The organism is Streptomyces sp. 4F14, from assembly GCF_048159485.1.
Lineage (GTDB): Bacteria > Actinomycetota > Actinomycetes > Streptomycetales > Streptomycetaceae > Streptomyces.
The window spans coordinates 173,014-230,684 of record NZ_JBLRVY010000012.1 but is presented as its reverse complement, the minus strand read 5'-3'; the positions used below and the strand labels follow the sequence as shown (position 1 = coordinate 230,684).

Here is a 57,671-nt window from a genome sequence, read left to right as displayed (position 1 = left end):
CCGAGGGACGGATGATCGCCGTCTCGATGAGCCCCGAGCGGGCCGCCGAGCTCGCCGCACGGCACGACGGGGTCGGCGTGGCCGTCGACGCGCCCGGACACGTGATCGTCTCCGGGCGGGTCGCGGCGGCCGAGGCGTTCACCGCCGACCTGGAGCGCCAGGGCATCGAGTTCACCGTCCTGCGCGCCCCCCTCGCCTCGCACTCCGCCGTCATGGCGGACGCGGCGGACGCCATGCGCGCGGTCCTCGCCGGCGTCACCACCCACCCCCTGCGCGTCCCGGTCGTCTCCAACGTCACCGGCGACCGGCTGACCGACGAACAGGCCGCCGACCCCGGCTACTGGGCGGCCCACCTGTGCACGACCGTCCAGCTCACCCGGGGCATCGGCACCCTGCTCGACGGCCCGTCGGCCCTGGCCCTGGAACTCGGACCCGGCACCACCATGAGCCGCTTCCTGCGCGCGCACCCCGCCTGGGAGGGCGACCGCACGGCCGTCCCCACCCTCGGACGCGTCGCCGCCCAGGAGGAGGCCAGCCTCCTGGGCGCCGTCGGACGCCTCTGGGAACGCGGACTCGAACCGGCATGGACCGACCTGTTCACCGGCACACCCCGGCGTACGGCGCTCCCGCCCGTCCCGCTCGACTCCCGGGACCTGCCCGCGTCCGGCCGCCGCAGGACGGTCACGCCCCCGCCCCGGCAGGACGGGCCGGCGCTGCTGGGCCGGCCGCGCTGGACGCAGACCCAGGGACGGGCGGCGCAGCGGTACGACGTGCTGCTGCTGGTGGGGGAGACGGACGAGCCCGGACCGGTCGTCGAGAGCCTGCGCGCGCCGGACGCCGACCGGCGGCGCACGGATTGGGGCGACGCCGAGACGGCCCTGTCCGCTCTGCCGACGGGGGGCGCGGTCGTGGCCGTCCTGCCGGCACAGGAGGAACCCGGCGTGCTGGAGGCGGTGACCCGGCTGGCGCGGGCCGCCGCGGAGCGTTCCGTGCCGCTGCTGGTCCTCGGGCGCGGTGTCGCCGAGGTGCTGGACGGGGAGCGGGTGCGCTCCGACGCAGGGGCGCTCACCGCGTGGGCCGGGACCGGGCGCGTGGTCCTGCTCGACCTGGGACCCGCCGACGGGCCGGCGCCGAGCGGCGCTCCGGAGGTGCGGGGCGAGCGCGGGCTGTACGCCTGGCGCGGGGGGCGCTGGTGGCACTCCGAGGCACCCTCGTTGACGCCGTCGCCGGTGCCCGCGGGCGGCGCCGGGCGGCTGGCGATCGGCGTGGACGGGGTGCCCGGCGTGCGGGCACTCGTCCGTGACCTCGCGGCGAGCGGCACGGACATCGGCGCCTTCGCCGAGGCGCCCCGTCCCGACGACCGGCGTGAGCGCCTTCCCTCGGTCGCCGCCGGGCTCGCACCCGTACCGGCCTGGGCCGACACCGGCAGGCTGTCCGCCCACCCCGCGCTCGGCGCGTCCCTCGACCGGTTCTGCGCCGGCCTGATCGGACGGTTCCTGCTGTCGGCGGGCGGCGTCTCTCCCGGCGAGACGGTCGACGCCGACGAGCTGAGCCGACGCCTCGACCCGCAGGGCAGGCTGCCCCGGTACACGGACATGCTGCTCGGCGTCCTGAAGGACGAGGGCTGGCTCGAACCGGGTCCGGCACCGCGCCTGGCCGACGACTTCGCGGACCGGGTGTCCCGGGCCCTCGCGGACGGCGGGACCCTGGCCGAACTCCCCGGCCTGCGCCGTCTCGTGGAGCACTGCGTGGCCGCGCTGCCGGACGTCTTCGCCGGCACCCGCACCCCGCTCTCCGTCCTCTACCCGGACGGCAGGCCCGACTTCCTGCGCGACCACATGGGCGACAACCGGATCGTCGTCGGCGACTCGGCGGCCTGCCTCGACTCGCTGGTCCAGGCGATCCGGGCGCTGCCCGTGGACGCGCGGCGCCCGCTCAGCATCCTCGAAGTGGGGGCAGGCGAGGCCGGGTTCGCGCGGCGCCTGCTGGACGGCTGGGACGCCCGCGACCACGTGTCGTACCACGTGACCGACGTGAGCCCGCTCCTCGTCCGCCGGGCCCGCGAACGCTACGCGGACGCCGCCGGGATGTCCTTCACCGTCTACGACGTCACCCGCGACCCGCTCGAACAGGGGCTGGCACCGGGGACGTACGACCTCGTCGTCGCCTACAACTCGCTGCACGTCGCGCCCGACGTCCGCGACGCCGTCCGGCAGCTGCGCCGGCTGCTGAGCGACGACGGGTCCCTGTGCCTCGTCGAGATCACCTCGCCCAGCCGCTGGGAGCACCTCGTCTGGGGGCTGGCACCGGGCTGGTGGGACTACCGGGACGACCTGCGCACCGACTCGGTCCACCTGGACCGCGAGAGCTGGCTCACGGCTCTGCGGGACGGGGGGTTCGACGAGGTGACCTGTCTGCCGGCCGACGGACCGGCCGACCACACGCTGCTGGTGGCCGGGGGAGCCGGGGGGCACGGGACGGACGCCCTCGCGGAGTTGGTGCGGCGGGCCGAGGGGGGCGACACGCTGATCCACGTGGTGGAGCCGTCGGCATCGGCATCGGCATCGGCGGAGGGGCTCGGCTCGGCGTTCACCGGGGATTCCCGGGCACTGCTGGTCAGCGTCGACCCGCCCGGCCCGGACACCGTCGAGGGCGTCCTCGCCGAGCAGCGGCGCCGTTCCTTCGACCCACCGCCGGACGGCTCGGCCGGCTGGCGGCACGTGGAGGTCCCGCGCCTCGACGCGGCGACGCTCGCCGCGCTGCCCGCCCTGGCCGCCGACGAGACGCTGCCGCCGGTGCTGCGGATGGTCCGGCCCGGAACCCGGCCCGTCGGACCGGCGGTACGGGAGGCCGCGGCCGAGGCCCCGGCGCCGGACCAGCGCCCTCCGGCCACCGAAGCCCGCTGGACCGATCCGGCGTCGGTGGCGCTGGACGAGGTGTGGCGGGACCTCCTCGGCACACCGGCGACCGGCGAGGGCGACGACTTCTTCGCGCTGGGCGGGGACTCGCTGATGGCCGTGCACTTCGTCAGCCGGGTGCGGGAACGCACCGGCGTGGCCCTGCCGTTGACCGCGTTCGCGGAGTCGGCGACGTTCGGGGAGCTGAGCGCGCTGCTGCGGGCGGGGACGGGGGCGAGGGCAGGGGGACCGGCGCCGTCCGTCCGGTCCCGGCCGCAGGCGCCGGCCGGGCGGGAGGAAGGGCGGACGCGGGAGCGGGAGCAGATACGGGACCGGGAGCCGGAGCGGAGGCCGGGGGAACCGATCCCCGACCTGATGCCCCTGCGCAGCACCGGCACCCGCCCCCCGCTCTTCCTGGCCGCACCCGCGGTCGGCAGCTCCCTCTGCTACCGCACCCTCGCCCAGCGGCTCGGCGACGACCAGCCCTGCTACGGCATCGAGTCCCCGCTGATGCGCGAGGACTTCACGGGCTCACGGATCGAGGACGTGGCCGCGCACCACGTGGACGTGATCCTGCGGGCCCGGCCCGAGGGGCCCTACCGGGTGGGCGGCTGGTCGGTGGGCGCGATGGTGGCCCACGAGGTGGCACGCCGGCTGATCGAGGCCGGCCACACGGTCGACCTCGTCCTGGGCATCGACGGCTATCCCGTCGACACCCACGGCCGCCCCCAATACACCGTCCCGGCCCTGCTCGCCCAGGGCCTGCGCTACCAGGCACAGGCCGCCCTGGGCCGCCGCCCGGACATCCAGCGCATGGGCGGCGACCAACGCCTCTACCGCCGCGCCTTCCAGCGCAACGTCCGCGCGATGCTCCGCCACGCACCCCGCCCGGTGCCCTGCGACGCCGTCGTCTTCAAGGCCGGCGCCGACCCGGCGGCGGCCGACCGTGTACGCGACCGCATCGGCTCCCTCTACGCCGGCACGCTCGACATCCACCCGTCCCCCGGCACCCACTTCACCATCCTGAACGACCCCCATGTGACCGAGGTCGCCGACCGGCTCACCACCCGGCTGACCTGAGGCCCGCGTCCGGCGGGCGGCGACCGCTCCCGCCTCCCGCCGGACGCCACCCCCTTGGCGTCGACCACACGCGCAACCACGCGACGTATGCCTAACGTGACCGATGGTGATCAATGTGTGACCCGGCCGATGGCGCTCACCGCGACCGGCCCCCGCTCCACAGATCGAGGTACGACATGCACACGTCCGATCCGAGCCGGCGTGCCCTCCTCGCCGGGACCGCCGCCGGGGTCGCGCTCATCGGTCTCCCGCCCCTGACCGGAGCGGCCCGGGCCGCCGGGTCCGCGCCCGCCACACAGCCGTACACCTGGCGGAACGCGGTCATCGGCGGCACCGGATTCGTGACGGGCGTGGTCTTCCATCCCGCCGTACGAGGACTCGCCTACGCCCGTACCGACATGGGCGGCGCCTACCGCTGGGACGACACCGAGGCCCGCTGGATCCCTCTGCTGGACTGGATCAGCCAGGACGACCAGAACCTCCTGGGCGTCGAGTCGCTGGCCATCGACCCCGCCGCGCCGGACCGCCTCTACCTGGCCGTCGGCACGTACTCCCAGCCCTGGGCGGGCAACGGCGCGATCCTGCGCTCCGAGGACCGCGGGGCGACCTGGACCCGCACCGACCTCGCCGTGAAACTCGGTTCCAACGAGGACGGCCGGGGCACGGGGGAGCGCCTCCTCGTGGACCCGCGCAACAGTGACACCCTGTGGCTGGGCACCCGGCACGACGGCCTCCTCACGTCGAAGGACCGGGGCGCGACCTGGTCCGCCGCGCCGGGGTTCCCGCCCACGCCGAGCGCCACCGGCCAGGGCGTCACCCTCCTCGCCGCCGCCGGCCGCGACCTGTACGCCGGCTGGGGCGACGGAGACGGCACCTCGACCGCGGTCACCCTGTACCGCACCAGCGACGGCACCACCTGGACGCCCGTCCCCGGCCAGCCGGCCGGACAGGCGGCCAAGATGCCGATGCGGGCCGCGTACGACAGCGGCGCCGGCGAGCTGTACGTGACGTACGCGAACGCCCCCGGCCCCAACGGCCAGTCCGACGGAAGCGTGCACAAACTGGCCGTCGGCACCGGCACCTGGACCGACGTCACCCCCGTGAAGCCCTCAAGCTCCGACACCTTCGCGTACGGTGGGGCCGCCGTCGACCCCCAGCGCGTCGGCACCGTCGTCGTCTCCACCAACAACCGCTGGTCGGCGGGCGAGACCCTGTTCCGCACCACCGACGGAGGCCGGACCTGGACCTCGCTCAAGGAAGAGGCGAGCTTCGACGTGTCGGAGACCCCCTTCCTCAAGTGGGGCAAGGACAAGCCGACGTTCGGCTGGTGGATCCAGATGGTCGCCATCGACCCGTACGACTCGCAGCACATCGTCTACGGCACCGGCGCCACCCTCTACGGGACCCGAGACCTGAAGAACTGGGCCCCGCAGATCCGCGGCCTGGAGGAGACGGCGGTCCTCTTCCTGGTCTCGCCCCCCACCGGCCAGGCGCACCTGCTCAGCGGTTCACGGGACATCGGGACCCTGTACCACGACCAGCTGACGGCGTCCCCGTCCGGCGGCCTCGCCACCAACCCGGTCTTCGTCACGGCGACCGGCCTCGCACAGGCCGCCGCCGAACCGTCGTACGTGGTGCGCACGGGCGTCGGCGACGACGGCAACGGCGCCCACTCGAACGACGGCGGACAGACCTGGACCCCCTTCGGCTCCCAGCCGGCCGCCGCCAAGGACGCGTCGGGGCCGATCGCCACCACCGCCGACGGCAGCGTGCTGCTGTGGTCCTTCGGCGCGAAGCAGGCGACGCAGCGCTCAACGGACAACGGTGCGACCTGGTCGGAGATCCCCACCTTCCCCAGCGGCGCCACTCCGGTGGCGGACCCGGAGAACGCGGCCGTCCTCTACGCCTTCGACACCGGCACGGGAACACTGTTCGCCAGCGACGACAAGGGCGCGACCTTCGCGGAACGAGCCACCGGCCTCCCCTCCGGCGAGGCCGGCTTCAAACTGACCGCGGCACCCGGCCGCACCGGCGACCTGTGGCTCAGCACCAAGGCGGGCGGGCTCCACCGCTCCACCGACGGCGGTAGATCCTTCACGAAGATCACGAGCTGCGAGGCGTCCTACACCCTCGGCTTCGGCGCGGCACCCGACGCGTCCGCCTACCCCTCGATCTACCACGTCGCCACGGTCGACGGCGTCACCGGCGTCTACCGCTCCGACGACACCGGCACAACCTGGCGCCGCATCAACGACGACCAGCACCAGTGGGGTTGGCTCGGCGAATCCATCACCGGCGACCCCCGCGTCCCGGGCGCGGTGTACCTGGCCACGAACGGCCGGGGCATCCAGTACGGGCAGCCGGCCTGACACCCGGCCCGTGAGTCACCCGAACACGCGGCGCTGGATCTCCCGCCGGTAGTCCTCCAGCGTGTTGTCGAGGTGCACGGCCGCCGCCCGGGCCGCCTCCTCGGGGCGGCCGTCGCGGATCGCGCGGTAGATCGCGGCGTGCTCCTCGACGGCCTCCGCCGCGTGTCCGCCCACTGTGCCGTGCAGGCCGATCGTGCTGGACTGGCGTTGCAGGCGGCGGGATTCGCGGACCGAGGCGACCAGGAACTGGTTGTGGGAGGCGAGGGCGACGGCGAGGTGGAAGTCGTCGTCGCCGCGGTCGAAGAGGGCGGCCTGACCGGTGAGGTGGCCCTGGCGGCAGGTGTCGACGGCGGTTTCGATCGCCCGTAGTTCGGCCGGTGTCGCGTGGGTCGCCGCGAGGCGGCTCGCGGCGGTCTCCTGGATGTGGCGGAACTCGAACAGCATGTAGACATGGTCGAGGTCGGTGGGGAGGAAGAAGCCGCCCCAGCGGGAGGAGCCCAGCATCCCGTCGTCGTCGGCGACGTAGAGGCCCCGGCCCTTGTGCGCCCGGACCCGCCCGATCGCCGAGAGGATCTTGACGGCCTCGCGGACCACGCTGCGACTGGCGTCCAGCCGCTCGGCCAACTCCTTCTCGGTGGGCATCCGGTCGCCGGGCCGCAGCCCCGACTCGGCGATGAGCTGGAGGATCCGCTCGGCGGTCACCTCGTATCCCGGCCGGTACGAGCCCACCGGCCCGGCGGCGCCGCTCGCTGTCGCTTCCACCATGGCGAAAAATGCTACAGCACCGGCCGAGATCGAAAGATGAGTCAGATACATCGATCTCTCCCCGCCTTTGACCATCCCCGGTCAACCCCTTCTGTAGTGGGGATTTGGCGCATCCCGCCGTATCGATGAGTCGCATACATGCCGATGCCACGGAGCCGATGCCGTGAGAAGACCGATCGCAAGCCGCCTGACGGCCGTGGCCGCCCTGACCGCGGCGACCCTCGCCGTCCCGGCGTTCACCGCCCCCGCCTCGGCGCACCCGGTGAACCCCGCCGACTTCCAGCAGGTCGAACCGGTCAGAGGCGTCGGCGAAGTGGGCGAACCCATGTCCCTGGCCGTGCTGCCGGACCGCTCGGTCCTGCACACCGCCCGGGGCGGCGTCCTGCGCCGCACCACCGCCGACGGGGTCACCGGCGTGATCGGCACCCTGCCGCCCGGCGAGTGGAACACCTTCGAGGCGCTGGTGACCGGCGAACGCGTCCAGGTGCTCCTGAACGGCGCCAAGGTCAACGACTTCACCGACACCGACCCGGCACGCTCCCTGACCTCCGGGCACATCGGCGTCCAGAACCACGGCGACGGCGACGACGTGTCCTTCCGTAACATCCGGATCCGGGAGCTGCCCTGACCCCTACCCAGTCGCGCGGTAGGTGTGCCCGGCCTGGCCCGTGAACTCGATCAGGTCCGCCTCGGGCCTCGCCGGCCGCACCTGCTCGCCGCTCGTCGTGTCGCGCACGTCGTGGGCGCCGGTGAACAGACGGCTGCGGACCCGGAGGGTGCCGGTGCGGTCGGGGGTGACGGACAGTTCGGCGGGACGGCCGCCCCGCCACACCGCGCCGACCGTGCAGCCGCCCCGGCCGCGCAGCCCCGTGACGCTCCCGGCCTGCCAGGCGGGCGGCAGCGCGGGCAGTACGTGCAGTTCGCCGTGGTGGCTCTGGAGCAGCATCTCCGCGATCCCCGAGGTCGCCCCGAAGTTCCCGTCGATCTGGAACGGCGGGTGCAGGTCGAACATGTTGGGCGCGAGCCGGTCCGTGGTCACGAGGTCCCGCAGGAGCTTGTGGGCCCGCGCGCCCTCCTCCATCCGCGCCCAGTAGTTGATCTTCCAGGCGAGCGACCAGCCGGTCCCCGCGTCGCCGCGCAGCTCCAGGGTCCGGCGGGCCGCCTCGAACAGCTGGGGCGTCCCGCGCTTGGTGATCTGGTCGCCGGGGTGCAGGCCGTACAGATGGGAGATGTGCCGGTGGTTGCGCTCGGTCTCCACCCAGTCGTGCAGCCACTCCTGGATGTTGCCGCGCGAGCCGACCTTCATCGGGGCCAGCCGCTGCCGGGCCGCGCGGACCTGGTCGCGGAACGCGGCGTCGGTCCCGAGGACCTCGCTCGCGGACGCGCACCCGTCGAACAGGGAGCGCAGGATCTGCGAGTCCATCGTCGGGCCCGCGCACACGCTGACGTCCGGATGATGGGTCAGCTCCGGCGAGTTCGACGGGTTGGTGACCAGGTGGCCCAGGGTGGGGTGGGGCACCAGCGTGTCGAGGAAGAACTGCGCCGCGCCCTTCAGCGCCGGGTAGTTGCGCCGCAGGAACTCGACGTCGCCGGTGAACCGGTAGTGGTCCCAGATCAGCGACGCCAGCCAGGCGCCGCCGGTCTGCCACATGCCCCACACCGCGCCGTCGACGACCGAAGTGCCCCGCCACGCGTCGGTGTTGTGGTGCGTGACCCAGCCCCGGGCGCCGTACTGCGCCTGCGCGGTACGGGCCCCGGTGGCCGTGAGGTCGCCGATCATCGCGAACACGGGCGCGAGGCACTCGGCGAGGTTGGTGGTGTCGGCGGGCCAGTAGTTCATCGGCAGATTCGCGTTGATCGTGTACTTCGAGTCCCAGGACGGGGTCAGCTGGTCGTTCCAGATGCCCTGGAGGTTCGCCGGCTGCGTACCGGGCCGCGACGACGCGATCAGCAGGTACCGGCCGTACTGGAACAGCAGCGCCGAGAACTGCGGGTCGTCTACCGCGTTGTGCCGGGCGATGCGGACGTCCGTCGGCTGGTCGGCCGCCGCCGTCCGGCCGACGTCCAGCGCGACCCGGCCGAACAACGCCTGGTGGTCCGCCACATGGCGGGCGCGGAGGGTGTCGTACGGGACGCCCTGGGCGGCGTCGAGGTGGGTACGGGCGATGCGCTGGTGGTCGCCGTCCACGGTCCGGTAGTCGACGTAGCCGGTGCCGATCGACACCAGCACCGTCACGCTGTCCGCGCCGGTGACCCGCAGCGTGCCACCGGAACTCGTGACGGTACCGCCCTGCGCCGCCGCCCTGGCCAGCGCGCGGAACCTGACCGTGCCCGCGATGCCCCGCATGTCGCCGGAGACGCCGTCCAGCGCGACCGTCGTCCCGTCCGGGCTGGACACCGACGTGCGCTGCGGGCTGGTGAAGGTGGCCGAGAACGTGACCGCGCCGGGGGTCTGGGCGGTCAGCCGCAGGACGATCACCTGGTCCGGCGCGCTGGCGAACACCTCGCGCCGGTACCGCACGTTGTTCGCGGTGCAGGTGACGGCCGCCGTGGCGGTGGTGAGGTCGAGCAGGCGCTCGTACCCGGACACCGCGCCCCCGCCGGGGAAGGTCAGCCGCAGGTCGCCGACGGGCTGGTACGCCAACTGGGCCGCCGGGCTGCCCAGCATCGTCTGGTCGATCAGGTCCTGGGCCTGCTTCCACTGGTCGGCGAAGACCAGTTGCCGGATCCGGCCGAGGGCGGCGGCGCCGCGCGGGTTGTCGTAGGTGTGGGGGCCGCCGGCCCAGACCGTGTCCTCGTTGAGCTGGAGGCGTTCCGTGTCGGTGTTGCCGAACACCATCGCGCCGAGGCGGCCGTTGCCGACCGGCAGGGCGCGCAGCCACTGCGCGCCGGCCGGCTCGTCGTACCACAGGGCCAGGTCACCCGCCGCGCGCACTTCGCGCGGCGGGGCCGCGTCCGCGCGGGGGACCGCCGTCCATCCGGCCTGGCCCAGCACGGCACCGGCCGCGCCCAGCCGCATCGCCTGCCGTCGCGTCAGATCGGACATCGGGGTCCTCCCGCCTTCCTGTGGCCTACGGATCAGCGCTGCGCCGTGAAGAACCGCCACAACTCTGCCTTGACCCAGCTCCGGGCGCCGCTCTCGCAGCCGGCGCACCCGTCCACGGGGCCCTGCTGGTGGCCGCCGTCGAACGCGGCCCAGACGACCGGGCGGCCGCTCTGGCACCCGGAGTAGGCGGTGAGTGTGTGGGTCAGGCTGCCCCGGGCCGGCTCGGGCGGGTTCTGCGGTGCGCAGCCGTTGTTGCGGACGAACCTGTCCCGCAGCGCCCGGCCGTTCTGGATGCTGTCGGAGATGCCGTGGATCCCCAGGTACGCCACGGGCTGCGTGCCGCCGCCGCACCCGCTGATCGGCCCCGGGGCGGCGATGGCGGCGACCGCGCGGAACGCGGACGGGCGGGAGCAGGCGAGCGAGTAGCTCATCGCGCCGCCGTAGCTGAAGCCCACGGAGAACACCTGCGCGGTGTCGACGCACAGGCCCCGGCCGAGCGCCCTGAGCATGTCGTCGATGAAGGTCACGTCCTCCCCGTTGGTGTTCGCCCAGGCGTTGTCGAGGCCCTGGGGCGCGACGAAGATCGTGGAGTTGTTCGCCTGGGACAGCATGCCGTAGTAGGCCCAGGGGTAGCCGTCGCTCCCGCCGGAGGCGACGTCGTTCGCGGTGCCGCCCCACCAGTGGAAGCCGAACGCCAGCCGGTAGGGGCGGTTCCGGTCGTAGTTGTCCGGGACCTTGAGGGTGAAGCTGCGGTTCTTGCCGCTGCTCCGGATCGTGTGGGTGCCGCTGGCCAGTGTCGGGGCGGCACCGCATCCGGGGCTCGGCGCGAGAGCGCCGGCGGACGCCGGGGGCGGGGCGGCGCCGTACGCCGTGCCGCTCGCCACCACGGCCAGAAGGGTTGCGGCCACGACGGACCGTAAGAAGGATCTGTACCTCACCATCACGCACTCCACTGGTGTTGTGGGGGGTTCGCCATGCACAGGGGTTTCGCGTGAAGCTCGGATGAGTCCGACTCATCTCGATCGAGTGGATACTCAAACGACCCCCATGGAAGCGCTCCCACTCGGCACAGTCAAGGGATCGCGTCCCGATGAGTCGCATCCATCTTGTTGCATGTACATGATTCATGTGGTGCACTGAGGTCTGCCTAGGCAGGGGCGTTCGCCGGATCCATCCCACGACAAGGAGATCCCGTGTTCGCACCCTCGCTCCTCGCGGTGCTGGCCCTGTCGGCGACCGCGGTGCTGACCGCCCCGGCCCCCGCTGCCACGACCACCCTGTACGTCTCCCCGTCCGGCACGGGCACCGCCTGCTCGACCGCCCAGCCGTGCTCGCTGTCCACCGCGCAGACGTCGGTGCGCGCACGCAGTACGACGATGCAGGACGACATCGTCGTCGAACTCGCCGACGGGGTCTACCGGTTGACGGCACCGCTGCGGATGACCGCCGCCGACTCCGGCAACAACGGCCACCGTGTCGTGTGGCGGGCCGCCCCCTCCGCGCACCCCGCGCTCAGCGGCGCCCGCCCGGTCACCGGCTGGACGCTCGCCGACGCCGGGAAGAACATCTGGCGCGCGGACGTCGGGGCCGGCAGCGACACCCGCCAGCTGTACGTCGACGGCGCGATCGCCACCCGCGCACGGACCCAGGTCAACCGCTCCTCGTTCACCTTCACCAGCACGGGCATGACCTTCTCCGACCCCGCCCTCGGCTACCTCGACAACCTGCCGGGCCAGAACCGCATCGAGGTGGAGAGCGTCAACTCCTTCACCGACCGCTACTCACCCGTGCAGGGCATCCGCGGGAACACCATCACGATGCGTCAACCCGCCTGGAACAACAACACCTTCGGCTACGACACCCTCACCGCCCCGCACCGCGCCGGCCCCTTCTACCTGGCCAACGCGTACGCCTTCCTCGACTCCCCGGGCGAGTGGTACGTCGACCCCGGCACCGGCACGCTCTCCTACATCCCGCTCCCCGGACAGGACATGCGCACCGCCCGCGTGGAACTGCCCGGGCTCCAGTCGCTGGTGAACATCGGCGGCACCCTCGACGCGCCCGCGCACGACATCACCTTCAGCGGGATCACGTTCACCGGCACCAGCTGGCTCGGCCCCAGCGGCGACCAGGGATACGCCGACCAGCAGACCGGCGCCTACCTCGCGGGCGACTGGAACTGGCCCGCCGACCGGCTGACGTCCTGCCAGAACGGCTGCCGTCAGTTCGAGGCGGCCCGCCCGCACTGGAGGCAGATGCCCGCCGCCGTACAGGTCTCCGCCGCCCGCGGCATCACCTTCGGCGACAGCGCGTTCGTCAACCTGGGCCAGACCGCCATCGGCATCGGCAACGACGCGAACGCCCACACCAGCGGCGTCGGCCTCGGCGCGAGCGACATCACCGTCACCCGCTCCGAGATCGCCCGCAACTCCGCGGGCGGCATCGTCGTAGGCGGAGTCCGCGCCGACGCGCACCACCCCGGCGACCGGCGGATGACCAACCGGAACATCACCGTCAGCGACAACCGCATCCACGACCTCGGCCTGGAGTACCGGGGCGTCGTGTCGGTCCTGACCACCTACGTCACGACCACGGACGTCTCCCACAACGAGGTCTACAACATGCCGTACTCCGGCATGTCCATCGGCTACGGCTGGGGCAGCAACGACGCCGGCGGCAGCGACCACTACGCGGGCCGCGGCCTGTACGACCACCAGCCCCGGTACACGACCCCGACCACCGCGTCCGGCAACCGCCTCGTCGGCAACCACATCCACGACGTCATGCGGCAGATGAACGACGGCGGCTGCATCTACACCCTCGGCTGGAACCCGAACGCCGTGATCAGCGACAACCACTGCCAGCGCACCAACGGCTACTTCGGCCTCTACTTCGACGAGGGCTCCCGCTACTACACCGCCACCCGCAACGTCCTGTCCGCCACCGGGACCTGGGCCACCGCCAACTACTGGGGCGGCGAGAACATGGGCGCCTGGACGGTCACCGACAACTGGTCGACCAACGGCAGCACCAACATCACGAATGGTGACCGGGGCAACGTCGTCCGCGGCAACGTCACGGTCACGGGCGGCAACTGGCCCGCCGGCGCCCAGACCGTCATCGCGAACGCCGGTCCGCGCAAGGGGAGTTCGCGATGAGGCGGCGTACCCGATGGGCGGCCCTCCTGCTGGCCGCCGCCGCGCTGGCCGGCTGCGGGAGCGCCTCGGGGCCCGCCTCGCCGTCCGGCGGCGGCACGAAGAAGCTGGTGGTCTGGGACTGGAAGTCGGGGGACGACGCCACGGCCGCCTACCTCGACCGGGCGAAGGCCGGCTTCGCGAAGCGACACCCCGGCGTCACCGTCGAGTTCGTGGCCCAGCCGTTCGACCAGTACTACACCCTCCTCGGCACGGCCATCCAGGCGGGCCGGGGACCGGACGTCATGCTCTTCAACGGCGGCGGCCGGATCCGCGACCGCACCGACGCGCTCGTCCCCCTGGACCCCTACGTCGCCGGGGACCGGGACCGCCTGACGGGCTGGGACGCGTTCCGCGAGGGCGGCAGGACCTACGCCGCACCGGTCACCCTCCAGGGCCACCCGATCTACTACGACAAGAAGCTGTACGAACAAGCGGGCCTCGACCCCGACAGGCCGCCCGCGACCTGGAGCGCGTTCCTCGACGCCTGCGCGACCCTCAGGAAGAAGACCGGTACCGCCTGCGTCGCGCTCGGCAACAAGGAAGGCGCCGGCATCCAGTTCTTCCTGTCCGGACTCGGCTCCGGCGCCCTCACCGACCGGGAGTACGACGACTGGATCGCCGGGAGACGCGACTGGACGTCCCCGCACGTGAAACGGATCTTCGAGCTGTGGAAGGAGACCGACGCCGCCGGCCTCGACAACAAGGGCGCCAACTCGACCGCCCTGTTCAACGACGCCTTCGCCCTCTTCTCCTCCGGCAAGGCCGCCCACGTCATCGGGCTGATGTCGGACGTCGGGCACTGGAAGGACTTCGCCGAGTTCCTCGCCCCCGACGACATCGGCGTCATGCGGGCCCCGGTCATCACCGCCGGGGCGACACCGAGCCTCCCCTACGACGGCGGCATCGGCTACGCGGTCGCCAAGTGGACCCCCGATCCCGTGCTCGCCGCCGACCTGGTCCGCTCGCTCACCTCACGGGACGCGCTGGCGGCCTTCCACGCCGACGCGGGCGCCATCGTCTCCGACACCTCCATCGACGTACCGAAGGACGGCCCGGCCGTCTCCGCGATCCTCTCCGAGATCGAGAGCGGCGAACCCGCCCTGCACGTGGCGCTCTCCTCCCGGACCCTCGATCTGATGGGGCGGCTGTCCCAGCAGCTGCTGAGCGGGTCGGTCACCGTCGACGAGGCGCTGAGGCAGCTCGCCGTCTCGGACCGGGAGGGCTGAGCGGGTGCCGTTCGACAGCACGCCGGCGGCGCGAAGGGGCGCGTCCCGCCGTCCGAGCGCGGACCGCCTCGCCCCGTACGTCCTCGTCGCCCCGGCCGTGCTGGTCGTCGTCGCCCTGCGGCTCTACCCGCTCGTCCTCGGCGTCAACTTCTCCTTCACCGGGGACGGCGAACTCGACGGAACCTCCGTCGGACCGGACAACTACACCGCCCTCTTCGACGACCCCCTCTTCCGCCGCGCCCTGCGCAACACGGGCCTGCTGGTGCTGCTGCTCCCGGTGGCGGTCGCCGTCCCCGGGCTCCTCGCGACCTTCATCCACCTGCGCGTCCCGGGGCACCGGCTCTACCGGGGCGTCTACTTCTTCCCCGCCGTGCTGTCGCCGGTGATCGTCGGCGCGGTCTTCAACCTCCTGCTGGCCTTCGACGGCCCCGTCAACAGGCTGCTCGGCACCCTCGGGCTCGGCCCGGTCGACTGGCTCGGCGATCCGGACATCGCGATCTACACGGTCGTCGGCGTCCATGTCTGGGCGACCTTCGGGATGGCGCTGGTGGTGTTCCTCGCCGGGTTCGCCACCCTCGACTCCTCGCTGCTCGACGCCGCGCGGATCGACGGCGCCTCGCTGCCCCGGATCATCTGGCACGTCATCGTCCCCGGCCTGTCCCGGACCATCCAGTTCGTCTTCGTGACCACGATGATCGGAATGCTCACGTCGATGTTCGGACTGCTCTACGTGATGACCGGCGGCGGCCCCGGGGGCTCCACCTACCTGCCGGAGTACTACATCTGGATCCAGCAGGGCCAGATGAACCGCCCCGCGCTCGCCTCGGCCGCCTCCACCGTCCTCTTCCTCGTCATGGTGGTCGTGGGCCTGCTCCAGATCGGCGTGCTCCGCCGGTCCGGCGGGGCCGAGTGATGCCCGCTCCGAGGGCGGGCAGATGGCTGGTCGCGGGCGCGATGGCGGCGCTCGCGCTGGCCACCGTCTATCCGCTGGTGTTCACCACGAACGTGGCGCTGAAGACCCGCCACGCGTACGTCCTCGATCGCTTCGCCCTCACCGGCTCCCCGCGGCCCGACAACCTCGCCACCGCGTGGGACAGCGCGGGAATGGCCCGCTACTTCGTCACCTCGCTCACCGTCGTGACGTGCGCGGTCGCCCTGCTCCTGCTGATCGGGTCGGCGGCCGGGTTCGCCCTGGGCAGGCTGAGCTTCCGGGGGTCGCGGGTGCTGTTCCTCGGCTGCCTCGCGGCCCTGTTCGTGCCGTTCCAGGTCATCATGGTGCCGCTCGCCCGGACCATGGCCGACCTGCGGCTCGTCGACACCCACGCCGGGCTGGTCCTCGCCTACGTCGCGCAGTTCCTTCCTTTCACCGTCTTCCTGATGGCGAGCTACTACGCGCACGTCCCGGCCGAGATCGTCGACGCGGCCCGGGTCGACGGCAACACCCTCTTCGGCGTCCACCGGCGGATCATGCTGCCGCTCGGCGCCCCCGCCCTGGTCTCCGCGGGCGTCCTGAACGCGCTGTTCTGCTGGAACGACGTCCTCATCGCCCTGCTGATCATGCCGTCGGCCGAGCACCGCACCCTGATGGTCGGCGTCACCTCGCTGCGCGGCCAGTACGCGGACGACATCCCCACGTTCGCCGCCGGCGTCCTGATCGCCGCCGTACCGATGCTGCTGCTCTACCTCCTGTTCCAGCGTCACATCGCCGAAGGCGTCACCGCCGGTTCCACGAAGGGCTGACATGCGGATCACCGGATACCGAACCCTCAGCACGGTCCAGGAGTGGGGGCGCCCGGTCGGCGACGCCAACGGCGTCTTCGCCGACGGGACCGTCCCCGTGCCGATGATCCTGGTGACCACCGACGCGGGGCTCACGGGCGTCGGCCTCGGCCCCGGCACCGACGCCGAGACGGTCTTCGCCGCCCTCGACGGCGAGGACCCGCGCGCCGTCACCGCCCTCTACGACCGCATGCTGCGCCAGACCTTCAAGGCCGGTCACACGGGCGCGGTGTTCGGCACCATCGGCGCGTTCGACACGGCGCTGTGGGACATCAAGGCCCAGGCCGCCGGGGAACCCCTCTGGCGGCTGCTGGGCGGCCGCGACCGGCGGGTGCCCGCGTACGCCTCCGGCCTGGACATCGGCCTCACCGACACCGAACTCGTCGCCGTGTACGAGGAGTACGCCGCGCACGGCCTGCGCGCGGCCAAGCTCAAGGGCGGGCTGGACCTCGAACGCGACCGGCGGCGGCTGACGCTGGTCCGCGACGTCCTGACCGACGCCGCCCGGGGGACGCCGCCCGCGCTGATGCTCGACGCGAACGAGTCCTGGTCCCGCAAACAGGCCGTGCGCCACGTGTGCGCGCTGGAACGCACCCTCGACCTCACCTGGGTCGAGGAGCCGGTCCGGCGCTGGGACGCCGAAGGGCTGGCCGCCGTCGGCCGGGGGATCCGCGCCTCGGTGGCCGGCGGCGAGAACCTCTCCGGTCTCGAACAGTTCCGCCCGCTGCTCGCCGCGGGCGCGCTCGACGTCGTCCAGACGAGCGCGGTGTGGGGCATCACCCACTTCCTGCGGGTCGCCGTCCTCGCCCACGCCCACGATCTGCCGGTCAGCTGTATCGGCTCCACCCCGGTCGGCCTCCTGCACGCCGCGACCACCACCCCGAACCACCTCGCCGCCGAACTCCAGCACCTCCGGCCACCCCTCGGCCTCCACCTCGACCTGCGCATCGAGAACGGCGCGTTCATCCTCGGCGACACACCCGGCCTCGGCATCCGGCTCGACGAGAAGACGATCCGTACGCCCGCTTCCCTCGCCGTCGGCGGCGGCACGAACGTACGCCCGGAATCGGCCGGCCTCCGCCTGCTCCCGGCAGCCGTCACTGAATGACACGACGGGCCCGGCAGTGGTCGTCCGCTCGGAGCGACCACTGCCGGGCCCGTTCACCACGGCAGGCCCGTCCCCACGGTCCGGCGTGGTGTCCGGGGCGGCAGCCGTCCGCTCAGGCGGCCGTCCCGGGGCTTGCGTGTCCTGGGGAGTCAGACACGGGTCAGTTCTTGTCGCGGGTCGGCGTGCTCGGCCAGTGCCGCGCCTTCCACGTCCACGTCGGGCAGTGACCTGTCGAGCCACTTCGGCAGCCACCAGGCACGGTCGCCCAGCAGGGCGAGCACCGCGGGGACGATGGTCATGCGGACGACGAAGGCGTCGACGAAGACCGCGAAGGCGAGACCGAAGCCGATCATCTTGACCATGGCCTCGTTGGAGCCGATGAAGCCCGCGAAGACGCTGATCATGATGACGGCGGCGGCGGTGACGACGCGGGCACCGTGCCGGAAACCGGTGACGACGGCCTCGCGTGGGCTCTCGCCGTGGACGTGTGCCTCGCGCATGCGGGTGACGAGGAAGACCTCGTAGTCCATGGCGAGGCCGAAGACGACGCCCACCATGAAGATCGGCATCATGCTCATGATCGGGCTGGTCTGCTCGACGCCGATCAGGTCGGCCGCCCAGCCCCACTGGAAGACCGCGACGACGGCGCCGAGAGAGGCCAGTACCGACAGCAGGAAGCCGAGGGCGGCCTTGAGGGGGACCAGGACGGAGCGGAAGACCAGGATCAGCAGCAGGAAGGCGAGGCCCACGACGAGGGCGAGGTAGGGGGCGAGTGCGCCGGTGAGTTTCTCCGACACGTCGACCTTCATCGCGGTGAAGCCGGTGACCATGACGTTGTCGCCGGTGCGGTCGCGGATGGAGGACAGGAGATCCTCGGTCCTGGTGCTGTCGGGCGAGGTCTTCGGGATGACGGTGAGGATGGCGGTCCTGCCCGCCTTGTCGAAGGTGGCGGGGGTGACGGCCGCGACGTCCTTGAGGCCGCCGATGGTCCGGCTCACCTCACCGGCCTCGGTCCTGACGTCCCCGCCGTCGGCCGTGGCGTCGACGGTGACCAGCAGGGGACCGTTGACGCCGGGGCCGAAGCTCTCGGCGAGCATGTCGTACGCCTTGCGCTGCGTGGTGCTGGTGGGCTGGTCGCCGTCGCCGGGCAGGCCCATCTTCAGGCTCGCGGCCGGGATCGCGACCACCGCGAGGGCGACCACGGCGCTCACCAGGACGGCGACCGGCCGGCGCAGGACGAAGCGTGCCCAGCGGGTGCCCATGTTCGGCTTGCCGTCGTCCTGGTGCCGCACGTTCTCGCGTGCCTTGCGGCCGTGGACGCGCTTGCCGGCGAAGCCGAGCAGGGCCGGGACGAGGGTGAGGGCGACGATCACGGCTATGGCGACGGTGCCGGCGGCGGCGAGACCCATCTTGGTGAGGCTCGGGATGTTGACGACCGCCAGCCCCGCCAGCGCGATGACGACGGTCAGACCAGCGAAGACCACCGCGGAGCCGGCCGTGCCGACCGCGTGTCCCGCCGCCTCCTCCCGCTCACGCCCTTCGGCGAGCTCGGCACGGTAACGGGAGACGACGAACAGCGCGTAGTCGATGCCGACCGCGATCCCGATCATCGAGGCGAGCGTCGGAGTGGTGCTGGAGAGGTCGAGGACCTCGGTGAGCGACATGATCGAGGCGACGCCGACACCGACGCCGACGACGGCGGTCAGCAGCGGCAGCCCGGCGGCCACCAGCGAGCCGAAGGTGATGACCAGGACCAGTGCGGCGAGGGCGATGCCGATGATCTCGGCGGACCCGGTCTCCGGCAGTTCGGCCATGGCGGTGCCGCCCGCCTCGGCGGTGAGTCCGGCGTGCCTGCCGTCGTCCAGGACCTCGTGGAGGGTGTCCTTGGAGGCGTCGGACATCTGGTTGAACTGCACGTCGTAGCCGACGGTGATGTAGGCCGTCGTCCCGTCGCGGCTGACGGCGCCCGCCTTGAACGGGTCGACGACCCCGGCGACCTGCTTGTTGCCGTCGCCGAGTTCGGCCACGGCCGCCTCGACGGCGGCCTTGTTGCGGGTGGCGGTGATCTTCTCGCCGGTGGGGGCGCGGAAGACGACGTTCGCCTGGGCGCCGTCGGCGTTGAGGCCGGGGAAGCGCTCGTGCAGCAGGTCGAACGCCTTCTGCGCTTCGGTGCCGGGGATGGAGACGTCGTTGCTTCCGGTGGTGTTCGCGGAGGCCGCGCCGATGCCGACGGCGGCCAGCAGGGCCACCCAGAGGAGGGCGACGAGCCTGCGGCGACGGAAGGACAGTCGGCCGAGTCTGTAGAGGAATGTGGCCACGAGAGGCTGCTCCGGATCAGGTCGTTGACTTGCGGGAGGGCATGGGGAACCAGCCCGACGACGAGAGCGGCGCACGTCAGGAAGGCGGAAAGGGACGGGTTTTCAGAGGCCGAGGGCGGGGACGACCACGGCGTCGATGTAGTGGCGCAGGAACGCGGAATCGGCGGACTTGCCGCTGAGCAGTGGCCGGGCGGCGAGGGCGCCGATCAGCATGTGCGCGACGTAGCCCCTGGCGGGCAGGTCGGCGGCGATCTCGCCCCGCTCGACCGCGCGGGCGAGCAGGGCGTTGAAGCCGGACAGTTCGGGGTCGATGAGCATGTCCCGCAGCGCCTGGAGGAGTTCGGGGTGCTCGTGGACGGCGTGGAAGAGAGCCCGCATCAACGCGGTGTCCCTCTCCACCTGCCGGTCGTCGATCTGGGCCACCAGCGCTTCGAGGTCACCGCGCAGCGAGCCGGTGTCGACGCCGGCCACGGTGGCGGGTTTCCCGTGGTGCAGCGCCTGGGCGAGCAGTTGGGGCTTGCCCGTCCACTGGCGGTAGAGGGTGGCCTTGCTGCACCGGCAGCGGGCGGCGATGGCGTCCATGGTCAGTGACTCGTAGCCCACCTCCTGCAACAGGTCGAGGGCGGCGGCGTACAACTCCGCCTCCCGCTCCGGTGAGATGCGGCTGCGGCGGATGCGGGGGGCGTCACCGTGTGGCGCGGCCACTGATGCCATGGCCCGGCTCCTGTCCGAACGGAACTGTTTCGTACGCATGGAGACTATCCCGGGCGTCGGTAAATACGAAACCGTTTCGGTAGTGAAATAGGCCACCGTCGGGACCCCTGCGAAACTGGAGGGGCAGCCGAGTCGAAAAGGGGCAGAGATGGCCAGTACGTCACCGGTGACGGCGAAGCCGGGACGTCCGCGGGATCCCGGCGCCGACGAGCGCATCCTGCGGGCCGTCGTGGACGAGCTGGCCGAGACCGGGATCGCCGGCTTCCGGATCAACTCGGTCGCCGCGCGCGCCAAGGTGGCCAAGCGGACCCTCTACTCCCGCTGGCCCGAGCGCGACGACCTGATCCTCGCCGGCCTGTCCACTCTCTCCGGGCAACTGCACCCGCCGCGCACGGGCAGCCTCGACGAGGACATGCGACTGCTCTACGACGCCATCGCGGAGACCCTCGACAGCCCGCGCTGGCTGATCGCGGCCCGCTGCACCTTCGAGCTCCCCGACCACCCCGAGCTGTACGCGCCGTTCCAGCGCGACTGCGTCGACCAGCCGCTGGCCGTCATCGAGGACGCCCTCTTCGACGCGCAGAAACGCGGCGAACTGCGCCCCGGCGTCGACCGGTCCGTGGCCGCCGAGACCTTCGCGGCGTCGATCGCCAACTTCAGCACGCACATCGCCCGCGCGCGGGGCGTCAGCGCACCGGGAGTGCGGGACCGGTTCCTCGACCAGTTCCTGCACGGACTGGGGTCCGGGGCCGGCTGAAGAGCTGACGGAATCCCCCGTGGCCCGGGCCACGGGGAGATCCGCGACACCGCCGACGTCACGGTCGTCAGCGCCGGCCACAAGAGGTCGACCGCCGCGTCCTGCCCGGCCGCCGGGCGGCGTTCGACACCGAACCGGCCCAACTGCTCGGCTCCGGCATCGAGTTGGAGCGGCATGAACGGGAGGGCCTCACCACCGCGTTCGACGGTGCCAGGACCGGAGCGCTCCTCCACCACGATCCGCGGGCCGCTCCCCGCCGACCTGTACTTCGCGGCCCTCTTCCACGGCGTCGACGCATTCCTGCGCACGGCCTGACCCGCCGGGAACCTCCTATCCTGGGACCGCGAGCGGGACAGGACGGCTCCCCGCAAGGGTGACCAGTGGTGACGGTGAGAGAACAGATCGCGGACGTCGGCTTCGTACGGCCGGTCGGTATCCCGGCCGGCGTCGAGGTGATGTCGCTGGCGGAGCTGCGGGAGCGGGCCGCCGTACGGATGGGCAGGGCGGGGCTGGGGCCGCCGCAGCGGCCGGCGTTCCACCACCTGATCACCCTGTCCGGCGGCGCGCTGTGGCACACGGTGGACTTCACCGGGTACGCGCTCAAGCCGGGGTCCTGGCTGTGGGTGCGGCCCGGACAGGTGCAGCAGTGGGGCGACCTGGACGGCGCCGAGGGCACGCTCGTCCTGTTCGAGCGCGACTTCGTCGACCCGGGGACCGCGGCGGCGGCACGGGTCGACGATCCGTACGCGCCCGTGCTCCACGTCCCCGACCCCGAGGGCGGACAGGCGTTGGACCTGGCCGTACGGCACTTGACGCACGAGTTCCGGTCGACGCGCGGCATCGCGCTGGAGGCCCACGTGGCGGTACTGCGGCACCTCCTGGCGGTCCTCGTCCTGCGCCTGGCCCAGCCCGCCGCACCCGTCGGCAGCCCGGCTCCGGAGCCGGGGGAGACCTTCGTCCACTTCCGTGACGCCGTCGAACGCGACTTCACGCGCACACGCCGCCTGGACGACTACGCCCACGCCCTCGGCTACCCGCCCCGCACCCTCTCCCGGGCCACGCTGGCCGGGGCGGGCGTCAACGCGAAGGAGTTCATCGACCGCCGGGTGTTCCTGGAGGCCAAACGCCTCCTCGCGCACGGCGACCAGTCGGCGTCCAGGATCGCGGCCCAGCTCGGCTTCACCAGCGCCACCAACTTCAGCAAGTACTTTCAGCAGCGCACCGGCCAGGCACCGATCGCCTTCCGCGAGACCGTACGCGGCCGAACCGGGTGACCAGCGCCGGGAGAGCCGCCCCCGCGAGCGGCGCCAGCAGGTAGATCCACAACTGGGACCAGTAGGCGGATCCGTCGGCCCACAGGGCGGGGCCGAACTGGCGCGCGGGGTTCGCGGACCCATCGGTGAGCGTGCCGAGGCCCACGATGACCAGGGCGGTCGCGAACGGGAGCAGGTGCGCCCACGCCGGACGGGACATCAGCAGCAGGGCGACGGCGAGGATCGCGGCGGTGGCACCGGCCTCGGCGCCGAACACCGCGCCGGCCGGCCAGCCGGGCGCGGCCCGGACCGCGCCGTAGTCCATCCGGCCTCCGACGACCGGCCCCCACACCAGGCGGGCCAGCCCCGTACCGGCCACGGACCCCGCGAGCTGGGCGGCGACGTACGGCAGGACACGGCGGCCCGGGAACGCCCCCGCCACCCACAGGGCGAGCGTGACCGCCGGATTGAGGTGACCGCCGGACCGGCGGCCCCACGCGGAGGACAGGGCCAGGGCCAGCGCCGCGCAGACGATCACGGCCACGACCGCGAGCCGCGGGCGCGGTCCCGGCAGGGCGCCGCCGAGCGGCGAGGCCATCACCCAGCGGACGGCGCCGACCAGGACGAACAGGACAGCGGCGGTGAGCGCGAACTCCACGCGGGCCGCGGATCCCCCGGCGGTTCCGGTGGTCCCGGTGGCCCGCCGGGCGGCCTTGCGGGCGCAGGTGAGCATCGGGGTCAGCCCCAGGTCAGCTCGCCGGTGGCGACCTTGGTGCCCAGGTCCAGGGCCACGAGCAGGCCCAGGTCGGGGTGGCGCTCCAGGAGCGCGGCCTTGAGGGACTCGGAGTCGCCGTGGACGGCCAAGGCTTTCTCGAACTCGGCGAGGTAGGCGCGGGTGCCGGCGATCACCGAGGCGTCGGTGGGGGAGTCGGCGGTGCGGTGGCCCGCCACCACGAAGCGCGGTTCGAGCTGTTCCAGCTGGGCGAGGGTCTCGTCCCAGGCGGCGCGTTCGCGCGGGGTGGGGGTGTCGGCCGTCCACACGTGCAGCCCCGCGAAGAGCAGGACACCGCCGACGACCGCCCGGTCCTCGGGCTGCCAGAGGTACTGGGTGCGCCAGAGAAGGTCCGGGTGGCCGCCGCGGAGTTCGAAGTCGTGGCCCTCCAGGGTGACGCGGTCGCCGTCCAGGACCTCGGGGACGATCACCTCGGCGGGCAGGTTCCTGCCCAGGTGCGCCCAGGTCTTGAGCTTCTTCTCCCAACTGGCCCTGATCCGCTCGACCGTGGTGGCGGTGGCGACGATCCGGACGTCGGGGAACGCCGCGCGGATCACCTCCAGGCCGAAGTAGTAGTCGGGGTCGGAGGTGGTGACCACGACGGTGGTCAGCTCCCTGCCGCTGTCGAGGATGTCCGCGAGGACCCGGTGCTGCTCGGCCAGGGTGAACTGGCCGTCGACCAGGAGGGCTTCGCGCTCGCCGGTGACCAGGACGGACGACTTGTGCAGGCCGGTGCCGCCGGCGGTGTGGACGGTGTAGGTCAGGGTGCTCGACATGGTGGTGCCGCCTTTCGGATCTCAGAGCGAGGGGGAGAGGTGCTGGTCCAGGGCCCGGGTGAGCGCCTCGGCCGAGGCGACCGGGCCGCCGAGGCGGTCGGTGCCGTGGTCGGTGTGCAGCAGGAGCGTGGGGTAGCCGTCGACGCCCAGGCGGCGTACCGCGCGGAAGTCGGCCGCCGCCTCGGCGCGGGTGGCGGGGGAGGCGTACGCGGTGGCCACCGCGTCGGCGTCCAGGCCCAGTTCTCCGGCGAGGTCCCGGTAGAGGGCCGGGTCGGAGAGGCTGCGGCCGTCCAGGTACCAGGCACGCTGCATCGCGGCCGCGGCGTCCAGGGCGTTCGCGCCGGGCTGGCCGCGCAGTGCGACCAGCCCCGTGGCGGCGTCGGCGGAGTCCATCACGGCCGTGCCGTCCTTGAGCGCGGCGCGGTAACCGGCGCCGAACGTGACGCCGGTCAGCTCGGCGATGCGGTCGTTGGCGCCCGGGATGTGCGGGTACGCCGACACCGGCAGCGCACGCGAGCCGGTGAACAGGCCGCCGGACAGGACCCGCAGCTCGATGCGGTCGGCGTTGGCGGCGGCGAACTCGTGCAGGGCCGGGCCGAAGCCGTAGCACCAGCCGCAGTAGGCGTCGAAGGCGTAGGTCAGGTGAACGCGTTCCACGGATTCCGTCCTTTCCGGATTCCGTCACCCGGCTCTCGGTCTCGTCCGGGTCGACACGCTCAAAGCTATGGTCGGAACGGGTCCCTTCCTGGGTGCCGGTACGACAGGGCATGGTCAAAAACCGACACCGTGCCACGCCCTGTCGGCGGTGGCGGTCAGAGGCCGATGTCGGTCAGCCACTGCTTCGTGGTGCGCGGGGTGATGCCGAGGAGTTTCTGAGCGGAGTTCTCGGGGGTGATCGAACGGTGCGGGAGGGCGCTCATGGCCTTGTAGAGGTTGGTGACGTCGGCCGCGGGGCCGTCGCCGATGACAGGCGCCACGGAGGCACCCATCTCTTCCGGGCTGATCGGCTTGAAGGCCACGGTCTTGCCGAAGTGGGCGCCGAACGCCTCGGCGAGGTCCGGCCCGGTGACGGCGGGGTACTGGCCGACGGAGACGGTGCCGGTGAGGTCCGGGTGGTCGAGCAGGGCGACGGCGGCGTCGGCGATGTCCAGGTGCGACGCCCAGGAGACGGGGAAGTCGGCCCGGATCGGATAGGGCAGCACGCCCTGCTCGCGGACCGTGTCGATGACGTACGGCATGAGCAGGTTCTCCAGGAACAGGGTGGGCGTGATCACCGCGTGGGCGACGCCGCTGTCGGCCAGACCGCCGGCCAGCGTCGCGACGGCGTCGGTGCTGCCGGGGATCAGCGGGGCGCCGCTGGTGGAGAACACCACGCGGGCCGGACGGGCCGCGCGGACGGCGGCGACGATGGTGCGGGCGTAGGTCTGGCGGTTCTCCTCGGAGGCCATCGGCAGATGGACGAAGACGCCTTCGGCCTCCCGGTAGACGGCCGTCAGGGCGTCGAGGGAGGAAGCGTCGACCGCCACGGTGCGCGCACCGTCGACGACGGTGTCCGCATTGCGGGTGAGGGCGATGACGGACTTGCCCGCGGCGACGAGGGCTGCGGCGACGGGGGAGCCTTGGGCGCCGGTGGCGCCGTGAATCACGTAGGTCATGGAGCTATTAGTGCATGAGGAGCACCGGTTACATCAACTGCACTAATAGCGTACGGTGAAGAATGTGACCGATCCCCGTCTGCCCGAATGCGGTGTCGCCCGGTTCCTCGTCCTCCTCGACGGACCCTGGGCCACCCTGATCGTGCGCGAGCTGCTGCACGGCCCCCATCGCTTCACGAAGCTCCGCGAGGCCCTGCCCGGCATCAGCCCGCACACCCTGACCAGCCGGCTGCGCCAGTTCGAGCGGCACGGCATCGTCACCCGGACCGCGTACGCGGAGATCCCCCCGCGGGTGGAGTACCGGCTCACGCCCCTCGGCGAGGGGCTGCGCGATGTCCTGGACGAGATGGGCACCTGGGCGCTGCGGGTCCCGGACCGCGAGGCCGATACCCCTTGAGCCCACGGGTCATTCCTGTGCCCCGTACCGGATGACGACGGTCTCGAACAGGGACAGCTCCGGGAGCGTGAAGGAGACGGCCCCGTCGGTGAGGGTGAGAGGTACCTCGGTGTCGGCGCGCAGGGCGTGCGCGTGCAGGGGTGTGCGGTCGGTGGCCAGGCTGACCGTGATGTCGCGGACCGGGACGGGGGCGTGGAACGCGGTCCCCAGCTGGCCGGTGAGGTTGACGAAGCTGACGAGGAGTTCCCCGGCGCCGGGGTTGTCCCGCGCGGTGACCTCGACGACCGGGGGCGCGTCGGTGGTGAGCCGGGGTTCGAGGCCGAGGAGGTCGCGCAGGGCGGCCAGGACCAGGCGGGCGTGGCCGTCGTTCGCGTACCGCTCGTAGTGGGTGCCGATGTCCCAGGGGATCACCACGTCGCCGGAGGGCGTGCGGACCAGCCCGGGGGTGTCGGTGACCTCCGTGTAGTAGCACTTCTCCGGGGGGCCGAACATGTGCGGCGGGATGTACGCGAGGAAGGGCTCGCCCTCGCCCTCGTAGGGCTCGAACGTGCCGTAGAGGTACACGAGATCGAGGTCGTCCAGGCCGGACAGGGTCTTCCTGTCGTCGGGCCGGATCGCGAAGTACGCGCCCTCCACGCGGTCCCCGCCGCGGGTGCCGGTGGTGAGGAGCGGGCGGTCCGTGTCGACGGCGAGGTGGGGGCCGGGGACGACGACCGCGGCGTACCGGCTGAGGCGTTCCCGGTCCGCGGCGTCCTCGCGGATCACGTCGAACGGGATGTGGTGCTCGGCGAGCATCCGGTACAGGCCGAGGAACTCCGGGCCGGGCTCCCGGGGCACGGGGTGGATCAGGCAGACGTCCGCGAGGGACGTGGTGCCGGTGTAGTGGCGCTCGTGCGCGGCGTGGAACGCGTACAGGTCGCGGACCTGGCCGAAGCAGCGTCGGTCGTCCTGTCCGTCGAGGGTGCCCAGGACGTAGAAGTCGAGCCAGCCGCCGTGCACCGCGTCCTGGGCCAGGCGGAGCGCGGTGAGGTGCGGGGAGACGGCGGCGTTGCGCATCGGGTAGTCGACGAAGTGCACGGCGGCGTTGCTGACCGCCTTGCCGGGCCAGGTGTCGCTGACGAGCCGGACGTGGTGGCCGGCGGAGTAGGTGAAGTCCGGCCGCCCGTCCACCAGGTGCGTCCCGGACTCCAGGCGGTAGATGTCCGTTCCCGACGCGGTGTAGTTGCAGGTCGCGATGGACGGGCGGATCGCCTTCACGGTCGCGGCGCGGCGCTCGAACAGCTCGGCGATCGTACGGGCCTTGAACTCCTCGTAGGCGGGATACAGGGAGTCGTCCTCGGAGCGGGGCAGCGGGCCGTCGGTGAAACGCCGGGCGCAGTTCGGGCACTGGCAGATGCCGTGGTAGGTGCCGCTGTAGTCGCGGACCTGGTAGCCGTGCATGTTGATGAAGACCCCGTCGACGGGGTAGCGCGACGCGACCTCCGCCATGATCTCCAGTGAATGTTCCTGCTGGTACTGGCTGTTGAGGCAGACGTGGGTCTGCCCGTTGTAGGTGACCGGCGTGCCCGCGAGGCTGCGGTAGTGCCAGTCGGGACGGTCCGCCGCGATGGCCTCGTTCACCTTGCTGAAGTCGAACCGGGCGATGAGCCGGATACCGGCGGCGTGCGCGTGCTCCAGCACCTCGCCGAGGAAGTCGCCCCGCAGCAGGGGGTTGCGGTGCTGGAAGGGCAGGTCGGTGGGGTAGTTGGCGACGATGCCGCCCGCGTTGAACAGCACCACGTTCGCGGAGAACTCCCGCAGCGACTCCACGAACCGCTCCGGGTCGACGGTCACATCGGTCTCGCGCAGGTTGGTCTGCACGAGCCGCATCGGACGTTCCTGCCACCAGTGGGTCATGACCCTCATCCCAATCGGTCGATGCTGAACACGTGATGGGGTTCGAGCGCGTTGAGCAGCGGCTCACCCGCGCGGTAGCGGCGGACGTTCTCGACGATCACGTCGATCGAGCGCTGGGTCCGGTCGGGCTGCCGGGGCGTCATGTGCGGCGTGATGATCATGTTCGGCGCGTCCCAGACCGGCGCGTCCGGCGGCAGGGGCTCCGTCTCGAACACGTCGGAGGCCGCGCCCGCGATGACGCCGCCGCGCAGGGCCGCCACGAGCGCCGCCTCGTCGACGACCGCGCCGCGAGCGATGTTGACCAGGTGGGCGGTCGGCTTCATCAGCTTCAGCTCCCGTGCCCCGACCAGGTGGTACGTCTCGTCGCTGAGCTGCGTCGCGAGCACCACCACGTCGCTCTCCCGCAGCAGGGGGACGACCGTGTCGCCGCGCTCCGCGCAGTACAGCCGGTCCACGTACGCCGGGGCGGGTGTGTCCCGTCGGCGGTGGGCGAGGACCCGCATGCCGAACGCCCGGGCGAGCTTGGCGACTTCAGTGCCGGTGTGCCCGAGACCCACGATGCCCATCGTCCTGCCGGACAGGCCCAGCCGGGCGTCGTACCCCTCCAGCCCGCGCCAGGTGTGGCGGCGGTGCTGCTCGTGCAGGCCGTAGGAGTCGAAGGCGAGGGACAGGGCGAAGAAGAACACGTGCTGGGCGAGCGCCGCCGCCGAACGCCCGGCCGAGCCGGTGACGATCAGGCCCCGCTCGAAGACCTCCGGCAGCGCCGAACGCGTCAGCCCGGAGTGGTCGCAGTGCACCCAGCGCAGGCGGGGCGCGGCCGGGTAACGCCGGTCCAGGTCGCCCTTGATGACGGCGACGTCGACCTGCCGGAGTGCCTCGGTGACCGCCGCGTCGTCGTGCGCGTCGGCGGTGACGAACCGCGCCGGGGCGAACGCCGCGCGCAGCTGGTCGAGTTCGGTGTCGGTGTAGGGGACGGTCACCAGCACCCGCTGGATGTCCATGGTCCGGCCTCCTGTCGTACGGCTACTTGACCGGGTCCTGTACGGGGGCGCGGCCCGCGAGCTGCTCGACGAGCAGGAGGAGCGCGCTGTGGTCGAGGGCGCCCAGGCCCCGGGCGCTGGCCGCCGCCATCAGCTGGGCGACGACGCCGGTCGTGGGGACGGCGACCCCGGCCGCGCGGGCGACGGCCAGGGCGATGCCGAGGTCCTTGTGGTGCAGGTCGATGCGGAAGCCCGGTTCGAAGGCGCGGGCGAGCATGCCGGCGCCCTTGACGTTCATGACCTGGTTGCCGGCCAGGCCGCCGCGCAGGACGTCGAGCGCCGCGCCCGCCGGGACGGAGCTGGCCTCCAGCAGGACCAGCGCCTCGGAGACGAGGGCGATGACCCCGGCGACGATCATCTGGTTGGCCGCCTTGACGGTCTGCCCGGCGCCGTCGCCCCCGACGTGCACGACGGTCGCGCCGACCGCGTCGAACAGGGGCCGGGCCGCCGCGAAGTCGGTCTCCCGGCCCCCGACCATGATCGACAGCGTGCCGTCGACGGCGCCCTTCTCGCCTCCGCTGACCGGGGCGTCCAGCGGGTGGACGCCGAGGGTGCGCGCGGCCTCGGCGACGGTCCGTGAGGTCTCGGGCCGCACGGTGCTGGAGTCGATGAGCAGCAGTCCTTCACGGGCGTGGGCGAGGACGCCGTCCGGGCCCAGGACGACGTCCTCGACGTCGGGGGAGTCCGGCAGCACGGTGAACAGGGCGTCGGCCTGGGCGGTCACGTCCGCGACCGAGGTGCCCGCCCGTCCGCCGGCCGCGACCAGGCGCTCCACGGGTCCGGGGGAGCGGCTGTACCCGACCACGTCGAAACCGGCCTCGACAAGGTTCCTCGCCATGGGCGCCCCCATGACCCCCAGCCCGATGACACCGACCGTCTCCATCGCGGGTTCACGACCTCTCTGTCCGGGGTGGACCCTGGCCAACTGGTTCGACCACCAATCCAATTGAGGGTGACCGTAGGGATGCCGGATCGGGGTTGTCAATGGGGCGTCCGATGGGCGCCGATGGCGGAATCACGGGGTGGATCGCCTTGAATGTGCAGGTGAAGCGGGATTTTACGATCGCCGCTGTGCATTCTCTTGACGCGGAAATCAGCTTCTCATAGGCTCCGGCAGCGGCCCTGCGGTCGGACCAATTCCGTCCTGTTTCCGCTGTGCGTCATCCCTCCCGGACGAGGAGTGAACGAGATGCTCTCCACAAAGCGACGACCGGCCGTCGTCGGGATCGGCCTGCTGGTGTCGGCCCTGACGGCCTCGGCCTGCTCGGCCGGCCCGACCGCCGGGGGCGGCTCCGCCGGCCGGGCGGCGAACGCCCTCACCATCGCGATCCCCACCGACCCCACCTCCCTCGACCCCTGCGACAGCCAGGCAGCCGACGGTGTCGGCACCCTGCGCCGCAACGTCACCGAGTCCCTCACCGACGTCGACCCGGCCGGCGGTGGCGTCGTCCCCCTGCTCGCCCTCTCCTGGCGCCAGGACACCCCCACGACCTGGACGTTCAAGCTGCGCCCGAACGTCAGGTTCCAGGACGGCACCCCCTTCGACGCGGCAGCGGCGGCGTTCAACGTGAAGCGCACCATGCAACCCGACCTCGGCTGCCTCAACCTCGGGAACATCCCCGACCCCTTCACGGCCACCGCCGTCGACGCCACCACCCTCAAGGTGGTCACCAAAGGCGTCGACCCGATCCTCCCCCTGCGCATCGGCTGGATCGACATGGTGTCCACCAGGACACCGATGAACGCCAAGACCTCCCACCCCGTCGGCACCGGCCCCTACACCTTCGTCCGCCGCACCCCCGGCACCGACCTGGAGTTCAAGCGGTTCGACGGGTACTGGGGGACCAAACCGCAGGCGGCCACCGTGCGGTACGTCTTCCGGAGCGAGGCATCCGTCCGGGCCGCCACCGCCAAGGCCGGCGAGGCCGACATCGCGGTCCCCGTCGCCCTCCAGGACGCCGTCGAGGGCGACCGCACCCGCTCCTACACCCAGTCCCGCGTGTTCTTCCTGCGCCTGGACACCGACAAGGCCCCGCTGAACGACCTGCGCGTACGGCAGGCCATCGGCTACGCCATCGACAAGGACAAGATCGTCACCGCCCTCATGGGAAAGACGGGCAAACCGACGGGCCAGATGGTCACGTCCTCGGTCAACGGCTACATCCCCGACTACAAGGGGCCCGCCCACGATCCCGACAAGGCCGCCGACCTGATCCGCCAGGCCCGGGCCGCCGGAGTCGACACCGGCAAGCGCATCGAACTCATCAGCCGCACCACCCTGTTCCCCGGCTCGGGTGACGTCCTCCAGGCCGTCATCCAGAACCTCCAGGACGCCGGACTCGACATCAGACTCGTCGAACTCGACGACAACGCGTACAAGGACAAGATCCACGCGACCAACAGCAGCGGCCAGCCGGTGTCCATGACAGCCGTCTCGCACGACAACGCGTTCGCCGACGCGAGCTTCTCGTTCCCCAAATACCTCGCCAGCACCGGCACGGTCTCCACGATCCGCGACCCCCACCTGGACGCACTGCTGCGCGGGGCGGCCGTCGCGGCGGGCGGGAAACGCGCCGACCTCTACCAGGAGGCCGCCCGCTGGGCGTACGAGCGTGACGCGGCGATCGTCCCCGTCGCCGAACAGTTCAGCCTCCTCCTGCTGAACAAGGGCGTCGAGTACCAGCCGAACGGCCTCACCGGCATCGAACTCCAGGCCGCCCAGGTCGAACTCACCCGCTGAATACCCGACCCGGGTCACGCACGAGCCCGGAGAGAGGCGCCCCATGCTGACCTTCCTGTCGCGACGCCTGGTGTCCAGCGTCATCGCCCTGGCCGGCGTCGTCGTGGTGGTGTTCTTCCTGGGCCGGCTCACCGGCAGCCCGGCGCACCTGTACCTGCCGCAGGGCGCCGGCCAGGAGATGGTCGACGACTTCAACAGGACCCACGGCTTCGACGACCCGCTCTGGCAGCAGTTCGTCCGCTTCGTGGGCGACGTCGCCCACCTCGACTTCGGCCAGTCCATCTGGCAGCAGCGCCCGGCGCTCACCGCCGTCACCTCCGTGTTCCCCCAGACCCTGCTGCTCGCGGTCGTCGCCATGAGCCTGTCGATCGCGGTGGCCGGAGTCCTCGGCTGCCTCGCCGCCGCCCGGCGCTTCCGGTTCCTCGACAAACTCATCACCTTCGGCTCGCTGACCAGCGCCAGCGTCCCCGACTTCTGGTTCGCGCTGGTCGGCGTCCTCCTGCTCGCCGTCCACCTCGGCGCCGTCCCCACCTCGGGACAGTCCGACCTGTCCTCGTGGGTCCTGCCCGTCGCGACCCTCATGCTCGGCCCGGTCGGGGTCCTCACCCAGGTCGTGCGCGGCGCGATGATCGAGGCCCTCGGCTCCGGCTACGTCCAGAGCGCCCGCGCCCGTGGACTGGCTCACCGGCGCCTCGTCTACCGGCACGCCCTGCGCAACGCCGCCCTGCCGATCATCAGCGTCGCCGGCGACCGCGCGGCCGGCCTCGTCAACGGAGCCGTCATCGTCGGCACCGTCTTCGCCTGGCCCGGCATCGGCACCGTCATGGTCGACGCCGTCCTCAACCGGGACTTCGCCGTCATCCAGGCCGGCGTCTTCGTCATCGGCCTGGGGATCATCCTGCTCAACGTCCTGGTCGACCTCACCTACGCGGTGGCCGACCCCCGCGTCCGCGTCTCGTAGGAACAGGGGCTGATCGACATGGCTCACGACCTGGCCGCACCCGCCGCCGGGAGGTGGCACCGAGCCCGGCTGCTGCGGCGCTCCCCACTGGCCCTCACCGCAGCCGTCGTCCTCACCCTCATCGTCCTGGCGTCCCTCGTCGGACCGCTGTTCTTCGCCGAGGCCGCCCAGCGCCAGGACCTCTCCCACCGGCTCCAGCCCCCCTTCCACGGGGACGGCGGCCTCGCCCTCCTCCTCGGCGGGGACACCCTGGGCCGCCCGATGCTGCTCCAGATGATCGTCGCCACCCGCACCTCGCTGATCGTCGCCGCCCTGTCCGTGGGCCTGTCCGCCCTCGTCGGCTCGGCGATCGGGCTGGTCAGCGGCTACGCGGGCGGCTGGGTCGACGCGGCGCTCATGCGGCTGAGCGACATCATCCACACCCTGCCCTCACTGCTGCTCGCCCTGGTGATCCTGTACGTGCTGTCGCCGAGCATCACCAACCTGATCGTCGTCCTGGCGCTCACCCGGCTGCCCATCTACCTGCGGGTCGCCCGGGCCCAGGCGCTGGAGATCCGCGAACGGGTCTTCGTCGAGGCGTCCAGAGCACTCGGCGCGCGGCCCTGGCGGATCATGGCGACCGACATCCGGCCGATGGTCGCGCCGACCGTCATGACCGTCGCCATGCTCGAAGTCGCCCACGTCATCCTCCAGGCCGCCGGGCTCAGCTTCCTCGGCGTCGGCCTCCAGCGCCCGGACGTCGACCTCGGCATCATGGTCGCCTCCGGACGCGAGTACCTCGGCCAGGCATGGTGGGTCACCCTCTTCCCCGGCCTGCTGGTCGTGACCATCGCCCTGGCCGCCAACATCCTGTCGAACTGGCTGCGGGCGGTCGACGACCCGGCGCAGAGCGCCGCCTTCGTCTCCCCCGAGGCCCCGCGTGACGAGGAGGCGTCCCGGTGAAACCGCTGAAGGACCGCCGCCTACGACCCGACGCCGAGGCCCAGGGGCACGAGGGACACAAGGGGGACGAGGGGAACGCCCCGCTGCTCGCCGTCCGTGACCTCGCCGTCGACTTCGCGACCGACCGCGGCCGGGTCGCGGCGGTCAGAGGCGTCAGCTTCACCCTCAAGGCCGGGCAGAGCCTCGCGATCCTCGGCGAGTCCGGCTCCGGCAAGAGCGTCACCGGACGCGCCCTGCTCGGCCTGATCGACCCGCCCGGACGGGTGCGCGGCACGATCGAGTTCGAGGGGAACGACCTCGTCGGCTGGGACGAGAACCGGCTCAACACCGTCCGCGGGCCCGGCATCTCCATGGTGTTCCAGGACTCCCTGGACAGCCTCAACCCGGTCTTCTCCATCGGCTCCCAGCTCACCGAACTCCTGCGGGTACGGCAGGGCATGGACCGGCGGGCCGCCCGCGAACGCGCCGTGTCACTGCTGCGGCAGGTCGGCATCCCGGCCGCCGGGGAACGTCTCGGGGACTACCCGCACCAGTTCTCCGGCGGCATGCGGCAACGCGTCTGCATCGCCCTCGCCATCGCCCTGCGCCCCCGCCTCCTGATCGCCGACGAACCCACGACGGCCCTCGACGTCACCGTCCAGGCCGAGATCCTCCGCCTGATCCGGAACCTGCGCCAGGAGACGGGCATGGCCCTGGTCTTCGTCACCCACGACCTCGCCGTGGCCCGGCTGGTCGCCACCGACGTCGCGGTCATGTACGCCGGGAAGATCGTCGAACGGGGCGCCATCGACGCCATCTACCGGCGCCCGGCACACCCCTACACCCGCGCCCTGCTCGCCTCCCAGCCCGAGTCCGCCCGCACCTGGAGCGACCTGCGCCCGATCCCGGGCAGCCCGCCCGACAAGGCCCACGCCGTCCCGGGCTGCGCCTTCCACCCGCGCTGCCCCCTGGCCACCGCACGCTGCACCACCGAGGCACCGGAACTCCTGCCGCTGGCCGAGGCCGACCGGTCGAGCCGCTGCCACCACACGGAGGAGGCCCTCCATGCCGCCCACTGAACCCGGCCCGGCACTGCTGCGGGTCGCGGGCCTCCAGCGGCACTTCGTCTCCGGACCGCCCCGGCGCCGTACGGTCCTGCGTGCCGTGGACGGCGTCACCTTCGACCTCCACGAGGGCGAGTGCCTGGCCGTCGTCGGCGAGTCCGGCTCCGGCAAGTCCACCCTCGCCCGCACCCTCATGCGCCTCGTGGAACCGACCGGCGGCACGGTCCACTACCAGGGCCGCGACCTCCTCGCGCTCTCCGGCCGCGAGATGCGCCGGCAGCGACGCGACATCCAGATGGTCTTCCAGGACCCCTACGCCTCCCTGCACCCCCGGCGCACCGTCGAGAACATCGTCAGGGAACCGTGGCGGGTCCACAAAGACGTCGTACCGAGAGACCAACAGCACGCCCGCGTACGGGAGTTGCTGCACCAGGTCGGCCTGCCCGAGGCGTACGCGCCGCTCCACCCCGGCCGGCTCTCCGGCGGTGAACGCCAGCGCGTCGCCATCGCCCGCGCGCTCGCCCTGCGACCCCGGCTGCTCGTCCTGGACGAACCGGTGTCCGCCCTCGACGTGTCGATCCAGGCCCAGGTCGTCAACGTCCTGATGACCCTGCGCGCCGAACTCGGCCTGGCCTACCTCTTCATCTCGCACGACCTGAACCTGGTCCGCCTCGTGGCCGACCGCGTCGCCGTCATGTACCGGGGACGGCTCGTCGAGACCGGTACGACCGAGGAGCTGTACGCGCGCCCCGCGCACCCCTACACCCAGGCCCTGCTGGAGGCGTCGCCGGGCCGCGGTGACGTCGTCGAAAACGCATGAGGTCCCCTCTGTACGGCTCACGGAAGCGAGGTCGTTCTCGGATGCTGACCAGCACGAAACGCGCTCTGGTGGCGGGAGCCGCCGCCGGACTGCTCCTTGTCCCCACCGGCACGGCACAGGCGGCCTCCGCGCCGCCCTCTTCCGCCACGGTGTCCGTCGACTTCGGCGCGTCGAAGGGCGAACTGCCGCGCCCCGAGCGGTTCAACAACTTCGGCAACGTCACGGCCTGGCCCCAGCAGCGCGCCCAGGACGTCCGTTACCTCAACCGGCAGGGCCTGCACGGAGACGTCTACCGCATCTGGCTCAGCAGCCCCAACGCGCCCGACAGCCACGACATCTTCAACCTGTGCGACCTCGCGGCCGGCCGCTGCGACCTGACCCCCCTTGACGCCTACCTCACCGAGGCGAGCCAGGTCTCCGACTCCGTGCTCATCAACCTCAACCCGACGGACTTCGTCGAGGGCAACCGGCCCGCCAAGGACCTGAAGCCGCTGCTCGAACTGATCCTGCGGAGCGTCAAGGAGAAATACCCGCACGTCAAGTACGTCGAGGCGTTCAACGAGCCCGACTGGCAGTTCTACGGCCAGCAGCGCCACGCCGGACTCCCCGCCGACCAGACCGTGATCCAGCCGGACGGCCTCTACCGCTACTACGTTCCCTTCTACGAAGCCGTCACCCAGGTCAACAAGCACCTCAAGCGCGCCGACCGGATCCAACTCGGCGGCCCTGCCCTGTCCTTCATGGACCCGAAGTGGCTCAAGCCCTTCCTGGACTCCTACGCCGCCGACAGGAACCCCCGCAAACGCCTCGACTTCCTCTCCTACCACGCCTACCTGTCGTGGGACGACGACTACAAGATCCCCACCCTCTACAGCGGTGACCTCAGGGTCGTCGCCTCCCAGCGCGACACCCTGCGCGGCTGGCTGCGCGAACGCCGCCTCGACCAGCACCTCCCGGCCCTCGTCACCGAGACCGGCATCTACCCCGGCCCCGCCTACGACGACCCCGACCCCGGGAAGGACTACATCCGGCAGGCGGCCGGCATGGCCACCTACGGCTACTACTACGCCGGCCAGCCCGACACCCACCTGTTCAACTGGTGCGTCCGCCACCGGGTCGAGGAACGCAAGGACCAGCTGGTCACCCGCACCCCCGGCGGCCCCCTCGCCGACACCTTCACCCCGTACGGCAACATGCTGCTGATGCAGTCGCGGATGAAGGACACCCGCGTCTCCGCCACCACGACCGGCCTCGAAGGCGACAACGGCGTGTACGCCATGGCGGCCGAGGACCGCACGGGCGCCTCGCTGATGGTGTGGAACTGGCAGCACACCGGCGACCGCGGTTACCGGGCCACCGTCGACATGACCCGGCTGCCGGCCCACCTCCGGCACGGCCCCGTCCGTGAGCGCGTCTACCGCATCGACCAGACCACCAGCAACTACTTCGGCGACCCGGCCAGGGCCGCCCTCCAACTGGTCGCCCAGAAGACCGTCCGCCCCGGCAGGACCTACACCGAGACGGTCGACCTCCCGCCCAACGCGATCTACCTGATTCTCCTGGAACGCGCCTAGCACGACGCGGCTCGGGCCGGGAAACAGAGGGGCGAAGCCGCTGCCGTGCGGCTTCGCCCCTTCTAGCGTTCGTTCCCGGGAAACGAGCCCCGGTGCTCCAGCTCCGCGAGCAACGCGGTCTCGACGGCGCTCATGTGCATCGCCATCAACTGGCGGGCCCGCCGGGCGTCGCGCGCCCGGATGGCGTCCAGCACCAGCCGGTGGTGCGACAGGTACTCCTCCGCCGCGTGCTCGCGGCTGCGGGAGCGGTGCTTCAGCTCGCTCCACGTCTGCTCGTGCATCAGCTCGACCAGCGTCCGCTGCTGCGCCAGCAGCACGCTGTTGCGGGAGGCGGCGGCCACGGCCAGATGGAAGGCGAGGTCGGACTCCGACACGTCCTCCCCGGCCGCCGTCGCCCTCGCCTGCTCCTCGACGGACGCCTCCAGCGCCGCCAGGTCGGTCGGGTGATGGGAGAGCGCGGCGTGCTCCGCGCAGACCGGCTCGATCGCGGCCCGCGCCACGATCAGGTCCAGGGGGCTGTGCTCACCGATCGCGGCGGCCCGCGCCCGCAGGACCGTAGCGCTGGAGCCGCCCTCCGACGCGACGTACGCCCCGCTGCCCGTCCGGATGTCCAGCACCCCGGCATGCTCCAGTACCCGCAGCGCCTCCCGCAACGACCCCCGGCTGACCTGGAGCTGCCCGGCCAGGGTCCGTTCCGCGGGCAGGGCGCTGCCGGGCGGGAAATGCCCGGCCCGGATCTTGGCGAGGATCTGCTCCACGACGGAGGTGTACAGCTTCGGCCGCTCGACGGCCTGGAACGCGCTGTCAGGTTGAACCACTGGGCCAATCCTCCCGTCCCGCACGCCTCATCGGGTGCACATCGCGCGGTATTGGTCATGTGGCTGGACCAATCGCCGGACCAGATTACCGATCCGCCCGATGCCGCACACCGCAAGCGACTACTACCAGACGTACGTTCGGCGGAAGTACGCACCCGGGACGTACGAAGACCGGCTTCTCGTCGGCGGGCGAGGGACGGCGCACAGTGGACTGCCGCCACGCATCCTCCGACCACCGAGAGAGTGGGTATGTCCCCCCAACCCGCCGTGCCACCCGCCCCACCCGGCACCCGCGTGTCCCTGGCCGTCAACGGTGCCCCCCACACCGTCACCGTCGACAACCGGACCTCGCTCCTGGACCTGCTGCGCGAACACCTCGGCCTGACCGGCTCGAAGAAGGGCTGCGACGCCGGCGCCTGCGGAACCTGCACGGTGCTGGTGGACGGACGCCGCGTCAACTCCTGCCTGGTGCTGGCGGTCCGGCTGACCGGCGCCGAGGTCACCACGGTCGAGGGGCTCGCCGACGGGGAGCGGCTGCACCCGCTCCAGCAGGCGTTCATCGACCAGGAGGCGTTCGGCTGTGGCTTCTGCACCCCGGGGCAGCTCATGTCCGGCGTGGCCTGCGTCCAGGAGGGCCACGCCGGCTCCCCGCGCGAGATCCGGGAGTGGATGACCGGCAACCTCTGCCGCTGCGGCTGCTACGGCGGGATCGTCCGCGCGATCGAGCAGGCCGCCGAGGCGGGGGCGAGAACCTGATGCACCCCTTCGCCTACACCCGGACCCGCGACACGCGCGAGGCCCTCGGCGCCGGCGGCCGCTACCTCGCCGGCGGCACCGATCTGGTCACCCTGATGCGGGCGGGCGTCGAACACCCGGACACCGTCGTGGACATCGCCGGACTCCCTCTGCGCGGGATCACCGGGCACGGCGGGCTGCGGATCGGCGCGCTGGTGACGATGGCCGAGGCCGCCGCCCACCCCGGGATACGCGACGGCTACCCGGTGATCGCCCAGGCGCTGGAGTCGGGCGGGCCCCCGCAGATCCGGAACGTGGCGACCGTCGGCGGCAACCTCATGCAGCGCACCCGCTGCGCGTACTTCCGTGACGTGACGGTGGGCGAGTGCAACAAGCGCGCACCCGGCTCGGGCTGCGCCGCCGTGCACGGCCGCAACCGGGGCCACGCGATCCTCGGCACGTCCGCGTCCTGCGTGGCCACCCACCCCTCCGACCTCGCCGTGGCGCTCACGGCGCTGGACGCGAGCGTGCACCTGGACGGCCCGGACGGCGCGCGCACCGTACCGATCGACGGCTTCCTGCTCCGGCCCGGCAGCACCCCGGACCGCGAACACGCCCTGAGGCCGGGGGAGTTGATCACCGCCGTGGAGATCCCGGCGCATCCGGGCCCGCTGCGGTCGGGGTACCTGAAGGTGCGCGACCGGCAGTCCGCCGCGTTCGCGCTCGTCTCGGCCGCTGTCGCGCTGCACATCCAGGGCGGTGTGATCCGGACGGCGAAGGTGGTCGCCGGGGGAGTGGGGACCGTGCCCTGGCGGCTGCCGGAGGTGGAGCGGCGCCTCGTGGGCGAACGGCCCTCGCCCGGACTGTGGGCCCGCGCGGCCGAGGTGGCCGCGGAGGGGGCGCGACCGCTGCGGCACAACGCGTTCAAGGCCGAGTTGCTGAAACGTTCCGTCGAACGTCAGCTGCGTGCGCTGGGAGGCACGGAGTGAACGCCGGGCCCGAGTCGGCCGTCGGCTCCGTCCTCTCCCGGGCCGAAGGACGCCTGAAGGTGACCGGCAGGGCCACCTTCACCGCCGACCACACCGTCGAGGGGGCCGTACACGCCGTGGTCGTCGGCAGCCGCATCGCCCGCGGCCGGATCACCGGCATCGACACCCGCGCCGCCGACGGCCTGCCCGGCGTCCTCGGGATCCTCAGCCACCTCGACGTACCCCGGCCGGACCTTTTCGCCGGGGAAGAGCCGCCGGTCCTCCAGGACGACCGGGTCCGGTACTTCGGGCAGCCGGTCGCCGTGGTCGTGGCCCGCACGCCCGAAGCCGCGCGGCACGCCGCCGGGTCCGTACAGGTGACCTGCCGCGCCGAGCGGCCCGAGACGGACCTGTCGGCACCCGGCGTCCGCGAGAACGACCCGCGGCCCTGGCAGGACCACGTACGCGGCACCCCCGACGAGGCCCTGGCCGAAGCCGAGGTGACCGTGGAGGGCACCTTCCGGATCGCGCGCGTCCACCCGGACACGCTGGAGCCGCACACCACCGTCGCCCGCTGGGACGACGACCGCCTCACCGTCTGGGACCGCGCCCCGTGGACCCCGGGTGCCCAGGACGAACTGGCCTCCGTGTTCGGCATCCCGCCGCAGGACGTGTGCATCGTCCCGCCGTCCATCGGTACGTCCGGCAGCGCGCCGCCGCTCGGGCCGTACCCGGTCCTCGCCGCCCTCGCCGCGCGCGCGTTCGGCCGACCGGTCAAGCTCGTCCCGACCCGCGAGCAACAGCACCACGCTGCGGGGTACCGGCCCGCCCACACCTACACCCTGTGCCTGGGCGCCACCCGCGGCGGACGGCTGAGCGCGGCCGACCACCGCATCCGGGCGGAGACCTCCGGGGACGGACAGCACATCGAGAACGCGCTGACCCCCGGCCGGGCGCTCTACTTCACCCCGCACCTGCGCCAGACCCACCGGACCGTGCCGCTGGACGTGAGCCCCCCGACGTACCTCTGGGGACCCGGCTCCTGCGCCGGCACGTTCGCCGTCGAGTCGGCCATGGACGAACTCGCCCACGAACTCGGCATCGACCCCCTCGAACTGCGGCTGCGCAACCTGCCGGAGGACGGGCCGCTGCGCGCCTGCCTGCGCACCGGCGCGCGCGAGTTCGGCTGGGACCGGCGCGCTCCCGCGCCACGCTCCCGGCGGGACGGCGACCTGCTGATCGGCACCGGCGTCGCCGGCGGCGTCCACGACACCCTGCGCACCCGGGCGCGGGCCCACGTCCGGCTCGACGCCGACGGCACCGCCCTGGTCCGCTTCTCCACCACCGACCCCGGCCCCGCCCGGCACGTCTCCCTGACCCGCCTCGCCGCCGACACCCTCGGCCTGACCCCGGAGACCGTCCGCCTCGAACCCGACGCCCCCGCCGACGCCCCGGCCCCGCCCCACGCCGGTTCCCAGACCATGAACGCCGCCCGCTCCGCCGTCCAGGACGCCTGCGACCGGCTGCGCCGCCAGGCCGTCGAACTCGCCGTCACGGACGAACACTCCCCGCTGTACGGCGCCGACCCCGCCGACATCCGCGTCCGCGCCGGCCGGCTCCACCTGACGTACGACCGCGCACGCGGCGAGACCTACCGGCAGCTCCTCACCCGCAACGCCCGCCCGCACCTGGAGACCCGCGGCGCCTTCACCCCGGACGACCCGTACGCCTTCAGCGCGGTGTTCACGGAGGTGGCCGTCGACCGGCGGCTGGGCTCGGTGCGGGTACGGCGGATGCTCGGCGTGTACGCCGCCGGCCGGACCGCCCTTCCCGCGCTCGCTGCCCGGCAGGCCCTGGGCGGTCTGGTGAGCGGCATCGGCCAGGCGCTGCTGGGACAGACGGTCACCGATCACCGCGACGGCCGGATCGTGCACGCGGACCTCACCGGCCACCCTGTCCCCGCCGACGTCCCCGACCTGCGGGCGATCCCCCTGGACGGACAGAGCCGTCGGGCCGACCCCGTCGCGCTGCGGAGCGTCGGCGAGATCGTGCGGACGGGGGTCGCCCCCGCCATCGCCAACGCGGTCTTCCACGCGACCGGCCGCCGACTCCGCGACCTGCCGATCAGTACGGAGGCCCTGCTGTGACCGGGCCGGGTCAGTGCCGCGGCGCCGGCTCCTGGCCCGCCAGCAGCCGGAGGGCCTCCTCGGCGGGGGTGCCCGGCTCGGCGTGGTAGGCGAGCAGCCACAGCGGGGGGTCGCAGGGGAGGATCATGGGCGCGTGGACGAGGCTGTACTCGCCGACCAGCGGATGCCGCAGCGGTACGACGTCGCCGAGCGCCTCGCATCCCACGTCGTACCGGGCCCACAGCCGCCGGAACTCCTCGCTCCGCTGTGACAGGTCGGTGATCAGGGCGGCCAGCCGCCGGTCCTCGGGATTCTTGCCCACGTGCGTACGCAGGATGGCGGCGACGACCCGCCCGGTGCGGTCCGGGTCGGCGAACCGCTCGCGGGTCTGCGGGGAGAGGAAGATCAGCCGGGCCAGGTTGCGCTCCTCGGCGGGCAGCGGCTCCCAGTCCCCGAACACGGCGGTGGCGAGCCGGTTCCAGCCCAGGATGTCCATGTGCCAGCCGGTGATGTAGGCGGGGACACCGAGCGCGTCGAGCATGTGCTGATGGGTGGCGCTCATCAGGGGTCGCGGCCGGGGTGCGTCCCGCCGCTCGGGCTGGGCCAGCCGGAGCAGATGGGAGCGCTCGTCCTTGGTCAGCCGCAGGGCTTGGGCGACGGCCTCCAGCACCTCTGCCGACATGGAGTCGCCGTACCCCTGTTCCAGCCGCGCGTAGTACGCGAACGACACCCCCGCCAGCTGCGCCAGCTCCTCGCGCCGCAGCCCGGGGACCCGGCGCCTGCCGTACGAGGGCAGGCCGAGGTCCTCAGGCTTGAGCCGGGCCCTGCGGGAACGCAGGAATTCCTTCAGCTCCGCACGCGGATCGAGCCGGGGTGCTGATTCGGCTGGCGTGTCTTGTTTCACCCGGTGAGAGTACAGGAATGACCCGATGAGTCGTATCGATACAGCACCCTATATAGGTATTTGATGCCATATCAGGACGTCGTTCACTGCCGGGGAACCGTGCCCTCCCCGGGGCGGACGAGCCCCGTCTCGTAGGCGATGACGACGAGCTGCGCCCGGTCGCGGGCGCCGAGCTTGGCCATGGCCCGGTTGGCGTGGGTCTTGATGGTGACGGGGGTGACGAAGAGGCGCTCGGCGATCTCGTCGTTGGTCAGGCCGGCCGCCACCAGGGTCAGCACCTCGCGTTCGCGGGGCGTCAGCGTCTCCAGGCGGGCCTGGTCGACGAGGCCGCCCGGCGCGGGCAGCGCCAGGACACGGGCGATGAGGCCCTTGGTGGCGGCCGGGGAGAGCAGCGCCTCACCGGCCGTGACGAGGCGGATCGCGTCGAGGAGCTGCGCCGGCTCGACGCCCTTGCCGAGGAACCCGCTCGCCCCGGCCCTGAGCGCCTCGATGACGTACTCGTCCTGCTCGAAGGTGGTGAGGACGAGGACCTTGACGCCGGCGAGGTCCTCGTCGTCGCCGATGAGGCGGGTCGCCTCGATGCCGTCGACCTCGGGCATCCGGATGTCCATCACCACGATGTCGGCGCGCTCGGACCGGGCGAGCCGCACCGCCTCGCGGCCGTCGGACGCCTCCGCGACCACCTCCATGTCCGGCTGGGTGTCGATGAGCAGCTTGAAGGTGGCGCGCAACAGCGCCTGGTCGTCGGCGAGCAGGACACGGATGGTCATGGGGTCCTCAGACGGCGTTCGGTGAAGGAGAAGGTGAAGGTGAAGGTGCGGGGGCGGGGGAGAAAGAGACCGGCAGTTCGGCGACGACCTGGAAGCCGCCCCCCGGCCGGGGCCCGGCGCTGACGGTCCCGCCGACGACCACGGCCCGCTCCCGCATGCCGATCAGCCCGTGGCCGGTGCCCTCGCCCTTGGGCGCGCCGGGGCGTCCGTCGTCCGTCACGGTCACCCGCAGCGTGTGCGGGCCGTAGTCCAGGACGACGGCGACCCGGGTCGCGGACGCGTGCTTGTGACTGTTGGTCAGGGCCTCCTGGACGATGCGGTACGCCGTCAGCTCGGTGGCCGGCGCCAGCGGCACGGGGCTGCCGGTACGGGCCACCCGCACGGGCAGCCCGCCCGCGCGCATCCCGTCGACGAGGGCGTCGAGATCCGCGAGCCGGGGGACGGGCGCCCGTGATTCCGGCGCGTCGTCGGGCCGGCGCAACAGGCCGACGGTGGCCCGCAGTTCGTCGAGCGCCGCGCGGCTGTTGTCCTTGATGTGCGCGAGTGCCTCGTACGCCTGGTCCGGATGGTCGCGCATCAGGTGATGGGCCACCCCCGCCTGGGCGTTGACCAGGGTGATGTGGTGGGCGACGACGTCGTGCAGGTCGCGCGCGATCCGGACCCGCTCCTCGGTGACCCGGCGCCCGGCCTCCTCCTCCTTCATCCGCTCGGCGAGGTCCACCCGGGCCTGTGCCTGCGCGAGGTGCTCGCGGCGGCTGCGCACGGCCCGGCCCAGCGCGGTCGCGGCGATCGCGAAGTCGAACTTCACCAGGCTGCCCCCGCCGATCACCGACTCGTCGTGGGTGGCGGCGAAGACACCCCCGATCGCCACGGCGGCGGCCACCCCGACGAGCCACGCCGTACGCCGCTCCCCGAGCGAGGCCAGCGTGTACAGGCCGATCAGGCTCGCCGCCGGGGCGGCCACCATGTGCGGGGCGGCGGCCATCAGGGTGAGGCCGCCCGCCAGGGTGACGAGCGCGACGGCCAGCGGCCACCGGCTGCGCACCACCAGCGGCAGACAGGACAGCGCCGTCCACACCCCGTCGAGCCACTCCGGCTCGTGCCAGGCGGACTTCCCGACCGCCGTGCCCGCCACGGAGATCAGGACCACCGGCACCGCGGGAAGCGCGTCCCCGACCCGGTCATGACGGGCCAGCCACCGCCGCCACACCACTCTCACGTCCATTCCCTCACTGTAAGGAGCGCGGACCCGGCGGCCTGCCGGGCCCGCGCCGGGTCAGTCGGCCAGCCCGGCCGGATACGGTTCGCGCACCGAGGGCGGGGCCACTGCCGGCTCGTCCGCCGGACCCTCCACCGAGACGCGCGGCAGCGCCTTGTCCAGGCTCCGGGGCAGCCACCAGTTCGCGTTCCCGCACAGGTGCATGAGCGCCGGCACGAGGCACATGCGGATCAGCAGCGCGTCCACGGCGACGGCCACCGCGAGGCTCACCCCGAACTCGGCGATCACCCGCATCCCGCCGAACACGAAGGACCCGAAGACGCAGAACATGATGGTCGCGGCGACGGCGATGACCTTGCCCGTCTCGGCCTGCCCGACCCGCACCGCACGCCGGTTGTCCCCGGTGTGGGCCCACTCCTCGCGCATCCGGCTGACCAGGAACACCTGGTAGTCCATGGAGAGCCCGAACATGATGCCGACGACCAGGATCGGCACGAACGACTCGATCGGCCCGCCGGCCCCGAGCCCGAGCAGCGGCGACCCGAACCCGTACTGGAACACGACGACGATCGCGCCGAAGGCCACCCCGATGCTGAGGATGTTCAGGACGGCGCCCACGGCGGGGATCAGCAGGCTGCGGAAGGCGACGGTCAGGAGGAGGAAGCCGAGCGCGGCGATGACCAGCACGAACACCGGCAGCTTCGCCATCAGCGTCGACGCGAAGTCGTCGTTGCTGGCGGTGACACCACCGACGTACACCTTCATCGACGTACCCCGCTCGGCCGGCGGGATCACCGTGTCGCGCAGGTGGTGGATCAGGTCGGAGGTGGCCGCCGACTGGGGGGACGTGGTCGGGACGACGGAGATCACGCCGACCGTCTGCCCCTCCTTCAGCGGCGCGGCGGAGGCGCTCGCGACGCCGTCGACCTGCTTCAGCGCGGTGACGAGCTTCGCCTCGGCCGCCTTGTCGGCGGCGGTCGGGGCCTGGACGGCGAGGACGAGGGGGCCGTTGAAGCCGGGCCCGAAACCGTCGGCGATCATGTCGTACGCCTGCCGGTTCGTCGAGCTCGTCGGCAGGTTGCCGTCGTCGGAGGCGCCCAGACGCAGCGACAGCGTCGGGAACGCGAGCGCCGCCAGAACGGCGAGGGCGATCAGGCCCAGGGCCTTGGGGCGGGACTGGACGAGCCGGGCCCACCGGGTCCACGGACCGGGCCGTCCCGTGGACGTCCGCCCGCCGGTCAGCTCCCGGCGCTCCTTCTTGCTGAGGACCCGCGGCCCGATCATGCCGAGCAGCGCGGGCAGCAGGGTGATGGCGGCCAGCACGGTCAGGACGACGGTGACGGCCGCGCCGATCGCCATCCCGTTGATGATGCCGACGTTCAGGGTGAGCATGCCGAGCAGCGCGACGACGACGGTCAGCCCGGCGAACACCACGGCCCGCCCGGACGTGTTGAGGGACTTCGCGACCGACTCGGCCGTGCCCATGCCCGCCATCAGGTTGGCGCGGTGGCGGTTGACGATGAACAGGGCGTAGTCGATGCCGACGCCCAGGCCGATCAGCGAGCCGAGGGTGAGGGTCGTGCTGGAGAGCGTGATGACGTGGCTGAGCAGCATGACCGTGACCGCGGAGGTGCCGACGCCGATGACCGCCGTGATGATCGGCAGCGCGGCCACCCACACGGCACGGAACACGAACAGCAGCACCAGGAACGCGAGGATGATGCCCATCGCGTCGGCGACCGCGTTCGGCTCCGGGTTGACGGTGAACGCCTGCCCGTTGAGCGCGATGTGCAGGCCGCCCGCCTCCGGGGCGGTCGCGAGGTCCTTCACGTGGTCGACCTGGGCGTCCGCGACGTCCCGCGCGAACGAGACGGTCGCGTACGCCGTCCGGCCGTCCTCGCTGACCTGTGCCTTGCCTTCGGGCGCGTAGGGGCTGCTGACGGCGGCGACACCCGGGGCGTCGGCGATCCGCTCCAGCGCGCCGGTCATCGCCCGCTCGGCGGCCGGCTCGGTGACCTTGCCGTCCTTCACCTGCCAGACGACCCGGCCGCTCTTGCCCGCCGCGCTGTTGGACGCCCGCTGGAGCAGGGCCGTCGCCCGGGCGGAGTCGGTGTCCTGCGCGGTCGGGCTGTTGCCGAAGGCGCTGCCGGCCGCGCCGACCCCGCCGCCCAGGGCGACCAGCAGGCCCACCCAGACCAGGACGACGGCGAGCCGGTGCCGATGGCACCAGCGGGCGAGAGAAGACATGACGAGCCTTTCGAGACGTGCACAGGCGATCGGGCCGGTGATACCGGCCCGATTCCACGCTCGCAGCCACGGCGTCTCTCGTCGTTGGCCGTCCGCAGACACTTCCGCCTACTGCGCTCGCAGTACCTCCGGCCGCCAGGTCCCGTCGAGCGGGACGCCGGCCGCCGCCGCGATCCGGTCCCGCGAGGCGAGCAGCCGGGCCCGCAGCGCCGGCAGGTCGACGCCCACCAGCGCGCCGTCGCGCTTCACGACCCGGCCCGCGACGAGCACGGTGTCGACCAGGCCCGGGTGCCCGGCGCTCACGACGCTCGCGACCGGGTCGGTGACGGGGAAGACGGTCAGGTCGTCGGCGCGCAGCAGGACCAGGTCGGCGTCCTTGCCGGGGGTGATGCTCCCCGCCCGCGCGGCCAGCCCGCAGGAGGCGGCGGCGTCGACGGTGACGAAGGAGAGCAGGTGACGGGAGCACAGGCCGCCGTCCAGACCGCGCTGCACGGCGAAGGCCGTACGCATCGTGGAGAACAGGTCCCCGGCGGCGGACGGCACGTCGTCCACGGAGAGGGTCGGGCGCAGTCCGGCGGCCAGCGCGCGGCCGGTCATGGGCTGTCCGAAGCCCATCTTCAGCTCGACGTCCGGGCTGATGGACAGGGAGCTGCCCGCGTCGGCGAGCATCCGCAGTTCCTCGTCGCCGAGGCCGTTGCCGTGGACGAAGGTCGTGGTGTCCCGCAGCAGGCCGTGCGCGCGCAGGCCGGCGACCGCCCCGGCGGTGAGGTCGACGTGCAGGCTGGTGCGCAGGCCGAGTCCGTCCGCCAGTTTCAGCTCCCGGGCGACCGTGTCCATGCCGGTCGCCTCGGGGCCGCGCAGCCCGAGCGCCATGGTGACCGGACCGTCACCGGGCAGCGCGTCACGGACCCGGCGTACGGCGGAGTCGACCGGGTCGGAGGTGCCCCAGCCGGCGCCGAGGCAGAAGACCGAGCGCCCCGGGGAGTCCTGGAGCGCGGCGACCTCGACGATCACACCGTCCTCGATCAGGACGTCGCCGGGGGAGAGGTCGCCGACGGCCGGGTCCATGCTGACGACGGTGCCGCCGGTGAGCAGGGTTTTCATGGGGGGCTCCTTCAGGGACGCCATCGCGTCCTTCACAGTCAGGGTGGGGCGGTGACGGCGGCTGCGCTCGCGGGCCGCCCCGCGGTCGGGCCGGGTCGGCTTCCGCTCAGGCCGCGCCGCGTACCGCGTCGGCGGCCGCCAGCGCGTCGGCGACCAGGTCGGCCGTGTCCTCGGTGCCCGCCGCCAGCCGCACCAGGCCCGGCGGGACGGCCTCGGCGAGCTGGTCCTCGCTGAGCATCCCGCGCCACATGGACGCCGGGTGCACGGCCAGCGACTCCACGCCGCCGAGACTGGCCGAGCGGCGCGGGTAGCGCAGCGCGCCGAGGAACGCGTCGGCCATCGCGAACCCGCCGGTGAACTCGACGCCGAGGACCCCGCCGTAGCCGCTCATCTGGTCGGCGGCCAGCTTGTGCTGCGGGTGGGAGGCAAGGCCGGGATAGTGCACCCGAGACACGGCCGGATGCTCGTGCAGCGCCTCGGCGAGGGCCTGCCCGTTGGCGTTGTGCCGGGGTATCCGCAGCGGCAGGGTGCGCATCCCGCGCAGCAGCAGCCACGCGTCGATCGGGCCGAGCGTCGCGCCGGTGAGGAGGCTGGTGTCCCAGATCGGGTCCAGGAGCGCGGCGGGCCCGGCGATCACTCCGGCGGAGACGTCCGAGTGGCCGTTGAGGTACTTGGTCGCGCTGTGCCACACCAGGTCGACGCCGAACTCGGCCGGACGCTGGTTCAGCGGCGTCGCGAAGGTGTTGTCCGCCATGGTCACCACCTCGTGCGCGTGGGCCAGTTCCACGACGGCCCGCAGATCCGTGATCTGGAGCAGCGGGTTGCTCGGGGTCTCCACCAGGATCAGCCGGGTGCGCGAGGTGAGCGCCCGCTCGAACGCCTCCGGGTCCGTCTGGTCGACCAGGGTCGTCGTCACGCCCAGCCGCGGCAGCAGGTTCAGCAGCACCGACGCCGTCCCGCCGTACGTGGACCGCTGCCCGATGACGTGGTCCCCGGCCGAGACCAGGGCCAGGACGGCGGTCGTCAGCGCGGCCATCCCGGACGCGGTGACCATGGCCGCCTCGGTTCCCTCCAACTCCGCGACGACGGCCGCGACTTGGGCGTGGTTGGGGTTGCCGAAGCGGGTGTAGAAGTCCTGGCCGCGCGCTTCGGTGGCGGCGCGGGCGAACGTCTCGCCGTCCTCGGCCGAGAACGCGGCCGTCTGGTGGATGGGCGGCGCGACGGCCCGGCTCGGGTGGACGTGACGATCGGCGTGAACGGTGACAGTGCTCTTGCCCGGCATGGCTGCCCTTCCCTCGGTGACTCCCCTGAAGGGTGGCCGACCGGCATGCGGGCATCACCGATTCCCGGCAACTTTGGCAGCAAATTGCGCACCTAACCGGCACACGATGGTGCTAGAGGGGTTCCCGGCGCAATAATCTGCCCCCATGGACGAAGTGGACCGGTCGATTCTCGCCGTGCTCGAACAGCACGGCCGCATCAGCAACAACGAACTCGCCGCCCGGGTCGGACTCTCCCCGTCCCCCTGCCTGCGCCGCGTCCGGCACCTGGAGGAGACCGGCGTGATCCGCGGCTACCGCGCGCTGATCGACCCCGCCGCCGTCGGCCGCGGCCTGCGCGTCTTCGCGGGCGTACGGCTGATGCGGCACACCCGCGCGGACGTCGTCGCCTTCGAGCGCGGGATCGTCGGACTGTCCGAGGTGGTCGCCTGCCACCACCTCACCGGCAACTTCGACTACCTCCTCCAGGTCGAGGTCGCCGACCTGCCCGCCTACGAGGACTTCCACGCCAACCGCCTGGCCGCTCTGCCCGGCGTGGCCACCGTGACCAGCTACGTCACCATGAAGACGCTCACCCCGGTCACAGACTGACCGTGCCCCGGATCCGGACGGTCGCGGCCCCGCTCACCCAGACCGTGCCGTCCGCGTCGGCGGTGACCCCGATGCTCGCCGCCCGGCCCAGCCGCGCGCCCTGCGAGACGCGGTACGAGGAGGGCGCGGCGCCCGTGGAGGTCAGCCACTGGCCGACGCCGGCGTTCATGCTGCCGCACGCCGGGTCCTCGGGGACACCGGCGGCGGGGGCGAACGTACGCATCTCGAAGTCGTGCGCGGAGCCGGGCGGGCAGGCGCCGATCGCGCCGGCCATGCCGTCCGGGATCAGGGACAGGTCGGGTTCGAGGGCGAGGACCTCCTCGGCGGTCGCCAGCCGGACCACGGCCCAGCCGGGGCCGTTGTCGACCCACTGGTGGTCCAGGACACGGTCCCGCGTGATGCCGAACGCGGTGATGATCCGGGCCAGTCGAGCTTCGTCGAGCGCCCCCTCGCGGATGCGTGGCGGGGCGGCGAAGGACAGGTCCCCGTCGCTCCGGCGCACGGTGACAAGGCCGACGTCGCACTCCTGCACGATCCGGCCCGCCCGCCGGGGTACGCCGCCGCCGTCCAGCCAGGCGCGCGCGGAGCCGAGCGTGGGGTGCCCGGCGAACGGCAGCTCGCCACCGGGCGTGAAGATCCGCAGCCGGTAGTCCGCCTCTTCGGCCGCCGGGGGCAGGACGAACGTCGTCTCGGACAGGTTCGTCCAGCGCGCCAGGTCCTGCATCTCCTCGTCGGTCAGCTCCGTCCCGTCCAGGACGACCGCGACCGGGTTGCCGGAGTAGGGGGTCGTACAGAACACGTCGACCTGGACGAACTCGCGGGTACGGGGCATCGGGCACCTCTCGGCAGCGGGGGACGGGCGTCCATACCAGCGGGGCCCTGTACGCCGGTACCAGGGCCACTCGCGAACAAGTGGACCCTGCTTTCAGCCCTGCGGCCCCGGGAAGACCACCCGGAGGGTCTGGACCCGCCGGTCCCGGCGGACCATGAGCCAGGTGAGAGCCGGCGGGCACGGGTCGGGGGCGCCGGCGGGGCTGATGACGTCCATCTCCCAGATGGTGACCGTCCGGCTCGCCACCACATGGCGCAGCCGCTGCGTCACCCCCTTCTCCCGGTTCCTGCGCATCGCCGGGAAGGGATGGCAGCGCTCGCCCGGCGTGCTCAGGACGCCGAGCAGCCGGGTCTCGGCGGGCCACAGCTCCAGGATCTCCCTCGGCTGACGGCCGCGCCGGGCCCCCTCCAGCGTCGCCTCGGCCTCCCGCCGGCTGTCCTCGGTGAGCCGGGAGACGTCGTCGTGGGACTGCGTCGCCGTCGTCAGCAGGAGCTGGGAGAGCTTGGAGCGGGCCTGGTTGAGGCGGCTGCGGACCGTCCCCACCGGGATGTCGCAGGCGTGCGCGATCTCCCGGTAGGAGGTGACGCCGCTGAAGTGACGCAGCATCACCACCAGCCGCAGCGGCTCGGGCAGCCGCTCCACCGCGTCCCGGATCCAGTCCCGCATCGCGTGCTGGTCGACGACCCGCTCGGGCTGCGAGGCGACGGACCGGCAAGGCGGGTGCGGGCCGTCCAGACCCGGCGTCTCCTGTCCCGCGCGCAGCCGCATCCGGGAGTTGTTGCGCACGATCGCCCGCAGCCAGGCGCCCACGGCCGCCGGATCCCGTACGTCGCCGATGCGCCGCAGCGCGGTGAGCGCCGCGTCCTGCACGGCGTCCTCCGCGTCGGGTCCGTGCCCGAGCAGGCTCAGCGCCACCGCCCGCATCGGCGCCTGATGCCGGGCCAGCAGCAGCCCGAGCGCCCCGGTCTCACCGGCCTGGGCCCTGCGGGTCAGTTCGTCGTCCGCGGGGGGCGGGGCTGTCATGGGGGCGGACTCCTCCGGGGCGACGCGGTACAGGCTCATGCGCGGGGGAATTCTGGCAGCCGGGCGAGGGGGAGGACGACCCCGAAGAGGTAAGAACTTCGGGACGCCCCGCCGGCCCTTGTGCCGCACCGCGTCCGGAACCCGGCTCAGCGCTCGTGCGCCGCCCCGACCTCCCGCGCGGCCTGCTGCGATGCGGCCGCCATCCGTGCCTCGGCCCGGGCGGGATGGATCTTGGTGAAGAGGGCGGGCGCGGTGAGGCCCACGACATGGGCGGTGATGCCGACCCAGGCGGGCGCGTCCACGGCGCCCGCGACGGCCAGGCTCACGCCGATGAACGTGAAGCCCGCCCCCCACGCGGCGGCGATGTGGTTGTTGACACGGACGAACTCCGGCATGTCCCAGACCTCGGGCGGCGTCTGGAGCTTGGCGATGCCCAGCGTGAAGGGGCGGCGGACCGCCAGCGTCCCCCACGCCGTGGCGGCCAGCCAGGCGAAGGACAGGACGTCGGTGTGGTGCGACAGGGACGCGTGCGGCCGGGCGACGGCGACCGCACCGACGACCGCGAAGTACACGATGGTGCTGGCCTCCAGGACCAGCGCGTCGAGGGCGACCCCGCGCCGCCGGTCCTGGACCAGGAGCAGCAGCCCCGAGGCGAAACCGCTGACCGCGCCCCACCGCCAGTCCACGAAACCCGACACGACGCCGGCGACGATCCAGGGCATGAATCCGCGCATGTAAACCATGGAGCTTGTTCCTTGGGTATCCGAGATGAACAGGACAGACGCGGACTGGATGCGACGCGGGCGCGAAAGTTCGAACCCTGACGCGTGACGTCCGTCACAGCGGCCGGGGCGGTGGCGCCACTTCTTACGAGAGCGTGACGTGGCGCCGGAATCCTCGAACTCCCCCTGTCCCACAGGCCACTCTGGCTCCGCCGGCCACTCGCCATCGGTGGCCGGCCAGAACCGGAGGAGCACCCCATGAGCAGGCACACCAGGCGTCGTTCACCCCTCAAGACCCGGCTGGGCATCGCCGGAGCCGCCGTCCTCGCGACCGGCGCGGCGGCCGCGACGATGAACCTCGCCTCCGCGGGAGAGCCCGCCCACGGCAAGGCGGCGACCCCGCTGCGGGCCGGCGCCGACCACGCCGTGTTCGTCCAGGGCAACGAGCTGGCCGGCAACACCGTCCGCGTCTTCCGGCGGGGCGACGACGGCACCCTGACCGGCGCGGGCACCTACGCGACCGGCGGCAAGGGCGGCGACCAGGTCGACGCCCCCACCGACTCCCTCGCCTCCCAGGGCTCCCTGGTCTACGACGCGAGGTCGGGGCGGCTCCTCGCGGTCAACGCGGGCAGCGGCACGGTCACCTCGTTCCGGGTCACCGGACAGAAGCTCAGCGACCGTCAGGTCGTACGCTCCGGCGGCGACTTCCCGTCGTCGATCACCGTCTCCGGCGGCCTCGCGTACGTGATGAACGCGGGCGGCGCGGGCAGCGTCCAGGGCTTCCGCCTCACGGCCGAAGGACTCACCCCGCTGAGCGGCTCGCACCGCTCCCTGGGGCTGAAGAACAAGAAGGTCCCGCTGTTCACCAGCTCCCCGGGCCAGGTCGCGTTCACCCCGGGCGGGCGCGAGCTGGTGGTGACGACCAAGTCGGCCAACACGATCGAGGTGTTCCCGATGCGGGGGGACGGCCGCCCCGCGCACCGGCCGAAGGTCAACCCCTCGGCCGGCGGCGTCCCGTTCGCGATCACCTTCGACAAGGCCGGGCACATGCTGGTCGCCGAGGCGGAGAAGTCGACCGTCAGCACCTACCGGGTCCGCCGCGACGGCACCCTCAAGGTCGTCCAGAAGCCCCTGCCCAACGGCCAGAACACCCTGTGCTGGCTGGAGCGCGCGGGCGACTTCTTCTACGGCGGCAACACCGGCAACTCCACGGTCACCGGCTACCGCACCGACCGCACCGGCAAGCTGGCCCTCACCGACAGGACCGGCGTCGCCACACCCCCCTCGCCGCGCTCGCAGGGCGTCATCGACCTCGCGGTGACCCGGGACGCCCGCTTCCTGTACGTCCAGAACGCCACCTCCGGCACGGTCGACGGCTTCCGCATCGGCCACAACGGCGCGTTGACGAAGGTCACCACGGTCACCGGGCTGCCCTCCTTCGCCGCGTCGGGGATGGAGGGCATCACGGCGGTGTGAGGAGGTCAGTGCCAGGAGATGGCCGACTCGGGGCAGCTCGCGGCGGCGGAACGCGCGGTCTGCTCCAACTCCTGGGGTACGTCGCCCTGTTCGGCCGTGGCGTAGCCGTCCTCGGTGAGGTCGAACACCGTGGGGCACAGGGTGTGACAGATTCCGTGGCCGCGGCAGCGGTCCTCGTCGACGGCGACTCTCATCGCGGGCCCTTTCCGGCAGGCGTGAACTCCAGCTGGAGGTGGGTCATGCCCCGCAGGATGTACGTGGGCAGGTACCGGAAGCGGCGGGCGTCCGCCGGCCCGTGCACCCGCTCCGAGATCCTGATGTCCCCGGTGCGCTCCAGCAGGCGTTCGATGCCCACCCGTGCCTCGGCCCGGGCCAGCGGTGCGCCGGGGCAGGTGTGGATGCCGCGCCCGAAGGCGATGTGCTGGCGGGCGTTCGGGCGCGCGGGGTCGAAGGACGTCGGATCCTCGAAGCGGCGCGGATCACGGTTGGCCGCCCCGTTGACCACCATGACCGTGCTGCCGGCCGGGATGTCGACGCCGCCCACGCAGGCCGGGACCCGGGCGAGCCGGAAGTCGCCCTTGACCGGGCTCTCCATCCGCAGCACCTCCTCGACGAAGTTGGGGACGCGGTGCGGTTCCTCGCGCAACAGCCCCTGGATCTCGGGGTGTTCGGCGATGATCCAGAGCGCGGAGCCGAGCAGCCGGACGGTGGTCTCCTGGCCGGCCGAGAAGAGGTTCGCGGCGACCCGGACGGTGTCGCCGACCTCGGGCAGGGTGCCGTCGGGGAAGGTGGCCGTGGCGAGCTGGGTCAGGACGTCGCCCCGCGGTTCCCGGCGGCGTTCCTCGATGTAGTCACCGAACCGGGCGTACAGGAACTCCAGCGGTGAGTGCGCCAGGGTGTCCTCGCCGGTGCTGCCGATCCCACCGGCCCGGGGCCGGCGCTGGAGCTGGTCGCGGAACATCTCCCGGTCCGCCTCGGGCACCCCGAGCAGGTCGGCGATGACAAGGAGAGTGAAGGGGCCGGCGAACCCGCTGATGAACTCGCTGTCCGGGGACGCCAGGAAGGTGTCCAGCATCCGGTCGGCGATCTCCCTGATGGCCGCCTCGTTCTCCTTGAGCCGCTTGGGCGTGATCAGCCGCATCAGCAGACCCCGGTGGGCGGTGTGCACCGGGGGATCGAGGGTCGGCAACTGGTCGCTCATGGGGAGTTCGTGCCGGTGCCGGTCGATCAGCTCGCCGACGTCGTCCCCCTCCAGCGGCACCGGAAACCCGGGGAAGGGCCCGGTCACCGACAGGCAGGAGGAGAACGTCCCGGCGTCCTGGGCCACCTGGACCGCCTCGTCGTACCCGGTCACCATCACCACCCCGTGGTGAGGTTCACGGGTCACGGGGCACTGGGCGCGCAGGGCGTCGAAGTAGGGGTACGGGTCCGCCACCGCGGCGTCGTCCCGGAAGAAGTCGACGGCGGCGATGGTCTCGGGCAGTTCGTCGTGAGCCACGGGCAGGTTCCTTCGTGGTGTCGCACGGTACTGGCGTGAGCATCCTTCTCGCGAAGGAGAATCTAGTTCTCTCGTGAGCGGAAGGCCAGACCGCGTCGGCGTCCCGGGCGGACCGTCAGGAAGGCGGTTCGAAGCCGGTGACGATGACCGCGTTGGTCTCGGCGGCGGCCTCCCGCAACGGCTTGACCCGCTGGTACTCGGCCGACTCGTACCACGCGCGAGCGGCCTCGACCGACGGGAACTCGACCACGATCGTCCGGTCCCCGTGCCACGCCCCCTCCAGGACCTCGGGGTCGGGATCGACGACCCGGACGCGCGCCCCGGCCGCGAGCAGCGACGGCGCGGACGCGCGGCCGTAGGCGTCCATGCCCGCCCGGTCCCTGATGGTCTCGGTCATGATGAGGTAGCCCTTCGGCATCGCGTCTCCTCCGTCGGCCGACTCTGTCTGCCCAGGACCGATACCCTCGTTCTCCCTAGGGGGAAACGTCATTCTCTTAGAGGCCGCCGGGCGCACCGACGGAGTCGCGGAGCCGTACCTCGGCGTCGATCGTCTGGAACCCCTCGGCCTGTTCCCCGTCGAGGAGCGCCCGCAGGATGTGCCAGGCCCGCGCACCCAGCTCCACCTGCGGGCTGTGCACGGAGGTCAGCGGAGGCACGGCGAGGCGCGCGTAGGGAATGTCGTCGAAGCCGGTCACCGAGACGTCCTCGGGCACGCGGACACCGCGTTCGCGCAGCCGGGACAGCGCGGCGAAGGCGATCAGGTCGTTGAAGGCGATCAGCGCCGTGGCGCCGGCCTCCAGCGCCGTGTCCACGGCTCGGGCGACCTCCTCGACGCCCGTCCCGGCCGCCACCGTCGTCACCTCGGCGCCGAAGTGGCGCGTCGACTCCATGGCGCGCCGGCGTTCCCGGTCCGACCAGGAGCGCTCGGGGCCCGCGAGGTAGGCGAGCCGGCGATGCCCCAACCGCATCAGCCGGCCGGTGAGTTCGAGGATCGCGCTGTGCGAGTCGACGGCGATCTGGGGCGCGGGCACGGAAGGGGCGCAGCGGTTGACGATCACCACCGGACTGAGCGCGGTGACCGCCTTCGCCAGCGCGGCCTCGGACGCGTACGGGGAGCACAGGACGATGCCGTCGCAGCGTTGGCGGACGGCACGCCACACCTCGTCCTCCGAGGAGATGCCGCTGTCGCCGACCAGCAGTTGGAACCCGGACGCCTGCGCCTCGCGTCCGATGCCCTTCAGGATGCCGGTGAAGTAGGGGTTGTCGAGATCCGGGACGCTCACCCCGATCGTGCGCGTCCGCCCCTGGGCTAGGTCGCGGGCGCTGGAGTTGGGCCGGTAGCCCAGCTCCTCGACGACGGCCCGGACGCGTTCGGCGGACCCCGGGCGCACCGTCTTGCCCGCCAGCACGCGGGAGACGGTCGCCGGTGACACCCCGGCGGCGGTGGCCACGGCCCGGATCGTCACGGTCCCGGTCCCCTTGGGCCTCGCCACGTGTCAGCTTCCCTTCCCGCGCCGGCCCCCGCCTGCGCGTGGCCGCCCGATGTCCTGAGGGCGGCCCCGCGGACGAGGTCACCCTAACCGACGGTCAGGTCACAGCCCTTGGTCTCGGGGACCAGGAACGTCGAGGTGAAGGAGATGGTGCCCAGCACGGCGATGTACGCGGCCAGCGCCCACCCGCCGCCGGCCCACAGGAGCAGGGACGCCCCGAGGATCGGCGCGAGACCGCCGCCGAGGACCGCGCCGATCTCCTTGGAGAGGGTCAGCGCCGAGTAGCGGTGGCGGGCGCGGAACAACTCCGGGAAGTAGGCGGCCTGCACGCTGTACATGCCCCACACCCCGACGGACATGGCCAGCGCGAAGGCGACGTAGACGAGCGCGGGCTCGCGGGTGTCGAGGAGCCAGAAGAACGGGAACGCGAAGACGGTCAGGAAGAGGGCGCAGCAGCGGTAGACGATCCGCCGGCCCACCCGGTCGGACAGCCAGCCCCAGAACGGGACCGCCGCGAGGCCCACGAAGGAGGCGATCACCAGGGCCTGGGTACTGACCGTCTTGCCGAGGCCGAGATCCTTGGAGACATAGCTCAGCGCCAGCACGCTGACCAGGTAGGACGTCCCGTTCTCGCCGACCCGCAGACCGAGCACGGCCAGGATCCGGCCGCCCTCGCCGCGCACCGCCTCCTTGAGCGGGTTGCGGGCGACCTCGCCGGACTTCTTGACCTCCTCGAAGACGGG

The 57,671-nt window shown here is 72.5% G+C and carries 49 protein-coding genes (2 of these 49 only partly in view); 22 read left to right on the top strand and 27 right to left on the bottom strand.

All coding sequences use genetic code 11. The features are described 5' to 3' along the window. Positions 1-3,977, top strand: the 3' portion of a protein-coding gene (locus tag ACLZOT_RS22700) for a type I polyketide synthase (RefSeq protein WP_416970840.1). Its footprint begins 1,993 nt before the window's first position; 3,977 of the gene's 5,970 nt are visible here — the last part of the coding sequence; the start codon falls outside the window, past its left edge; its stop codon occupies positions 3,975-3,977. Positions 3,978-4,153: 176 nt separating this feature from the next. After that, on the top strand, positions 4,154-6,346 hold the full coding sequence (locus tag ACLZOT_RS22695) for a 1,4-beta-glucanase (protein WP_416970839.1): 2,193 nt from the start codon (positions 4,154-4,156) through the stop codon (positions 6,344-6,346). 15 nt (positions 6,347-6,361) lie between these two features. Here ACLZOT_RS22695 and ACLZOT_RS22690 read toward each other — a convergent pair whose 3' ends face one another. Continuing rightward, entirely contained in the window at positions 6,362-7,111 is a 750-nt protein-coding gene (locus ACLZOT_RS22690; protein WP_416970838.1) for a FadR/GntR family transcriptional regulator, read from the bottom strand. A 163-nt stretch (positions 7,112-7,274) separates the two neighbouring features. On the opposite strand from ACLZOT_RS22690, the gene ACLZOT_RS22685 reads away from it, so the two are divergent. Further along, the gene (locus ACLZOT_RS22685; protein ID WP_416970837.1) at positions 7,275-7,739 is read left to right on the top strand and encodes a family 16 glycoside hydrolase; all 465 of its coding nucleotides are present in this window, start codon (positions 7,275-7,277) and stop codon (positions 7,737-7,739) included. 3 nt (positions 7,740-7,742) lie between these two features. On the opposite strand, the gene ACLZOT_RS22680 is transcribed toward ACLZOT_RS22685, so the two are convergent. Both ACLZOT_RS22680 and ACLZOT_RS22675 read right to left on the bottom strand, forming a co-directional pair. Further along, on the bottom strand, positions 7,743-10,157 hold the full coding sequence (locus tag ACLZOT_RS22680) for a glycosyl hydrolase family 95 catalytic domain-containing protein (RefSeq protein WP_416970836.1): 2,415 nt from the start codon (positions 10,155-10,157) through the stop codon (positions 7,743-7,745). A gap of 32 nt (positions 10,158-10,189) precedes the next feature. Continuing rightward, positions 10,190-11,065 (bottom strand): alpha/beta hydrolase family esterase, encoded by an 876-nt coding sequence (locus ACLZOT_RS22675; RefSeq protein WP_416970835.1) that lies wholly within the window; start codon positions 11,063-11,065, stop codon positions 10,190-10,192. Between the two features lie 285 nt (positions 11,066-11,350). Between ACLZOT_RS22675 and ACLZOT_RS22670 the strand changes: the two genes are divergently transcribed. From ACLZOT_RS22670 to ACLZOT_RS22650, 5 genes are read left to right on the top strand one after another with little or no spacing between them, the layout of a single operon-like run. After that, entirely contained in the window at positions 11,351-13,315 is a 1,965-nt protein-coding gene (locus tag ACLZOT_RS22670; RefSeq protein ID WP_416970834.1) for a right-handed parallel beta-helix repeat-containing protein, read from the top strand. Continuing rightward, positions 13,312-14,580, top strand: a complete 1,269-nt coding sequence (locus tag ACLZOT_RS22665) for an ABC transporter substrate-binding protein (protein WP_416970833.1) — start codon at positions 13,312-13,314, stop codon at positions 14,578-14,580. Before ACLZOT_RS22670 ends, ACLZOT_RS22665 begins: the two co-directional genes overlap by 4 nt. A gap of 4 nt (positions 14,581-14,584) precedes the next feature. Then, the gene (locus tag ACLZOT_RS22660) at positions 14,585-15,493 is read left to right on the top strand and encodes a carbohydrate ABC transporter permease (protein WP_416970832.1); all 909 of its coding nucleotides are present in this window, start codon (positions 14,585-14,587) and stop codon (positions 15,491-15,493) included. Next, positions 15,493-16,320, top strand: a complete 828-nt coding sequence (locus ACLZOT_RS22655) for a carbohydrate ABC transporter permease (RefSeq protein WP_416970831.1) — start codon at positions 15,493-15,495, stop codon at positions 16,318-16,320. The genes ACLZOT_RS22660 and ACLZOT_RS22655 overlap by 1 nt, the downstream gene beginning before the upstream one ends. Position 16,321: 1 nt before the next feature. Beyond that, positions 16,322-17,467, top strand: a complete 1,146-nt coding sequence (locus tag ACLZOT_RS22650) for a mandelate racemase/muconate lactonizing enzyme family protein (protein WP_416970830.1) — start codon at positions 16,322-16,324, stop codon at positions 17,465-17,467. 149 nt (positions 17,468-17,616) lie between these two features. Here ACLZOT_RS22650 and ACLZOT_RS22645 read toward each other — a convergent pair whose 3' ends face one another. Then, positions 17,617-19,785, bottom strand: a complete 2,169-nt coding sequence (locus ACLZOT_RS22645) for an MMPL family transporter (RefSeq protein WP_416970829.1) — start codon at positions 19,783-19,785, stop codon at positions 17,617-17,619. A gap of 102 nt (positions 19,786-19,887) precedes the next feature. Beyond that, positions 19,888-20,499: a TetR/AcrR family transcriptional regulator gene (locus ACLZOT_RS22640; protein ID WP_416970828.1), complete on the bottom strand. Its 612-nt coding sequence runs from the start codon at positions 20,497-20,499 to the stop codon at positions 19,888-19,890. 148 nt (positions 20,500-20,647) lie between these two features. On the opposite strand from ACLZOT_RS22640, the gene ACLZOT_RS22635 reads away from it, so the two are divergent. Then, positions 20,648-21,256, top strand: a complete 609-nt coding sequence (locus ACLZOT_RS22635) for a TetR/AcrR family transcriptional regulator (protein WP_416970827.1) — start codon at positions 20,648-20,650, stop codon at positions 21,254-21,256. A 380-nt stretch (positions 21,257-21,636) separates the two neighbouring features. Beyond that, positions 21,637-22,530 carry a helix-turn-helix domain-containing protein gene (locus ACLZOT_RS22630; RefSeq protein ID WP_416970826.1) on the top strand — a complete coding sequence of 298 codons (894 nt, stop codon included), beginning with the start codon at positions 21,637-21,639 and terminating at the stop codon, positions 22,528-22,530. Here ACLZOT_RS22630 and ACLZOT_RS22625 read toward each other — a convergent pair. From ACLZOT_RS22625 to ACLZOT_RS22610, 4 genes are all read right to left on the bottom strand, one after another. Continuing rightward, on the bottom strand, positions 22,454-23,242 hold the full coding sequence (locus ACLZOT_RS22625) for an aquaporin (protein WP_416970825.1): 789 nt from the start codon (positions 23,240-23,242) through the stop codon (positions 22,454-22,456). The two genes, ACLZOT_RS22630 and ACLZOT_RS22625, sit on opposite strands and share 77 nt — an antisense overlap. Before the next feature lie 5 nt (positions 23,243-23,247). Next, complete coding sequence (locus ACLZOT_RS22620; RefSeq protein ID WP_416970824.1) at positions 23,248-24,057, bottom strand: MBL fold metallo-hydrolase; 810 nt, start codon at positions 24,055-24,057, stop codon at positions 23,248-23,250. Between the two features lie 21 nt (positions 24,058-24,078). After that, a complete protein-coding gene (locus tag ACLZOT_RS22615; RefSeq protein WP_416970823.1) occupies positions 24,079-24,714 on the bottom strand; it encodes a DsbA family protein in 636 nt (211 codons plus the stop codon). 155 nt (positions 24,715-24,869) lie between these two features. Further along, the gene (locus tag ACLZOT_RS22610) at positions 24,870-25,712 is read right to left on the bottom strand and encodes an SDR family oxidoreductase (protein WP_416970822.1); all 843 of its coding nucleotides are present in this window, start codon (positions 25,710-25,712) and stop codon (positions 24,870-24,872) included. 64 nt (positions 25,713-25,776) lie between these two features. On the opposite strand from ACLZOT_RS22610, the gene ACLZOT_RS22605 reads away from it, so the two are divergent. Continuing rightward, positions 25,777-26,109, top strand: coding sequence for a winged helix-turn-helix transcriptional regulator (locus ACLZOT_RS22605; protein ID WP_416970821.1), 333 nt, complete (start codon positions 25,777-25,779; stop codon positions 26,107-26,109). Positions 26,110-26,118: 9 nt separating this feature from the next. On the opposite strand, the gene ACLZOT_RS22600 is transcribed toward ACLZOT_RS22605, so the two are convergent. The 3 genes from ACLZOT_RS22600 to ACLZOT_RS22590 are packed head-to-tail and all read right to left on the bottom strand — an operon-like array spanning position 26,119 to position 29,970. After that, positions 26,119-28,005 carry a family 10 glycosylhydrolase gene (locus ACLZOT_RS22600; RefSeq protein ID WP_416970820.1) on the bottom strand — a complete coding sequence of 629 codons (1,887 nt, stop codon included), beginning with the start codon at positions 28,003-28,005 and terminating at the stop codon, positions 26,119-26,121. A gap of 5 nt (positions 28,006-28,010) precedes the next feature. Then, the gene (locus tag ACLZOT_RS22595; protein ID WP_416970819.1) at positions 28,011-29,006 is read right to left on the bottom strand and encodes a D-2-hydroxyacid dehydrogenase; all 996 of its coding nucleotides are present in this window, start codon (positions 29,004-29,006) and stop codon (positions 28,011-28,013) included. Between the two features lie 22 nt (positions 29,007-29,028). Then, a complete protein-coding gene (locus ACLZOT_RS22590) occupies positions 29,029-29,970 on the bottom strand; it encodes an NAD(P)-dependent oxidoreductase (protein WP_416970879.1) in 942 nt (313 codons plus the stop codon). A gap of 264 nt (positions 29,971-30,234) precedes the next feature. Here ACLZOT_RS22590 and ACLZOT_RS22585 point away from each other — a divergent pair, with 264 nt between their 5' ends. From ACLZOT_RS22585 to ACLZOT_RS22560, 6 genes are read left to right on the top strand one after another with little or no spacing between them, the layout of a single operon-like run. Continuing rightward, positions 30,235-31,785 (top strand): ABC transporter substrate-binding protein, encoded by a 1,551-nt coding sequence (locus ACLZOT_RS22585; protein WP_416970818.1) that lies wholly within the window; start codon positions 30,235-30,237, stop codon positions 31,783-31,785. 43 nt (positions 31,786-31,828) lie between these two features. Then, complete coding sequence (locus ACLZOT_RS22580; protein ID WP_416970817.1) at positions 31,829-32,746, top strand: ABC transporter permease; 918 nt, start codon at positions 31,829-31,831, stop codon at positions 32,744-32,746. 18 nt (positions 32,747-32,764) lie between these two features. Continuing rightward, on the top strand, positions 32,765-33,688 hold the full coding sequence (locus tag ACLZOT_RS22575) for an ABC transporter permease (RefSeq protein WP_416970816.1): 924 nt from the start codon (positions 32,765-32,767) through the stop codon (positions 33,686-33,688). Continuing rightward, positions 33,685-34,746 carry an ABC transporter ATP-binding protein gene (locus ACLZOT_RS22570; protein ID WP_416970815.1) on the top strand — a complete coding sequence of 354 codons (1,062 nt, stop codon included), beginning with the start codon at positions 33,685-33,687 and terminating at the stop codon, positions 34,744-34,746. Before ACLZOT_RS22575 ends, ACLZOT_RS22570 begins: the two co-directional genes overlap by 4 nt. Continuing rightward, complete coding sequence (locus ACLZOT_RS22565; RefSeq protein WP_416970814.1) at positions 34,733-35,551, top strand: ATP-binding cassette domain-containing protein; 819 nt, start codon at positions 34,733-34,735, stop codon at positions 35,549-35,551. Before ACLZOT_RS22570 ends, ACLZOT_RS22565 begins: the two co-directional genes overlap by 14 nt. A gap of 41 nt (positions 35,552-35,592) precedes the next feature. After that, complete coding sequence (locus tag ACLZOT_RS22560; RefSeq protein WP_416970813.1) at positions 35,593-37,125, top strand: hypothetical protein; 1,533 nt, start codon at positions 35,593-35,595, stop codon at positions 37,123-37,125. Between the two features lie 62 nt (positions 37,126-37,187). On the opposite strand, the gene ACLZOT_RS22555 is transcribed toward ACLZOT_RS22560, so the two are convergent. After that, on the bottom strand, positions 37,188-37,943 hold the full coding sequence (locus ACLZOT_RS22555; RefSeq protein ID WP_416970812.1) for a FadR/GntR family transcriptional regulator: 756 nt from the start codon (positions 37,941-37,943) through the stop codon (positions 37,188-37,190). 249 nt (positions 37,944-38,192) lie between these two features. On the opposite strand from ACLZOT_RS22555, the gene ACLZOT_RS22550 reads away from it, so the two are divergent. The 3 genes from ACLZOT_RS22550 to ACLZOT_RS22540 are packed head-to-tail and all read left to right on the top strand — an operon-like array spanning position 38,193 to position 41,793. Then, positions 38,193-38,699 carry a (2Fe-2S)-binding protein gene (locus ACLZOT_RS22550; RefSeq protein WP_416970811.1) on the top strand — a complete coding sequence of 169 codons (507 nt, stop codon included), beginning with the start codon at positions 38,193-38,195 and terminating at the stop codon, positions 38,697-38,699. Further along, positions 38,699-39,667 (top strand): FAD binding domain-containing protein, encoded by a 969-nt coding sequence (locus ACLZOT_RS22545; protein ID WP_416970810.1) that lies wholly within the window; start codon positions 38,699-38,701, stop codon positions 39,665-39,667. The genes ACLZOT_RS22550 and ACLZOT_RS22545 overlap by 1 nt, the downstream gene beginning before the upstream one ends. Further along, entirely contained in the window at positions 39,664-41,793 is a 2,130-nt protein-coding gene (locus ACLZOT_RS22540) for a xanthine dehydrogenase family protein molybdopterin-binding subunit (protein WP_416970809.1), read from the top strand. Before ACLZOT_RS22545 ends, ACLZOT_RS22540 begins: the two co-directional genes overlap by 4 nt. A 10-nt stretch (positions 41,794-41,803) precedes the next feature. Here the strand turns inward: ACLZOT_RS22540 and ACLZOT_RS22535 are convergent, their stop codons facing one another. From ACLZOT_RS22535 to ACLZOT_RS22510, 6 genes are all read right to left on the bottom strand, one after another. Next, on the bottom strand, positions 41,804-42,676 hold the full coding sequence (locus ACLZOT_RS22535; protein WP_416970808.1) for a helix-turn-helix domain-containing protein: 873 nt from the start codon (positions 42,674-42,676) through the stop codon (positions 41,804-41,806). Between the two features lie 83 nt (positions 42,677-42,759). Continuing rightward, a complete protein-coding gene (locus ACLZOT_RS22530; RefSeq protein WP_416970807.1) occupies positions 42,760-43,446 on the bottom strand; it encodes a response regulator in 687 nt (228 codons plus the stop codon). A 7-nt stretch (positions 43,447-43,453) separates the two neighbouring features. Beyond that, complete coding sequence (locus ACLZOT_RS22525) at positions 43,454-44,671, bottom strand: histidine kinase (protein WP_416970806.1); 1,218 nt, start codon at positions 44,669-44,671, stop codon at positions 43,454-43,456. 51 nt (positions 44,672-44,722) lie between these two features. Beyond that, positions 44,723-46,912 (bottom strand): MMPL family transporter, encoded by a 2,190-nt coding sequence (locus ACLZOT_RS22520; RefSeq protein ID WP_416970805.1) that lies wholly within the window; start codon positions 46,910-46,912, stop codon positions 44,723-44,725. Positions 46,913-47,020: 108 nt separating this feature from the next. Continuing rightward, positions 47,021-48,016, bottom strand: a complete 996-nt coding sequence (locus tag ACLZOT_RS22515; RefSeq protein ID WP_416970804.1) for an amidohydrolase family protein — start codon at positions 48,014-48,016, stop codon at positions 47,021-47,023. 106 nt (positions 48,017-48,122) lie between these two features. Beyond that, positions 48,123-49,298: a trans-sulfuration enzyme family protein gene (locus ACLZOT_RS22510; protein ID WP_416970803.1), complete on the bottom strand. Its 1,176-nt coding sequence runs from the start codon at positions 49,296-49,298 to the stop codon at positions 48,123-48,125. 145 nt (positions 49,299-49,443) lie between these two features. Here ACLZOT_RS22510 and ACLZOT_RS22505 point away from each other — a divergent pair, with 145 nt between their 5' ends. Continuing rightward, positions 49,444-49,887 (top strand): Lrp/AsnC family transcriptional regulator, encoded by a 444-nt coding sequence (locus tag ACLZOT_RS22505; protein WP_416970802.1) that lies wholly within the window; start codon positions 49,444-49,446, stop codon positions 49,885-49,887. On the opposite strand, the gene ACLZOT_RS22500 is transcribed toward ACLZOT_RS22505, so the two are convergent. The 3 genes from ACLZOT_RS22500 to ACLZOT_RS22490 all read right to left on the bottom strand — a co-directional run bounded on the left by ACLZOT_RS22500 (position 49,877) and on the right by ACLZOT_RS22490 (position 52,485). After that, the gene (locus tag ACLZOT_RS22500) at positions 49,877-50,719 is read right to left on the bottom strand and encodes a PhzF family phenazine biosynthesis protein (RefSeq protein ID WP_416970801.1); all 843 of its coding nucleotides are present in this window, start codon (positions 50,717-50,719) and stop codon (positions 49,877-49,879) included. The genes ACLZOT_RS22505 and ACLZOT_RS22500 overlap by 11 nt on opposite strands. Positions 50,720-50,812: 93 nt before the next feature. Beyond that, positions 50,813-51,781 carry an RNA polymerase sigma factor gene (locus tag ACLZOT_RS22495; protein ID WP_416970800.1) on the bottom strand — a complete coding sequence of 323 codons (969 nt, stop codon included), beginning with the start codon at positions 51,779-51,781 and terminating at the stop codon, positions 50,813-50,815. Between the two features lie 107 nt (positions 51,782-51,888). After that, on the bottom strand, positions 51,889-52,485 hold the full coding sequence (locus ACLZOT_RS22490; protein WP_416970799.1) for a hypothetical protein: 597 nt from the start codon (positions 52,483-52,485) through the stop codon (positions 51,889-51,891). A 237-nt stretch (positions 52,486-52,722) separates the two neighbouring features. Here ACLZOT_RS22490 and ACLZOT_RS22485 point away from each other — a divergent pair, with 237 nt between their 5' ends. After that, positions 52,723-53,940 (top strand): lactonase family protein, encoded by a 1,218-nt coding sequence (locus ACLZOT_RS22485; RefSeq protein WP_416970798.1) that lies wholly within the window; start codon positions 52,723-52,725, stop codon positions 53,938-53,940. A 5-nt stretch (positions 53,941-53,945) separates the two neighbouring features. On the opposite strand, the gene ACLZOT_RS22480 is transcribed toward ACLZOT_RS22485, so the two are convergent. The 5 genes from ACLZOT_RS22480 to ACLZOT_RS22460 form a co-directional block, all read right to left on the bottom strand. Beyond that, the gene (locus ACLZOT_RS22480) at positions 53,946-54,134 is read right to left on the bottom strand and encodes a ferredoxin (protein WP_416970797.1); all 189 of its coding nucleotides are present in this window, start codon (positions 54,132-54,134) and stop codon (positions 53,946-53,948) included. Then, on the bottom strand, positions 54,131-55,438 hold the full coding sequence (locus ACLZOT_RS22475; protein ID WP_416970796.1) for a cytochrome P450: 1,308 nt from the start codon (positions 55,436-55,438) through the stop codon (positions 54,131-54,133). The genes ACLZOT_RS22480 and ACLZOT_RS22475 overlap by 4 nt, the downstream gene beginning before the upstream one ends. 115 nt (positions 55,439-55,553) lie before the next feature. Continuing rightward, positions 55,554-55,856, bottom strand: coding sequence for a DUF1330 domain-containing protein (locus tag ACLZOT_RS22470; protein WP_416970795.1), 303 nt, complete (start codon positions 55,854-55,856; stop codon positions 55,554-55,556). 76 nt (positions 55,857-55,932) lie between these two features. Further along, the gene (locus ACLZOT_RS22465; RefSeq protein ID WP_416970794.1) at positions 55,933-56,931 is read right to left on the bottom strand and encodes a LacI family DNA-binding transcriptional regulator; all 999 of its coding nucleotides are present in this window, start codon (positions 56,929-56,931) and stop codon (positions 55,933-55,935) included. Positions 56,932-57,014: 83 nt separating this feature from the next. Then, positions 57,015-57,671: the 3' portion of an MFS transporter gene (locus ACLZOT_RS22460; RefSeq protein WP_416970793.1), read on the bottom strand. Its footprint extends 648 nt past the window's final position; 657 of the gene's 1,305 nt are visible here — the last part of the coding sequence; the start codon falls outside the window, past its right edge; it ends in the stop codon at positions 57,015-57,017.

Coding starts and splice junctions, on each gene's coding strand:
- ACLZOT_RS22695 (WP_416970839.1), top strand. CDS start 4,154: ATGCACACGTCCGATCCGAGCCGGCGTGCCCTCCTCGCCGGGACCGCC.
- ACLZOT_RS22690 (WP_416970838.1), bottom strand. CDS start 7,111: ATGGTGGAAGCGACAGCGAGCGGCGCCGCCGGGCCGGTGGGCTCGTAC.
- ACLZOT_RS22680 (WP_416970836.1), bottom strand. CDS start 10,157: ATGTCCGATCTGACGCGACGGCAGGCGATGCGGCTGGGCGCGGCCGGT.
- ACLZOT_RS22665 (WP_416970833.1), top strand. CDS start 13,312: ATGAGGCGGCGTACCCGATGGGCGGCCCTCCTGCTGGCCGCCGCCGCG.
- ACLZOT_RS22655 (WP_416970831.1), top strand. CDS start 15,493: ATGCCCGCTCCGAGGGCGGGCAGATGGCTGGTCGCGGGCGCGATGGCG.
- ACLZOT_RS22650 (WP_416970830.1), top strand. CDS start 16,322: ATGCGGATCACCGGATACCGAACCCTCAGCACGGTCCAGGAGTGGGGG.
- ACLZOT_RS22640 (WP_416970828.1), bottom strand. CDS start 20,499: ATGGCATCAGTGGCCGCGCCACACGGTGACGCCCCCCGCATCCGCCGC.
- ACLZOT_RS22635 (WP_416970827.1), top strand. CDS start 20,648: ATGGCCAGTACGTCACCGGTGACGGCGAAGCCGGGACGTCCGCGGGAT.
- ACLZOT_RS22625 (WP_416970825.1), bottom strand. CDS start 23,242: ATGCTCACCTGCGCCCGCAAGGCCGCCCGGCGGGCCACCGGGACCACC.
- ACLZOT_RS22620 (WP_416970824.1), bottom strand. CDS start 24,057: ATGTCGAGCACCCTGACCTACACCGTCCACACCGCCGGCGGCACCGGC.
- ACLZOT_RS22610 (WP_416970822.1), bottom strand. CDS start 25,712: ATGACCTACGTGATTCACGGCGCCACCGGCGCCCAAGGCTCCCCCGTC.
- ACLZOT_RS22600 (WP_416970820.1), bottom strand. CDS start 28,005: ATGACCCACTGGTGGCAGGAACGTCCGATGCGGCTCGTGCAGACCAAC.
- ACLZOT_RS22595 (WP_416970819.1), bottom strand. CDS start 29,006: ATGGACATCCAGCGGGTGCTGGTGACCGTCCCCTACACCGACACCGAA.
- ACLZOT_RS22585 (WP_416970818.1), top strand. CDS start 30,235: ATGCTCTCCACAAAGCGACGACCGGCCGTCGTCGGGATCGGCCTGCTG.
- ACLZOT_RS22580 (WP_416970817.1), top strand. CDS start 31,829: ATGCTGACCTTCCTGTCGCGACGCCTGGTGTCCAGCGTCATCGCCCTG.
- ACLZOT_RS22575 (WP_416970816.1), top strand. CDS start 32,765: ATGGCTCACGACCTGGCCGCACCCGCCGCCGGGAGGTGGCACCGAGCC.
- ACLZOT_RS22565 (WP_416970814.1), top strand. CDS start 34,733: ATGCCGCCCACTGAACCCGGCCCGGCACTGCTGCGGGTCGCGGGCCTC.
- ACLZOT_RS22560 (WP_416970813.1), top strand. CDS start 35,593: ATGCTGACCAGCACGAAACGCGCTCTGGTGGCGGGAGCCGCCGCCGGA.
- ACLZOT_RS22550 (WP_416970811.1), top strand. CDS start 38,193: ATGTCCCCCCAACCCGCCGTGCCACCCGCCCCACCCGGCACCCGCGTG.
- ACLZOT_RS22545 (WP_416970810.1), top strand. CDS start 38,699: ATGCACCCCTTCGCCTACACCCGGACCCGCGACACGCGCGAGGCCCTC.
- ACLZOT_RS22530 (WP_416970807.1), bottom strand. CDS start 43,446: ATGACCATCCGTGTCCTGCTCGCCGACGACCAGGCGCTGTTGCGCGCC.
- ACLZOT_RS22525 (WP_416970806.1), bottom strand. CDS start 44,671: ATGGACGTGAGAGTGGTGTGGCGGCGGTGGCTGGCCCGTCATGACCGG.
- ACLZOT_RS22520 (WP_416970805.1), bottom strand. CDS start 46,912: ATGTCTTCTCTCGCCCGCTGGTGCCATCGGCACCGGCTCGCCGTCGTC.
- ACLZOT_RS22515 (WP_416970804.1), bottom strand. CDS start 48,016: ATGAAAACCCTGCTCACCGGCGGCACCGTCGTCAGCATGGACCCGGCC.
- ACLZOT_RS22510 (WP_416970803.1), bottom strand. CDS start 49,298: ATGCCGGGCAAGAGCACTGTCACCGTTCACGCCGATCGTCACGTCCAC.
- ACLZOT_RS22505 (WP_416970802.1), top strand. CDS start 49,444: ATGGACGAAGTGGACCGGTCGATTCTCGCCGTGCTCGAACAGCACGGC.
- ACLZOT_RS22500 (WP_416970801.1), bottom strand. CDS start 50,719: ATGCCCCGTACCCGCGAGTTCGTCCAGGTCGACGTGTTCTGTACGACC.
- ACLZOT_RS22495 (WP_416970800.1), bottom strand. CDS start 51,781: ATGAGCCTGTACCGCGTCGCCCCGGAGGAGTCCGCCCCCATGACAGCC.
- ACLZOT_RS22490 (WP_416970799.1), bottom strand. CDS start 52,485: ATGGTTTACATGCGCGGATTCATGCCCTGGATCGTCGCCGGCGTCGTG.
- ACLZOT_RS22485 (WP_416970798.1), top strand. CDS start 52,723: ATGAGCAGGCACACCAGGCGTCGTTCACCCCTCAAGACCCGGCTGGGC.
- ACLZOT_RS22480 (WP_416970797.1), bottom strand. CDS start 54,134: ATGAGAGTCGCCGTCGACGAGGACCGCTGCCGCGGCCACGGAATCTGT.
- ACLZOT_RS22470 (WP_416970795.1), bottom strand. CDS start 55,856: ATGCCGAAGGGCTACCTCATCATGACCGAGACCATCAGGGACCGGGCG.